Source organism: Patulibacter defluvii, assembly GCF_034096925.1.
Taxonomy (GTDB): Bacteria; Actinomycetota; Thermoleophilia; order Solirubrobacterales; family Solirubrobacteraceae; genus Patulibacter; species Patulibacter defluvii.
In genome coordinates this window covers 56490-111131 of sequence record NZ_JAWZSQ010000014.1, presented here as the reverse complement: position 1 = coordinate 111131, position 54642 = coordinate 56490, and the positions used below count along the sequence as shown (strand labels likewise).

Sequence of the window (54642 nt, the reverse complement as noted above, 5' to 3'; positions counted from 1 at the left end):
GAAGTTCCGCGCCAGCCGCGGCCACGAGGCCAAGCAGCTGCACGGCAACACCCGGCTGGAGATCGGCTGGACCGCGGGCGCCGCCGTGGTGGTCCTGATCCTGGGCATCGTCACCTTCGCCTTCCTGCCCGGCATCCGCAACCCGGACGACTCGGACTCCGACGGCTGGCCGATCCCGGCGTCGTACAAGACGGCGAAGGACGAGAAGCTGCTGCCGCCGAACGGCAAGGCGCTGAACATCGACGTCAACGGGCAGCAGTACGCCTGGCGCTTCGTCTACCCGGACGGCGACGACGATCGGCAGAACAACATCTACACCTACGAGGAGCTGGTGGTCCCGGTCGGCACGACCGTGACGCTGGACGTCCGCTCCTCCGACGTCGGCCACGCGTGGTGGATCCCGCAGCTGGGCGGCAAGGTCGACGCCCTCCCCGGCTACACGAACCACACCTGGTTCAAGGTCCCGGCGAAGGCGCTCCGCAACGACGAGGAGCGCCGCAACGGCCGCGTCTTCACCGGCCAGTGCGCCGAGCTCTGCGGCCGCAACCACGGGAACATGACCGCCCGGGTGCGGGCGATCACGCCGCAGGCGTTCGACGCCTGGCTCAAGCGCCAGAAGGCGGATCTCGACGCCGCCGGCCGCGGGGCCCAGCGCTACCGCGACCAGCAAGAGCAGTTCGACCGCCAGCAGCAGGCCCCGGGCACGCCCGCCGAGCCGGCCGCTGAGCCCGCCCCCGCTTCGCAGCGCTAGTCCCGAGAGTCCGAGGAACCTCCGATGGCATCCGCAACCCTCACCCCGATCCCTCAGGTCGTCGCGCACGAGGTCGAGAAGCCGAAGCGCGGCTGGGTCGACTGGGTCACCACGACCGATCACAAGAAGATCGGGATCATGTACTTGGTCCTCACCTTCGCCTTCTTCGGCGTCGGTGGCATCGAGGCGCTGCTGATCCGGCTCCAGCTGGCCGTGCCGGACAACACGCTGCTCGAGTTCCAGACGTACAACGAGCTGATCACGATGCACGGCACCACGATGGTGTTCCTGTTCGTGGTCCCGGTGATGGCCGGCTTCGGCAACTACTTCGTGCCGCTGATGATCGGCGCGAAGGACATGGCGTTCCCGAAGCTGAACGCGCTCTCCTTCTGGATGCTGGCCGCCGGTGGCCTGGTCTTCTACGCCTCGGTCTTCTTCAACCCGCCCGAGTGCGGTTGGACCTGTTACGTGCCGCTGGCGTCGAAGGACTACCTGCCCAACGGCGGCGTCGACGCGTGGATCTTCCTCGTCCACCTCACCGGCATCGGCTCGCTGGTCGGCTCGATCAACTTCTACGTCACGATCGCCAACCTGCGCGCGCCGGGCATGACCTGGAGTCGCCTGCCGCTCTTCTGCTGGTCGATCCTGACCTACTCGGTGCTGCTGATCCTGGCCCTGCCGGCGATCGCCGCCGCGGTCACGATGCTGCTGACCGACCGCCACTTCGGCACCAACTTCTACGACCCGGGCGAGGGCGGATCGCCGCTCCTCTGGCAGCACCTCTTCTGGTTCTTCGGCCACCCCGAGGTCTACATCATGGTGCTGCCGGGCTTCGGCATCATCTCCGAGGTCCTGCCGGTCTTCGCCCGCAAGCCGATCTTCGGCTACAAGGCGATCGCCGCGGCGACGCTGGTGATCGCCTTCCTCGGCCTGATGGTGTGGGCGCACCACATGTTCACCACGCCGAGCCCGAGCGTCGTGCTCGTGTTCTTCATGGTCAGCTCGATGCTGATCTCGATCCCGACCGGCATCAAGATCTTCAGTTGGATCGGGACGCTGTGGCAGGGGACGATCCACTTCACGACCTCGCTGCTCTACGCGGTCGGGTTCGTGGGCACGTTCCTGATCGGCGGCATCACCGGCGTCTTCCTGGCGATCTACCCGGTCGACTGGCAGCTGCACGACACCTACTTCGTCGTCGCGCACTTCCACTACGTGCTGATGGGCGGCGCCGTCTTCGCGGTCTTCTCGGGCCTCTACTACTGGTACCCGAAGATGACCGGCCGGATGATGGACGAGCGGCTCGGCAAGATCAGCTTCTGGACGATGCTGATCGGCTTCCACACGACCTTCCTGGTCCAGCACTCGATCGGCCTCGACGGCATGCCGCGACGGATCCCCGAGTACGCCGACGTCGGCAACCTGGCGACGTTCAACCTGATCTCCACGATCGGCGCGTTCATCCTCGGCGTGGGCATCCTGGTGACGGCGATCAACGCCCTCCGCAGCCTCAAGCACGGCGCGGTCGCGGGCCCCGACCCGTGGAAGGCGAACACGCTCGAGTGGTTCACCCAGTCGCCGCCGCCGCAGAACAACTTCGACACCGTGCCACGGGTCCGGTCGGTCGAGCCGATGAAGGACATCCGGGCCGAGATCGAGCGGCGGCAGGGCGATCGCGAGCGGGTGCCGGCCGGCGCCCGCGCGGCGGAGACGCACGCGTGATCGACTCCTCCCCGCACCCGATGGTGCGGTGATCGGATGCCCACGTCGATCACCGCACGCCCCGCCGCCGCCGGACCGCTCGTCGAGTCGGGCGGACGGCAGCGCCTGGCCGACCTCGTCGCGCTGACGAAGCCGAAGGTCCAGCTGCTGCTGCTGCTGACCACGGTGACGGCGATGTACGCCGCCGGGAACCCGTCGCCCGAGCTGGTCCTCGCGACCCTGCTCGGCGGCTCGCTCTCGGCCGGCGGCGCGAGCGCGATCAACCACTGGTTCGATCGCGACATCGACGCCGACATGCCGCGGACCCAGGATCGCCCGATCCCGTCCGGCCGGATGGAGCCGCACGTCGCCCTCTGGGTCGGCCTGTGGCTGACGATCGCGTCGTTCTTCCTGCTGGCCTGGGCCGCCAACATCACGGCGGCGCTGCTGTCGCTGGCCGGGTTCGCCTGGTACGTCGGCGTCTACACGATGTGGCTCAAGCGCCGCTCGACCCAGAACATCGTGATCGGCGGCGTCGCCGGCGCGTTCCCGCCGATGGTCGGCTGGGCTGCGGTCACCGGCGGCTTCGCCGTCGAGTCGCTCTACCCGTTCGCGATCGTCTTCGCCTGGACCGCGCCGCACTTCTGGGCGCTGTCGCTGCTGATCAAGGACGACTACGCGGCGGCCGGCGTACCGATGCTGCCGGTCGTGAAGGGCGAGCCCGCCACCCACCGGGCGATCCTCGTCTGGTCGGCGATCACCGCCGCCGTCTCGATCGCGCCGGTCGTCACCGGCACCTTCGGCACGATCTACCTGGTCGTCGCGGTGCTGCTGGCCGCCGAGCTGCTGCGCCGCTCGTGGCTGCTGCTGCGCGACGGCACCCGCGCTCGCGCGGTCTCCCTCCACCTGTTCGCGTTGGCGTACCTGGCGGCCCTCTTCGCCGCCATGGTCGTGGACGCCAAGCTCTGATCCCGACGAACCAAGGACTCCTCCATGGACCGCAACCTCGCCAAGCGCAACCTCCGCGACGCGCTGATCAGCGGCATCGTCATCCTGGTGATGTTCCTGCTGACGTTCGTCGCCGCCGTCATCTACGTCTCCTAGCCATGAGCGAGCTCGACAAGCCCGTCCCGCCCGCGGGCGAGGACATCCACCTCCCCGGCAACAGCGCCCAGCCGCTGGTGCTGACCGTCGGCGTCACGATCCTGCTGGTCGGCCTGACCACCACCTGGTGGCTGATCGCCGTCGGCGCGATCATCACCGTCGGCACGCTGGTCGCCTGGATCCGCGACGCGATCCACGAGATCAACGAGTTCCCGCTGCATTCCGACCACTGATCGGCGGGGCGGCCCGGCCGCCCTCCCCGTGGTCCTTCGACGGGCGTCCTCCGGGGCGCCCGTTTTGACGTTTTGGGGGAGGAGGATCGGGTACGAGACCGGCGAAGGGGGGAATCGAGACCGCGAAAGCACGCCCGCTGCGCCCGATGGGCCCGCGCGGACGGCCGCGGGTCGCCCCGCCCGGGCACCCGATCGTTCGTCCGTTTCGGGGCCGATGGGGCAAGACGTCCGGTCGTCGGTCGATCATCGAACCAACCCACAGACGCGGCGGAACCTCGGGCCCGCTGCGGTGTTCTTCACCACAGACCATGGATCAGCACACGTACAGCTTCCCCAAGGTGACGCCGGTCGACGCGCAGGAGCTGCGCGAGGACCTGCGGGCGGCCCGCCGCCAGTCGGCGACCGGCGATCCGCGCCGGGCCGAGCGCGAGGGCGAGCGGCGCGACGCCCCCGCCCGCCGTCACGACGACTGACCCCGGTCCCGCTTCCGCCGCGCCCGCGCCCCGCGCGAGCGCGCTAGCCGGACGAGCGGCTGCGGCGACGCCGCGGCCCGGGACGACCGTCCCAGGCGCACTCCAGCAGCTCCTCGAGCGCCAGCTCGATCCCCTCGGCGAGCGCGTCGAGGTCGGGCAGCTTGTCGAGGTCGCCGAGCAGGCCGAACTCCGCGCGGCCGCCGTACGACATCACGGCGATCGCCAGCGACCGGTCCCCCGAGAGGAACGGAACCGGCACCATCGTCTCCAGCTGCCGTCCCAGCAGGTACATCGGCACCTGCGGCCCGGGGATGTTCGTCACCAGCAGGTTGAAGCGGCTGGTGGCCAGGCTCAGCCGCGACGCCTGCGCCAGCACCGAGGGCGGCGCGAACGACTCCGACGACGCCGTCAGGGCGTGGGCGGTGACCGCCCGCTTGCCGGCCAGCGCCTCCGAGGTCGCGCGGCGGATCCGCTCCAGCCGCGTCAGCGCGTCCGGCTCGCCGATCGGCAGCGGCGCGTGCGAGAGCGCGATCGGCCGCGGCGCGCCGGCCTCGCCCCGTCGGCCCTCGCCCTCGACCGCCACCGGCACCGCCGCCCGCAGCTCCAGGTCGTCGGTCCGCAGGCCGCGGTCGTGCATCCAGTGGCGGACCGCGCCGGCGACCGTCGCCAGCACCACGTCGTTGACCGAGCCGCCGAAGGTGTCCTTGACCCGCTTCAGGTCGGCCAGGGCGACCGAGGTCCGGGCCAGCCGCCGGTGGGGGCCGATCGGGACGTTCAGCGGCGAGGGCGGCGCCGGCGTCCGCAGGCCGACCCGCTCGCCGACCGCCCCGGCCACGTCGCGCGCCCGCTCGACCGCGTCGGCCGGGCGGCCGAGGCCCTGCAGCAGCCGCAGCGGGGCCGAGACCAGCTGGCGGCCGGCGTCGGCGACCGAGGCCACCATCATCTGGGCCGGCGTCGGCAGCGGCGGCGCCAGCCAGCCGGCGTGCGGCTCGCTCGGGGCCGGCTCCGGCTCGGCGTCGAGCAGGGTCGTCATCAGGTCGACCGCGACCACGCCGTCGACCAGCGCCTGGTGCGATTTCGTCACGACCGCGAAGCGATCCGCGTCCAGTCCCTCGACGATCCACAGCTCCCAGAGCGGCTTGGTCCGGTCGAGCCGCTGCGAGAACAGCCGCGCGGCCGCCGTCCGCAGCTCCTCCTCGCCGCCCGGGCAGGGCAGCGCGGTGTGGCGCACGTGGTACTCGAGGTTGAAGCTCGGATCGATCGCCCACCGCGGCCGGCCGAGGCCGAGCGGCGGGGTCACCAGCTTGGTCCGGTAGCGCGGCACCCGCTGCAGGCGCCGGCGGACGTGCTCGCGCAGCGCGTCGATCGGCGGCAGCTCGCCGCGGAAGATCGCGATCCCGCCGACGTGCATGTGCGCCCCGCCGTGCTCCTCGCGGAGCAGGGAGACGTCGGCGGCGGTCAGCTCGGCGAGGTGGTCCTGGGCCATGGGTCGTCGTCCTCCGGGCGCGACGATACTCGACCTCCCCGGCCCCCGCCGGTGCGGCGGACCGGGGCGGGGCCCGGCGCGTAGACTCGGGCCATGGCGGCCCCCTCGGGCGTCTCGTTCATCGTCGTCAGCACCGGCCTGGTGCTGGCGCTCGTGGGTGGGCTGGTGCTGCTCGGCCTGCTGTGGCCGGGCAACGGCTCGGCCCAGCTGGACTGGCGCCCGACCCGCACCCCCGAACAGGCCGCGATGGACGAGATCGACGACGTGCAGCAGATGCTCCAAGCCACCAACGATCGCCGCCGCCGGCGCGGCGCTCCCGACCTGACCGAGGACGAGCTCGACGCGCGCGTCCAGGCCGACCGCCAGGCGCTGGCCGAGTGGATCGCCCGGCGCGACGCGTTGGAGCACCCGGACGGCGGCGAGCGCTGATGCGGCTGCTCCTGATCGGCGGCGGCGAGCGCGGCCTGCGCCTGACCCGCACGCTCGCGGCCGACGGCCACGCCGTCCGCGTCGTCACCCGCGACCCGGCTCGCCACGACGCGATCCGCGCGGCCGGCGGCGAGCCGTGGGACGGCGATCCCGACCGGATCGGGACGCTCCGCTACGCGCTCGACAACGTCACGGTGCTGGTCTGGGCGCTCGGCAACGCCACCGGCGACGAGGCGAAGGTGCGCGCGCTCCACGGGACCCGGCTGGAGATGCTGCTGGAGCGGACGATCGACACCACGGTCCGCGGGGTCCTCTACGAGTGCTCGGGCACGCTACCGGTCGAGCTGCTGAGCCAGGGCGCGCGGATCGTCGAGCGGCTCTGCCGCCACAACGAGATCCCCTGGGGCCTGCTCTACCACGAGCCCGAGGACGCCGACGGCTGGGCGGCGTCGACCGCCGACGCGATCGAGCGGATCCTCGCCCGCGACCGCGGCTGACTCGGTCTCGCCCGCTGCGACGTTCCGGACGACCAGCGACCGGAACGTGACGGCGGGCGGCTAGGCGACGGGCGGCGGCGTCACCATCTCGGGCGGGATCCGCTCGAAGAGGTCGCCGAGCATCCGCGCCGTGGCACCCCAGATCAGGTGCTCGCCCACGACGTAGGCGTCGGTCTGGAAGGGGATCCCGCGGCGGATCAGCCGTCGCCGCTGGTAGCCGGCGAGCAGCGCGCCGGCGTCCAGCTCGAGCACCGCATCGACCTCGCGCGGGGAGGGGATCCACGATTCCGGCCGCTCGATCCAGCCGACGATCGGGTAGACGACGTAGCCGGTCACGATCGTCCCGGTCGGCGGCAGCGCGCCGAGCACGTCGACGTTGCCGGGCGGCAGGCCGACCTCCTCCTGGGCCTCGCGGAGGGCGGTCGCCGTCGGCGTCGGGTCCTCGGGGTCGCAGCGACCGCCGGGGAACGAGATCTCGCCCGCGTGCCGGCGCATGTCGCTGCGGCGGCGGGTGAGCAGCACGTGGACCCGGTCGCCGAGGTCCAGCAGCGGGACCAGGACGGCGGCCCGGGTGGTGCCGGGCGCGGACATCGTCGCCGCCCGCGCCGGCTCGATCAGCGCCTGGCGCAGGCGCTGACGGGGGTCACTGGACGTGGGAGACCCGCTCGACACGCTCGTCGAACATGACCTCGCCGTCGAGCACCCGGTGGACCGGGCACTTGGTGGCGATCACGCGCAGCCGCTCGACCTGCTCGTCGTCGAGCGCGTCGTCGACGTGCATCACCAGCTCGAAGCGGGTCGGACAGCCGCGCTCCGGGGCCGGCTTGTACGTGCACTCGACGTCGAGCTCGCCGATGTCCCAGCCCTTGCGCTCGGCGTACATCTGGAGCGTGATCGCCGTGCAGGCCGCGAGGCTCGCCGCCAGCAGCTCCTGCGGGGTGGGACCGGCATCGGTGCCGCCGAGTTCGACGGGCTCGTCGATGGTGATGCCGTGCTGGCGCATCCGCACGCCATGACGGAAGTGTTCCTCGCGAACGGCGCGAGCGTTGACCTTCATGCTTCATCCCGGATCGGGGCCGAACGCCCAGTATGGCACCGCGGCGACGCCGGCACGGGTGGTCCGACAACCGTCCGCCGCGAGCGGTCGGGGACGACGGCGCTCGAACCGACGCCGGCCGCCGACCTATACTCCTGCCGCCAGTTCGGGGCGTGGCGCAGCCTGGTAGCGCACCGGCTTTGGGTGCCGGGGGTCGCCGGTTCGAATCCGGCCGCCCCGACTGACGAGCGCGCGCGGCGACCAGCCGTCGCTGGGCCGTCACGGGGCGATCACGTAATCTCCACCCGGATTTGCCAGAATTGGCATTCGGCTGGTGGGTCGCGCGGCGACGATCCGGCACGACACCCGCGACCCGCCTGGGTCGCCCGCTCCGCGACGGAAGGACAAGCATGACCCTGCACCTCGGGGACACCGCCCCCGACTTCACCGCCCAGACCACCCAGGGCGAGGTCCAGTTCCACGACTGGCTCGGCGACAGCTGGGGCGTGCTCTTCTCGCACCCGGCTGACTTCACGCCGGTCTGCACCACGGAGCTCGGCGCCGTCGCGAAGCTCTCGGACGAGTTCTCGAAGCGCAACGTGAAGGTGATCGCGATCTCGGTCGACGAGATCGAGGACCACGAGAAGTGGGCCGCCGACATCGAGGAGACCCAGGGCGCGAAGCCGGACTACCCGCTGATCGGGGATCCGCAGCGTCAGGTCGCCGACCTCTACGGGATGATCCCGCCGGCCGCCGAGAACACCCAGACCGTCCGCTCGGTCTTCGTGATCGGCCCGGACAAGAAGATCAAGCTGACGCTGACCTACCCGGCCAGCACCGGTCGCAACTTCGACGAGATCCTGCGTGTGATCGACTCGCTGCAGCTGACCGCCAAGCACCGCCTGGCCACGCCCGCCGACTGGAAGCCGGGCGAGGACGTGATCATCACGCCGGCCGTCTCCGACGAGGAGGCCGCCGAGCTGTTCCCCGGCTACGAGACGATCAAGCCGTACCTGCGCAAGACCAAGGCCCCGCAGGCCTGATCCCGCGGGCGGCCCGACGGCCGCCCGCCCCGCCGTCGAAGGGCGCGGCCGCTGCCGCGCCCTTCGTCGTTCCCGGCCGCCGTCCCGCCGCTCGGCTTCGAGGAACCGAACGCGTTCGCCGACCTGCAAGGATGGGGGAGTGACGACGACCGAGGAGCCACCGTCCCTCGTCGGCGAGCGCGTTCCGCCCGGCGACGAGGTCCGTCGCACCGACGTGCTGCGCGCGTCGCCCCCGATGTTCCGCACGCCGCTGATCGACCGCTTCACGCGCGTCCACCCGGCGGTGCCGCTGATCATCTTCATCCCGGTGATCGTGGTCCTGATCGTGGCCGCCCACCGCCGCGGCGCCTCTACCGCGACCCTCGTCGGCCTGATCGCCGCCGGCTGGGTGCTCTGGGGCCTGGTCGAGTACTGGGTCCACCGCGTGCTCTTCCACTTCGAGCCCGAGCAGGGCTTCGGGGCACGCCTGCACTGGATGGTCCACGGCGTCCACCACGACCACCCCAACGACCCGCTGCGGCTGGTGATGCCGCCGGCCGTCTCGGTCCCCGGCACCACCCTCTTCGTGCTGCTCTTCGTCGGCGCGCTCGGGGTCACCAACGGGCTGACGCTGGGGGCCGGGTTCATCCTCGGCTACCTGGTCTACGACACCACCCACCACCACCTCCACCACCACCGTCCGCGGACGGCGGCCGGCCGCTGGCTGCGCGAGCTGCACATGCGCCACCACTTCCAGGACGACACCCGCGGCTACGGGATCAGCGCGCCCTGGTGGGACATCGTCTTCCAGACCTTCGCCAAGCGCCGCCGGCCCTCGGGCTGAACGGGCGCCGGGCGCGGTCGGGTCGGTCCGCTACGGTGCCCGGCACGCCCCCGTAGCTCAGCTGGACAGAGCAGCGGCCTTCTAATCCGCCGGTCGGTGGTTCGAATCCACCCGGGGGCATCCGCGGACGGCGCCTGGCGTCCGTGGACGCGTCGGATCTCGCCACCGGGTTCGCTCGGCAGTACCGAGTACAGCTCTCGCTTCCCGGCGGCGACCTCCTCGGTCCACGAACACCAGGCATCCGCCCGCGACCGCGCCCGGCGTCTGCGGACGCGTCGGATCTCGCCACCTGGTTCGCTCGGCAGTACCGAGTACAGCTCTCGCTTCCCGGCGGCGACCTGCTTGGCCTACGTGCACCTCGCATCCACCTGCAGGGCGTTGGGAGCACGCGGCCTGTACCCTCCACTCGACGCGGCGGACGTAGCTCAGTTGGTAGAGCTCCTGGTTGTGATCCAGGCGGTCGCGGGTTCGAGTCCCGTCGTTCGCCCCTCGTCGCCGACGCCGCCGTGGCCATCACGGCGGCGTCGTGCGTTCCGGGCCGTTCCTTGCGTACCGCAACTCTTCCGGCGGTGGCCGGTTTCGAGGGGGTGCAAGGGGTTGCGCCGCACGACGCCGGGTCGTGCCTGATCCGTGCCGGGAGACCGGAGGCCGAGGTGCGCGCACGCCCTGAGATCCCCCCGATCCAGGAGGAACACCATGTCCCGTCTCCGGGCCATTCTTCGCGGCGCTCGTGGCCGCGTCCTGACCGTGCTCGCCGCCACCATCGCCGCGGTGGCCGTCGCCGCCCCGCTGGCGATCGGCGCCGGTGAGGGCTCGACCGTCAAGGGCGGCGAGCGCAACCCGTCGAACGGGCGCTCGTTCAGCAGCGAGACCGAGATCATCTCGTCCAACTCGACCTTCTCGACCCGCCAGTCGAACAAGGGCTCGGGCGGCGGCGCGATCTACGGCTGCCGCGCCGACCTCGGCCGCCAGGGCTGCATCGAGGCCTCGAACCTGAGCAACGGCAACGCCTTCAAGTTCCGCTTCCGCGGCGCCTCGGGCGGCTCGATCACGACCTCCGGCTCGAACAAGGCCGAGGCCAAGCCGTTCACCACCAACGCGCTCGGCGTCGCCGACGGCCTCAACGCCGACAAGGTCGACGGCAAGGACGCCAACCAGATCGTCGAGGACACCCTCGCCCGCACCAAGATCGCCGTCGTCAGCGCCGACGGCAAGATCGCCAACCAGCGCGGCCTGACCGCCGCGGTCAAGGAGGACACCGGCAAGTACCTGGTGACCGCCGACGGCGACATCACCAAGTGCGTGCCCAACGTGACCGCCTACGGCACCGCCCCGGGCGCCAACGCCGCGCTCGAGCCGGTCGGCACCAACCAGCTGCGGGTCTTCACCCAGACCAGCGCCGGCACCGCCGCCGACCGCCAGTTCGCGCTCACCGTCAACTGCTGATCGGGAGGGCAGGAGCGACGACCGGCGACCCCGGCCGCAGCCGCGGCCGGGGTCACCGTCGCCGCGAGCGGCTCGCCCGGGCGAGCCGCTCGCGCACGCCCGCGGCCGCCAGCGCCGACAGCTCCAGGACCGTCCCCAGCAGCTGCCCGGCCGGCCCCGAGACGACGGCCAGCAGCGCTCGATCCAGTGGTGAGGGAGCCCGATCGCTCATCGCGAGCTATCGTTGCCGATCCTCATGTCCACCGTCACGACGACCGTCACCGAGCTTCCCGAGTCCCGCGTCAAGGTCGAGGCCGAGGTGACCCCCAAGGCCGTCGAGCAGGCGCTGCTCGCCACGGCCAAGGTCCTCGGCCGCGATCTCCGCGTCCCCGGCTTCCGCAAGGGCAAGGTCCCGCCGCCGGTCGTCCTGCGCCGCTACGGGCGCGAGGCGGTGCTCGACGAGACCCTCCGCCGCTCGATGGGCGAGTGGCTGGCCGCCGCGGTCGACGAGGCCAACCTCAACACCGTCGGCGAGCCGAGCGTCAACATCGGCGAGGCGCCGAAGGCCGGCGAGGGCGTCAAGTTCGACTTCGAGATCGGCGTCCGCCCGACCGCCAAGCTCGGCGACGTCAAGATCGAGGTCGGCCGCCGCGAGGCCGTCGCCGCCGACGAGCGGATCGACGCCGACCTCGAGCAGCTGCGCGAGCGTCACGCCAAGCTCGAGCCGGTCGACCGCGCCGCCGCCGAGGGCGACACCGTCCTGGTCAGCTTCGTCGGCCGGATCGACGGCGAGGAGTTCGAGGGCGGCGCCGGCCGCGACCAGCTGATCGAGCTCGGCTCCGGCCGCCTGATCCCCGGCTTCGAGGACCAGCTCCAGGGCGCCAAGAAGGACGAGGAGCGCGACGTCCGCGTCTCCTTCCCCGACGACTACGGTGCCGAGCACCTGCAGGGCAAGGAGGCGGTCTTCGCCGTCACCGTCCACGAGGTCCAGGAGCGCAAGCTGCCGGAGCTCGACGACGCCTTCGCCGAGGAGGCCGCCGGCGCCGACTCGCTGGCCGAGCTGCGCGAGGAGATCGGCGAGCGGCTGAAGGAGCAGGACGAGGCCGCGATCGAGCGCGAGTTCCGCGAGGCCGTGATCGACACCCTCAGCCTCGCCGCCGAGGTCGAGATCCCCGAGTCGCTGGCCGAGGCCCGCGCCGGCGAGCTGCTGGAGCGCACCCTCCACCAGCTGGCCCACCAGGGCATCTCGCGCGAGCTGTACTTCCAGATGGCCGGCAAGAGCGAGGCCGACGTGCTGGCCGAGGCCCGCCCCGAGGCCGCCCGCAGCCTCCGCCGCGAGGCCGCCGTCCACGCCTACGTCGAGGCCGAGGGCCTGGAGCCGGGCGAGGGCGACCTGCTCGACGCGCTGACCGGCCCCGCCGCCCAGCAGGGCACCACGCCGGAGAAGCTGCTCAAGCGGCTCACCAACCAGGGCCACCTGGACGAGCTCCGCTCCGACGTCGCCGAGCAGCAGGCGATCGAGCGCCTGGTCGAGTCGGCGACCGCCGTCTCGGTCGAGGACGCGAAGGCCCGGAACCTGCTCTGGACGCCGATCCCCGGCGACGAGGAGGACACCGGCGGCCGCCCGTGGGTCGCCGAGGAGCGCGCCGCCCGCGCCGCCGCCGAGGCTGGCGACGACGCCGCCGACGGCGACGACGCCGAGGCCTGATCCGCGCCACCCGTCGCCGCGGAGTCCGTGGCGGCGGGGCGGCCGAGGCCGGTTGGTAGGCTCCGACCGGGTCGTCCGACCCCCGGTCTCCACCGGTTCCCCCTGCACGTCGGCAGGGCGGGCGGGTGGCACCATCAGCACAGCGAAGAGGGAATCTCCCGCATGAGTCCACTGGTCCCCATGGTCGTCGAGCAGACGTCGCGCGGCGAGCGCGCGTTCGACATCTACAGCCGCCTGCTCAACGAGCGGATCATCTTCCTGGGGACCCCGGTCGACGACCAGATCGCGAACCTGATCGTCGCCCAGCTCCTGCACCTCGCCAGCGACGACGAGGACAAGGACATCTCGCTCTACATCAACTCGCCCGGCGGGTCGGTGTACGCGGGCCTGGCGATCTACGACACGATGCAGTTCATCAAGCCGCAGGTGCGGACGATCTGCGTCGGGATCGCGATGTCGATGGGGGCGGTGATCCTCTCCGGCGGCGCGCCGGGCAAGCGGATGTCGCTGCCGAACTCGAAGATCCTGATCCACCAGGTCAGCTCCGGCTTCCAGGGCCAGGCGACCGACGTCGAGATCCACGCGAAGGAGATCATCGACCTGCGTGGAAAGCTCGACGAGATCATCGCCACCCACTCCGGCCAGCCGCTGGAGAAGGTCAAGGGTGACACCGAGCGCGACTACTTCATGGATCCCGAGGAGGCCAAGGCCTACGGGATCATCGACCGGGTGATCGACAAGGCCTGAGGGCCCGGGCGCCCGCCGGCCCCCGACCACGACACGCACGCACCGGAGAAGGAGACGGAGATGGCACGAGCCACCGAAGGCGGCGAGCAGCTCCTCTGCTCCTTCTGCGGGAAGTCGCAGCGGCAGGTCAAGAAGCTGATCGCCGGGCCCGGCGTCTACATCTGCGACGAGTGCATCGAGCTCTGCAACGAGATCATCGACGAGGAGCTGTCGGCGCAGCCCGGCTTCGACGTCGAGCACCTGCCGAAGCCGCAGGAGATCTTCGGGGTCCTCGACGAGTACGTCGTCGGCCAGGACGCGGCCAAGCGGACGCTGGCGGTCGCGGTCTACAACCACTACAAGCGGGTCCGGCTGGCGCAGCGGGGCGACGTCGACGTCGAGCTGCAGAAGTCGAACATCCTGATGCTCGGGCCGACCGGCTGCGGCAAGACGCTGCTGGCCCAGACCCTGGCCCGGATCCTCAACGTCCCGTTCGCGATCGCCGACGCGACCGCGCTGACCGAGGCCGGCTACGTCGGCGAGGACGTCGAGAACATCCTCCTGAAGCTGATCCAGGCGGCCGACTACGACGTCAAGAAGGCCGAGACGGGGATCATCTACATCGACGAGGTCGACAAGATCGCCCGCAAGGCCGACAACCCGTCGATCACCCGCGACGTGTCGGGCGAGGGCGTCCAGCAGGCGCTGCTGAAGATCCTCGAGGGGACCCAGGCGTCGGTGCCGCCCCAGGGTGGGCGCAAGCACCCGCACCAGGAGTTCCTGACGATCGACACGACCAACATCCTCTTCATCTGCGGCGGCGCCTTCGCGGGCCTCGACGACGTGATCCAGCGCCGCAAGGGCCAGCGCGCCGTCGGCTTCGTCTCGCACGACGAGCAGACCAACGAGGAGCTGCCGGCCGACCGGCTGTTCGAGCACTGCCTGCCGGAGGACCTGGTCGAGTACGGCCTGATCCCCGAGTTCATCGGCCGGCTGCCGGTCGTGACGGCGGTCCGCCAGCTCTCGCGCGGCGACCTGATCCGGATCCTGACCGAGCCGCGCAACGCGCTGATCAAGCAGTTCCAGACCAGCTTCGCCTTCGACGACATCGAGCTGGTCTTCGCCGACGAGTCGCTGCAGGCGGTGGCCGACAAGGCGCTCGAGCGCGAGACCGGCGCCCGCGGGCTGCGTTCGATCCTCGAGGAGGCGCTGCTCGACGTCCAGTTCGAGCTGCCCTCGCGGCGCGACGTCCGCAAGTGCGTCGTCACCCGCGAGACGATCTCCGACGCCCGCCCGCCGACGTTGGTGACCGAGGCGGTCGCGGGCGACGACGGCGACGACCACGGCCTCGCGGCCGAATCGGCCTAGTCGCCGCCGGCGACCCCGTACGCTCTCGGCATGTCCCTGATTCGTCGCGGCGCCGGTCGGGTCGTCGGCCGCAAGGTCATCCCCTGGCTGCTGCTGCTCGACCTGCTGCGCGAGACGCACGCCCACTGGCAGGACCAGCTGAGCGAGCGCGAGCGGCGGCGGCTGACCGAGCTGCTGCGGCAGAGCCGCGGCCGGCCGGGCAACCTGACCGAGCGCCAGCGGCGCGAGGTCCGCGAACTGGCTTCCAAGCTCGACCTGGTCAAGCTCGGCAAGCGGGCCGCCTTCACCGCCGCCGGCGCCAAGGTCGGCCGCAAGCGCCGCTAGACCGGCGCCCGCTCGACCGCCGCGGCGTTCGCGCGCGAGAGGCCGTAGCGGTGGTCGCGGCCGCCGTGGAGCGTCTGCACCAGCCCGATCCGGCGCTCCTCGAAGCCGGCCTGGCAGTAAGCCAGGTACAGGTCCCAGAGGCGGCGGAAGCGCTCGTCGTAGCCGAGCGCGGCGACCGCCGGGGCGGCCTCGGCGAACGCCTCGCGCCAGCGGCGCAGGGTCTCGGCGTAGTGCGGGGTCAGGTCCTCGAGCGCGACCGGGTGGAGCCGGGTCTCGCGGGCGACGCAGCGGGCGATCTCCGCCGACGACGGCAGGCAGCCGCCGGGGAAGATCAGCCGGTTGACGAAGCTGCGGCCGCGCTTCTCGGCCTCGTAGGCGCGGTCGTCGATCGTGATCGCCTGCAGCGCCAGCAGGCCGTCGTCGGCGAGCAGCCGGTCGCAGCGGCGGAAGAAGGTGGGCAGGTCGCGCCACCCGACCGCCTCGATCATCTCGACCGACACCAGCCGGTCGTAGCGGCCCTCCAGCTGGCGGTAGTCCTGCAGCCGCAGCTCGATCCGGTCGCCGAGCCCGGCCGCCTCGATCCGCCGCCGCGCCAGCTCGTGCTGGGCGGCGCTGATCGTGGTCGTCGTCACCTGGACCCCGTACTCGCGGGCGGCGTGGATCGCCAGCGCGCCCCAGCCGGTCCCGATCTCCAGCAGCCGTTGGCCGGGGGCGAGGTCGAGCTTGCGGCAGAGCAGGTCGAGCTTCGCCACCTGGGCCTCCTCGAGGGTCGCCCCGGGCCGCTCGAAGAGCGCGCAGGAGTAGCTCATCGTCGGGTCGAGGAAGAGCCCGAAGAGCTGGTTGGAGAGGTCGTAGTGGGCGGCGATCTGGCGCCGTGACCGCCCGATGCTGTTGCGGGCGCCGTTGCGGAGCGCCTGGACCGGGCGCAGCAGCGGGGCCAGCCGCAGCCGCAGGCGGTCGAAGGCCGGCATGTTGCGCGCGCCGAGCGCCACCAGGGCGACCAGGTCGGGGCTGCTCCAGCGGCCGTCGCGGTAGCTCTCCGCGATCCCCAGCGACCCGCGCAGGAGCGCGCTCCAGACGCCGTCGTCGTGCAGCGTCAGCCGCGCGTCGCGCTGCGGCCGGCCCGGGCCCGCGGGCGCACCGAAGCGGTGCTCGCGGCCGTCGGGCTCGCGGACGACGAGGGTCCCGCCGGTGGTGCGGGAGAGCAGGCGGAGGGCGATCGCGCGGGCGGGGGCGGGGGTCATCGGCGGGCGTGGTCCTGGCGGTCGGGGTGGGGGTGGATCGGGACCCGGCGGGCGGCCAGCCGCAGCGCCTGGCCGTAGATCCGGCCGAGGACGGCGAACGGGCCGAGCGGCTGGTGGCGCAGGTAGGCGCGCAGGCCGGCGGCGTCGAGCGGGCGCCGGTCGAGGTCGAGGCCGGCGTCGAAGATGCGCCGCCCGTCCCGCTCGCTGGCCAGGTGGATCCGTAGCCGCGGGCCGGGGATCGTCGTCCGCCAGCGGTAGCGGTGGTCGATCGCCATGAACGGCGAGACGTGGAAGGCCTTGTCGAGCCCGACCGCGAGCGCGTCGCCCTCGCGATCGGCGCGGGCGGCGTCGAGCACGTAGGCGTGGCGCTCGCCCCACGGGGTGTTGGTGACCTCGGCGAGGACCGCCTCGAGGGTGACGCCGTCGTCCCCGAAGCAGTAGGCGAAGGTGACTGGGTTGAAGCTGCGGCCGAGCAGCCGCGGCTGGAACAGCAGCCGCACCGGACCCCGTGGACGACGACCGCAGCGGGTGGCGACCGTCCGCCGGATCGCCTCGTCGAGCGGGACCGCCGGATCGCCGTGGTGATCGCGGCGGCGGAAGGCGAGCGGGGCCCGCCGCTCGACGCCCCAGCCGCGGTGCCGTTCGAGCACGTCGGGCAGCTGCTCCAGCGAGACGTAGAGCATCGCCGTCGGGTAGCTGAAGGCGTGGACCTGGGGCGCGTGGCGGCGGTGGCTGATTCGGCCCAGGTAGACGGCCGACGGCTCGCCGCCGGTCACGCGACGACCTCCGCGGCGGCCAGCCGCCGGCCGCCGAGGGCCCGGGCGACCCGCAGCCCGCTCCAGCAGCCGTCCTCGTGGAACCCCCAGCGCCAGTAGGCGCCGCAGAAGTGCGTCCGGCCGCGCTCGCGGAGGCCGCCGGAGATCTCGCCCCAGCGACGCTGCGCGGCGAGGCCGGCGCTGGTGAAGACCGGGTGCTGGTAGGTCATCCGCCGCAGCACCGCCGCGGGGGCGATCGCCTCGTCCAGGTTCAGCGTGACCAGCAGCCGCTGGTCGTCCGGCAGCGCCGGCAGGCCCTGGAGCCGGTGCAGGTCGTAGGTCACCGTCGGGGCGGGCTTCGGCCGCTCCAGCAGGTGGGCGTTCCAGCTCGACCAGGCCCGCCGCCGCCGCGGCAGCAGCCGGCGGTCGTGGTGCAGGGTCGCGCGGTTCTCGCGGTACGGGAAGGCGCCGAGGATCGCGCTCTCGGCCGCCGTCGGATCCTCGAGCAGCGCCAGCGCCTGGTCGCCGTGGCAGGCCAGCACGACGTGGTCGAACCGCTCGGGTGGGCGGTCGCCGACCCGCACCAGCACGTGGTCGTCGCGGCGGGCGACGCCGGTCACCGGCGCCGACAGCCGCAGCCGTTCGCCGAACGGCGCCAGCAGCGCCTCGACGTAGCGGGCCGAGCCGCCGTCGACCGTCAGCCAGGTCGGCCGGTCGCGCAGCGACAGCATCCCGTGGTTGGCGAAGAAGCGGAGCAGGAACAGCGCCGGGAACGACCACAGCTGCTCCGGGTCGGCCGACCAGACGGCGCTCGCCTGGGGCACGATCAGCCGCTCGGCGAACCAGGGCGAGAAGCGCTCGCGGCGGAGCAGCTCGCGCAGCGACGTCGTCTCGTCGCCCTGCTCCAGGACCCGGCGGGCGACCCGGTTGAAGCGCGCGTACTCCGCGACCATCCGCAGGAAGCGCGGGTCGAGCGCGTTGCGGCGCTGGGCGAAGAGCCCTGAGAGCGAGTCGCCGTGGTACTCGAAGTCGTGCTCGCGCGCGCTGACCGAGAAGCTCATCGAGGTCTCGCGCAGCGGCACGCCGAGCTCGCGCAGCAGGCCCAGGAAGCCGGGGTAGGTGCGGTCGTTGCAGACGATGAACCCGGAGTCGACCCGCAGCCGCCGCCCGACCAGCGTCAGCTCATGGGTGTGGGCGTGGCCGCCGGCGCGATCGTCGGCCTCGAGCAGGACCACGTCGTGGCGCTCGCGCAGCGCGTGCGCGCAGGCCAGGCCGGAGATCCCGCTGCCGACGATCGCGATCCGCATCAGCGTTCGCCGACGGGGTCGGGTAGCGGTGCGCGGTCGGCGGCCGCGGTCGCCGCCGCCACCAGCCCGATCACCGCGGCCGGGTCGTCGAACATCGGCAGGTGACCGGCCTCGGCCAGCCGGTGCTGGTGGACCGCCGCCGGCAGCGGGGCGCGCGGCGGCGTCACCAGCCGGTCGCGCCCGCACCAGACCAGGTGCACCGGCAGCCGCGCGGCGAGCTCGGCCAGCTGGTCGCGGGCGAAGACGTTGGCCCGCATCGCGGCGTCGACCCGCTCGAAGTCGGGCGCCGCCACGTAGCCGCGCACGAGCGCCAGGGCGTCGGCGCGACCGAAGCGGCCCGGACCCCCGAGCACGCCGCCGAGCACCCGCGCCCGCAGCGGCGGCAGCGACAGCAGCAGCGGCAGCAGCGGCGCGGCCCGCCGGCCCGCCCGCCGCGCCCCGCCCGACGACGGGTCGAGCGGCCGCGACCAGAACCCGGCCGGGGCGAGCGCGACGACCGAGCGGGCGTGGCCGAGCAGCGCCAGCTCGAGCGCGGTCCAGCCGCCGAGCGAGACCCCCGCGACGTGCGGCCGGTCGACCCCGAGCTGGTCGAGCGCGGCGGCGATCGACCGCGCGAGCGCCCGCGGCGTCGGCTCGAGCGGGGCCGGCAGCGGCGGCGACGCGCCGAAGCCGGGCAGCTCGGCCACCAGCACCTCGCGCTCGGCCCGCAGGCCGTCGAGCACGGGCCGCCAGCTGTGGCGGTCGCCGCCGAGGCCGTGGAGCAGCAGCAGCGGCGCGGCGGCGGGGTTGGCGGCGCGGGCGGGGTGACGATCGACGTGGACGTCCATCGCTGGACCCTACGCGCGAGCGGCGCCGCCGGATGCGCCCGGCCGCCGAGTTCCCGATCCGCGGCCTAGACTGGCTCGTTCATGTCCGAGACGCAGGATCCGACGCGCTACGAACCGGCCGAGTCCGAGCCGGCGGTGTTCGAACGCTGGGAGTCGGCGGGCGTCTTCGCCGGCGACCCCGACGGCGATCCGGCCGACAGCTTCTCGATCGCGATCCCGCCGCCGAACGTGACCGGCGCGCTGCACATGGGCCACGCCCTCAACGGGTCGATCCAGGACGTCCTGATCCGCCTCAACCGGATGCGCGGGCGCAACACCCGCTGGACGATCGGCACCGACCACGCCGGGATCGCGACCCAGACCAAGGTCGAGCAGCAGCTGCGCGACGAGGGCAGCAGCCGCGAGCTGATCGGCCGCGAGGCGTTCGTCGAGCGGACCCAGGCCTGGCGCCAGCAGTACGGCGGCACGATCATCAACCAGTTCCGGCGGCTCGGCGTCTCGGCCGACTACGAGCACGAGCGGTTCACGATGGACGAGGGCTACGCGCGCGCCGTCCAGCAGGTCTTCGTGGCGCTCTACGAGCAGGGACTGATCTACCGCGGCACCTACCTGGTCAACTGGGATCCCGGCTCGCGCTCGGCGATCTCCGACCTCGAGGTCGAGGACCGCGAGGTCACCGACGCGCTCTACGAGATCGCCTACCCGCTGAGCGACGGCTCGGGCGAGGTCGTCGTCGCGACCGTGCGGCCGGAGACGATGCTGGCCGACGTCGCCGTCGCCGTCCACCCCGAGGACGAGCGGTTCGCGTCGCTGGTCGGCAAGACGGTGACGCTGCCGCTGGTCGGACGCGAGCTGCCGATCGTCGCCGACGACTACGTCAAGACCGACTTCGGCACCGGCTGCCTGAAGATCACGCCCGGCCACGACCCGAACGACTTCGAGATCGGCCAGCGCCACGGGCTCGAGAAGCTCAGCTGCATCGACGAGGACGGCCGGATCACCGGCGGCTACGCGCCCCAGTTCGAGGGCCTGTCGGCGGCCGAGGCGCGGACCGCGATCGTCGCCGCGCTGCGCGAGCAGGGCCAGCTGCGGGGCGAGCAGGAATACACCCACACCGTCCCCTTCAGCCACCGCTCGGGCGAGCGGATCGAGCCGCTGCTGTCGCTGCAGTGGTTCATGCGGATGGAGGAGCTGGCGCGGCCGGCGATCGACGCGGTCGTCGACGGCCGGGTCCGGATCCACCCCGAGAGCCAGAAGCGCCGCTACCTGCAGTGGCTGGAGGAGATCCGCCCGTGGGTGCTCAGCCGCCAGCTCTGGTGGGGCCACCAGATCCCCGTCTGGTACCGGGGCGACGAGGTCCACTGCGGGCTGGAGCCGCCGGAGGGCGAGGGCTGGGAGCGCGATCCCGACGTCCTCGACACCTGGTTCAGCTCCGCGCTGTGGCCGTTCGCGACCCTCGGCTGGCCCGACCAGACCCCCGAGCTGCGGACCTTCTACCCGACCTCGGTGCTCTCGACCGCCCGCGACATCCTCTTCCTGTGGGTGGCGCGGATGGTGATGATGGGCCTCCGCTTCGCCGGCGACGTGCCGTTCGCCGACGTCTACTGCCACTCCGTGATCCAGGCCCCCGACGGGCGCCGGATGAGCAAGTCGCTTGGGACCGGGATCGACCCGCTGGCGCTGATCGACGGCGGCCCGCGGCCGGCCGTCTTCGCGAAGAAGAAGGGCGCCGACCCGGGCGTCTTCCCGGCCTACGGCGCCGACGCGGTCCGCTTCGGGCTGCTGGCGATGTCCTCGACCCAGGACGTCCGCTTCAGCGAGGAGAAGATCGCCCAGGGCCGGCAGCTGACCACCAAGCTCTCGAACGCGGTCCGCTTCGCCGCCGGCCGGCTGGAGGGCGCCGCGATCGCGCTGCCCGACGATGGTGGTCCGGGCGCGGTCAGCCGCCTGGAGGACCGCTGGATCGTCTCGCGGACCGAGCGGATCGCGCGCGAGACGGCGGCTCGGATCGACGAGTTCGACTTCGCCAAGGCCGCGCTCGGGCTCTACGACTTCGTCTACGGCGAGCTCTGCGACTGGTACCTGGAGCTGGTCAAGGCCCGCGACACGGCCGACGACCCGGACCTGGCACGGGTGCTGGCCTGGGCGCTGCGGCGGACGCTGCAGATCGCCCACCCGGTGATCCCGTTCGTGACCGAGGAGGCCTGGGGAAGACTGGGGTCCACCCAGCCCGGGGGGACCGGCATCACCACGGGGCTGCTGGCCGGCTCGCGGCTGCCGGCACCCGACGACGCGCTGCTCGATCCCGACGCCGAGCGCGAGCTGGGCCGCGTGATCGACCTGATCAGCGGCGTCCGCTCGTGGCGCAGCGGCGCCAACGTGCCGCCCGGTCCGCTGCTGCCGGCGCGGCTGGAGGCCGAGGGCTACGACGACGAGGCCCGCGCCCACGTCGCGCGGCTGGCGCGGCTGGAGCTGGTCGACGCGGCCGGCGACGCGGTGCTGGTCGCGGTGCCGGGCGGCCAGGTGGCGATCCTGGCCGGCGAGCACGTCGATCCCGAGGCCGAGCGGGCCCGGATCGCCAAGCGTCGAGCTGAGGTCGAGGCTGAGATCGAGCGGACCGCCGCCCGCCTGGGCAACGAGAAGTTCGCCTCGCGCGCGCCGGCCGAGGTAGTCGCCGCCGAGCAGGCGAAGCTCGACGGCCTGCGGGAAGAGCTGCGCACCCTGTGACCATCGCCACCGGAGCCGCCGGCGCCGGGGCGGCGTGGGACCCCGACCGGTGGCTGCTCGAGCGCGAGCTGTTCGGGATCCGGCCCGGGCTCGGGCGGATGCGGGCGCTGCTGGAGCTGCTCGGCCGGCCGCAGGAGCGCTTCCGGGCGATCCACGTCGTCGGCAGCAACGGCAAGACCTCGACGGTGACCTTCGCCGCCGCGCTGCTGGAGCGGCGCGGCGTCCGCGCCGGGGCCTACGTCTCGCCGCACCTGGTCCGCTTCGCCGAGCGGGTCCAGATCGGCGGCGCGCCGCTGGCCGCGGGCCCCTTCGCCGCCGCCGTCGCCCGGGTCCGCGACGCCGCCGCCGAGCTGGAGCGGCGCCCGGCCGACGCCGGCGGCGACTGGAACGGCGAGGACCCGGTCACCCAGTTCGAGGCGATCACCGCCGCCGCCTACCTGGCCTTCGCCGACGCCGGCGTCGACTGCGCGGTGATCGAGGCCGGCCTCGGCGGCCGCTGGGACGCCACCAACGTGCTGCCGCGCGATCCGGCCGCGGCCGCCGACCCGCGGGTCGCGGTCCTCACCAGCATCGCCCTCGAGCACACCCGCTGGCTGGGGGAGACGACCGCCGCGATCGCCGCCGAGAAGGTCGAGGTGCTGCGGCCCGGCGGGACCCTGGTGCTCGGCGACGGGCTGCCGGCCGACGCGCTGGCGGTCGCCGAGCGGGTGGCGGCCGAGCGCGGCGCCACGATCGTCCGCGCCGCCGCCGACCCCGGGGCCGACGTCCCGACCCCCGGCACCGGCCCGGCCGCCGCGGGCGGCGCGAGCGCCGGCGGCGCGCTCTTCCAGCGCCGGAACCTGGCCACGGCGATGGCCGCCGTCGACGCCCACCTCGGCGCCGCCGACCCCGCCGCCGCCCGCGACCTGGCGGCCGGGATCGTCGTCCCCGGCCGCTTCCAGACGGTCGATCCGGGCGGTCCCGAGCGGCCGACCGTGATCCACGACGGGGCCCACAACGAGGCCGGGATGGCCGCGCTGGCCGACGCCCTCGACGCGGCCCCGCCGCGGCGGCCGCTGGTCGCGCTGCTCGGCGTGCTGGCCGACAAGGACCCGGCCGCGATGGTGCGGGCCCTCGACCGCTGGTGCGACCGCGTCGTCTGCGTCGCGCCGGCCAATCCGCGCGCGCTGCCGGCGGCCGAGCTGGCCGCCTTCGTGACCCGCGCGCTGCCCGGCCGGCCGGTCGAGACCGCCGCCGATCCGCACGAGGGCCTCCGTCGAGCCCGTACACTGGCCGGGGCGGGCGGTACCGTGCTCGCCACCGGATCGCTGCACCTGCTGGCCGACCTGCACCGCGGGCCGGGCGCCGGGCCGGCCTCCGCGTTCTGATCCCATCCCCGTCCCATGTCCCCGACCGACCCCCGCCACGACGAGTCCCTCCCGGTGCTGCGCCTGGTCCTCGGCGTCGCCGTGGTCGTGGCCCTGGTCATCCTCGTGTTCTTCGCCATCGGCTACGCACTCGGTCGTGCCTTTCTCTGAGCACCACCGCGCCGGCGGCTCTCGCGCAGGAACCGCCAGGTCGTGCGACGAACTACCGTTCCTGTGACCACCATGCCCGATCTCCTCGCCGTGTTCGGCATCAACAACGGCACTCTCGACACCGTCGTGAAGCTGTTGGTCCTCTTCGTCGTCCTGATCTGGCTGGCGCTCGTCTACTACACGTGGTCGGACGCCCGTCGCCGGATCACCGACCCCGTGCTGATCGGCACCGCGACGGTCGCGGCGCTGGTGCTGCCCTTCGCCGGGACGATCATCTACATGGTCGTGCGACCGCCGGAGTACCTCGACGACGTGCGCGAGCGCGAGCTGGAGATGCAGGCGGCCGAGGCCCGGCTGCTGCAGTCCGGCGTGCTGCTCTGCCCGCACTGCGAGTACCAGGTGCAGAAGGACTTCCTGCGCTGCCCCTCGTGCCTGCGGAAGCTGCGCGACCAGTGCAGCGGCTGCGCCAAGCCGCTCGATCCCGAGTGGCGGATCTGCCCCTACTGCGAGACGGAGATCCCGGGCCGGACGCCGCGGCGCCGTCGCCGCCGGCGGGCCGACGAGGCCGAGGCCGAGCACGAGCGATCCGCGGTCGACCGCTAGGGGCGGCGCGAGGGGCCCGCAGGCCGGCGCATCTCGGCACGCCGCGCGCTCGGCAGTACTGCGTACGGCTCTCGCTTCGGCGCACCGACCTGCTTGACCTGCGAACCCCTCGCATCCACCCCTGGCCTGCTGCTGCTTGAATCTCCGGGCCCGGCCGGCGCGATCGGCCGCCCGACCCCGCAAGGAGACTTCGAAGCCCTATGTCCCGCACCCTCGTTCTCGTCAAGCCGGACGGCGTCAAGCGCCAGCTGATCGGCGAGACGCTCGGCCGCTTCGAGCGCAAGGGCCTGCGCATCAGCGCCCTCAAGCTCGTGCAGCTCGAGACCGCCGTCGTCGAGGAGCACTACGCGCACCTCAGCGACAAGCCGTTCTTCGGCGAGCTGGTCTCGTTCATGACCGGCGGTGCGGTCGTCGCGGTGATCCTCGACGGCCCGTCGGCGGTCGAGGTCGGCCGCCAGGTGATCGGCGCCACCAACCCGCTCGAGGCCGCCCCGGGCTCGATCCGCGGCGACCTGGCGATCGAGGCCGGCGAGAACGTCGTCCACGGCTCGGACTCGGACGAGAACGCCGAGATCGAGATCAAGCGCTTCTTCCCCGAGCTGGGCTGAGGGAGCGGTCGGTGAGCGCGCCGCTGGTGCTGGCGTCGCGCTCGCCCCAGCGGCGGGCGATCCTCGAGACGCTGTCGGTGCCGTTCCGGGTCCGGGTCTCGGACGTCGAGGAGCGGACCGACGGCGAGCCGATCGCGGTCGCGATCGAGAACGCCCGCCGCAAGGCGCTCGCCGTCGCCGACGGCGAGCCGCCCGGGACCCTCGTCCTCGGCGCCGACACGGTGATCGTCGACGACCTCGGCGAGGCGACCGCGGCCCCGCGGGCGGTCGGCAAGCCGGCCGACGCCGCCGAGGCCGCCGCGATGCTGCGCCGCTGGTCGGGGCGCGGCCACCACGTCGCCTCCTCGGCCGCGGTCGTCCGGGCCGGCGCCGACGGCGGCCACGAGACGCTGCTGGCCGAGGCCGACACGACCCTCGTCCGCTTCCGGACGCTGAGCGAGCGGGAGCTGGCCTGGTACGTCGCCACCGAGGAGTGGCGCGAGCGGGCCGGCGGCTACGCGATCCAGCTCCGCGGGACCCTGCTGGTCGACGCGATCGAGGGCGACTGGTGGACGGTCGTGGGGCTGCCGGTGGCGCTGTTGGCCCGCCGCGCGCCCGCGCTGCTGCGGCATCCGTGACCGGGCGCACAGGCCCCATGCACGCGGCGATTCATGGACAGCGCGTCGAAGGGCCTCCGCTACACTCCGGCCTCGATCCGCGGCGGCGGAGGACGGATGGGACCTGCTCCCCGCCACCGCCCGCGGCCGACGCTTCGCGGAACGGGCACCCGGATCGGACCCCCACGCCTCGATGAGCATCTTCAGCTACCTCACCGGGATCGGCAGCCGCGACATGGCGGTCGACCTCGGCACCGCGAACACCCTGGTCTACGTCCGGGGCCGCGGGATCGTGCTGTCGGAGCCCTCGGTCGTCGCGATCGACTCGCGCTCGGGCGAGGTCCACGCCGTCGGGATCGAGGCCAAGCGGATGCTCGGCCGCACGCCCGGCACGATCCAGGCGATCCGGCCGCTGAAGGACGGCGTGATCGCCGACTTCGACGTCACCGAGGAGATGCTGCGCCACTTCATCCAGAAGGCGCACCAGAACCGCTTCGCCCATCCGCGGGTCGTCGTCTGCGTGCCCTCGGGCGTGACCGGCGTCGAGAAGCGCGCGGTCGAGGAGGCCTCGATCTCCGCCGGCGCCCGCCAGGCGTACCTGATCGAGGAGCCGATGGCGGCCGCGATCGGCTCCGGCCTGCCCGTCGCCGAGCCGACCGGCTCGATGGTCGTCGACATCGGCGGCGGCACCAGCGAGGTCGCCGTGATCTCGCTCGGCGGGATCGTCGTCTCGCAGTCGGTCCGCGTGGCCGGCGACGAGTTCGACGAGGCGATCGTCGCCTACGCCAAGCGCGAGTACAAGCTGCTGATCGGCAGCCAGATGGCCGAGGACGTCAAGCTCGAGATCGGCTCCGCCTACCCGATGGCGGAGGAGGTCCAGACCGAGATCCGCGGTCGCGACATGGTCTCCGGCCTGCCGAAGACGGTCGTGATCACCAGCGAGGAGGTCCGGCAGGCGCTCGAGGAGCCCCTGTCGGCGATCATCGAGGCGGTCAAGGAGACCCTCGACCGCACCCCGCCCGAGCTGTCGTCGGACATCATGGACCGCGGGATCATGCTCGCGGGCGGTGGGTCGCTGCTGCGGGGGCTGGACGAGCGGCTCCGCGAGGAGACGCAGATGCCCGCCCACCTGGCAGAGTCCCCCCTGACCTGCGTCGCGGTCGGCTCCGGTCGCTCGCTCGAGGAGTTCGACGTCATCCACCGGATGAACCGCGGACACTCCCGCAACCGGCGCCGCCGGTACTAGACCCCCGGCCGCCCCGTGCGCCGCCCGCCCTCGTCGAACCGCGTTCCGTGAACGATCCGTCCGCACGCCGCCGCCGTCGCCTGGTGCTCGCCGCCCTGGTGGTCGTGTCGCTGATCCTGCTGACGGCCGCCTTCGGCTCGGCCGGCGGCGGCACCAGCGGCGGCGTCGCCGGCCCGCTGGTCGACGGCGCCTCGACGATCGTCAAGCCGGTCCGCGACCTGGTCAACTGGTTCGGCGACACCGCCGACGCGACCGACGAGAACAAGAAGCTGCGCAAGGAGAACGCCGAGCTGCGGCGCGAGGTCGCCCGCTCCGCCTCCGGCGCGGCCGAGGCCGACCGGCTTCGCAAGCAGCTCCAGCTCTCCAGCCGGCTCCAGCTCCAGAGCCGCTACGGCGCGGTCGGGGCCGACGTGATCGCCCAGTCGCCGACGGCCTGGGCCAGCACGCTGCGGATCGACAAGGGCACCGGCGACGGGATCGAGAAGAACGACCCGGTGGTCGCGGCCGACGACGACGGCGGCGGGCTGGTCGGCTTCGTGACCGCGGTCCAGGCCGGCTCGGCGATCGTCTCGCTGCTGCCCGACCAGTCGGTCAAGGTCGGCGCGCGGCTGCAGGGCGGCAAGGACTTCGGCGTCCTCCAGGGCGCCGGCGCGGGCACGATGACCGACCTCGAGCTGCTCTTCATCCCGGCCGCGACCGACATCCCCGACGGCACCCTGGTGGTGACCTCGGGCTCGGCGCCGAACGCCGGCGACCTCGCCTCGAAGGCGCCGCCGGACCTCCCGATCGGGCGCATCACCCGGGTCTCCGGGCGCGGCGGCGACGACCAGGTGGCCCACCTGCGGCCGCTCGTCGACCTGCGCTCGCTGGAGACCGTGCAGGTGCTGACGCGCGCCGTCGGAGGGACCCGCTCGCCGTGAGCCCGCAGCCGGCCATCAGCCGCACGCGCCGCCCGCGCCAGCGGCGCCGGGTCCGGCTGGGGCGGGTCCGGCTGTTCGACCACTCGGTCCTCGGGCCGCTGCCGGCGCTGCGGCTGGGGCTGCTGGGGCTGCTGGTGGCGCTGCTCCAGCTGGTCCTCTTCAGCCGCGTCGCCTTCCTCGGGATGCAGCTCGACCTGGCGCTGCTGACGCTGCTGATGGTGGCGCTGCTGAGCGGCCCGGTCTGGGGCGCCGGCTTCGGCTTCGGCGTCGGACTGGTGCTCGACCTGGTCGCCGGCCAGCCGCCGGGGCTCTCGTCGCTGGCCTACGTCCTCAGCGGCTACGCGGTCGGGCGGCTGGGGGAGGTCCGCGACCCCGAGAGCAGCGCGGTCCCGATCGTGGTCGGGTTCTTCGGCACCGCCTCGGTGCTGGTGGTCTACGGACTGCTCGAGCTGCTGCTCGCCCAGGGCGCCCGGGTCAGCACGGGGATGATCGGCACGATCCTGGGGACGACCCTCATCAACGCCCTTCTCGCGCTGCCCGTGCATAATCGGGTGAAGCGCTGGCTGTTGCCGATGCTTCCCGAGGAAGCGCGCCGGCGCCGGCGACGGCGGGCCTACACCCGCCGCGCCTCGTCCTCCGACGTGGACGTCCGCATCCGATGAGCACGCGAGACCGCCGCACTCCGACCCCGCAGCTGGCCTTGCGCGTCGCGGCTTTCGGGATCGTCGCGTTCGGCGTCTTCGCGGTCCTCTTCCTGCGGCTCTGGTTCCTCCAGATCCTGCAGGGCGACGACTACCTGGCCAAGGCGACCGAGAACAAGGCCCGCGTGGTCCGGATCGCCGCCCCCCGCGGCTTCATCGTCGACCGCAACAAGCAGACGCTGGTCGAGAACAAGGTCGCGACCGTCGTCACCCTCCAGGCCGACGCGGTCCCGACCGCCGATCGCGACAAGATCGCCGACTGGGGCAGCCGCCAGGGCAAGTACGAGGTCCGCGTGACCCGGCTCCAGGAGCAGATCCTCGGCGGCCGCAAGAAGCCGAGCAAGCGCCGCCAGCAGCGGTTCCGCCGCGCCCGGGCCGCGATCGAGGCCCCGAAGCCGCTGCGGATCAGCCGCGACGCCAGCCCCGGCCTGCGGGCGCTGCTGGAGCGCTACAGCCCGATCCTCAAGACCTCGCCGGCGCGGCTCTACTCGCGGGTGGTCAGCGGGATGGTGCGGCTGCCGTGGGCCGGCGTCGCGCTCAAGACCGACGTCTCGATCCCGGTCCGCAACTTCCTGCTCGAGAACCAGGACCGCTTCCCCGGCCTGACGGTGACCAAGGAGTACCTGCGCCACTACCCGGGCAAGAGCCTGGCCTCGCAGATCTTCGGCAACGTCAGCCAGATCAGCGAGGACCAGCTGAAGGAGGAGCGCTACCGCGGCCTCCGCCAGGGCCAGCGGATCGGCCAGGACGGGATCGAGCGCCGCTACGACAGCTACCTGCGCGGCGAGGACGGCGAGCAGCGGGTCGAGGTCGACTCGCTCGGCCGCCCGACCGGCGCGGTCGAGGAGAACCCGGCCAAGGCCGGCTACCGGCTGCGGCTGACGCTCGACGAGCGGCTCCAGCGGACCGCCCAGTTCGCGATCCAGAAGGTGATCCGCGACGACCCGGTCGACGAGAAGACCGGTCGCAAGGCGGCCGGCGCGTTCGTCGCGATGGATCCGCGCAACGGCGAGCTGCTGGCGATCGGCTCCTACCCGTCGGTCGACCTCAACGTCCTCAACGGCGGCGACATCAGCATCAAGCGCTACCGGCGGCTGACCAGCGAGCGCAGTGGCGCGCCGATGTTCAACCGCGCGATCGCCGCCGGCTACCCGACCGGCTCGACCTTCAAGATCGTGACCGCGTCGGCCGGCCTGGCCAACGGCGTGATCACGCCCGAGCAGGAGGTCCCCGGGGGCGCCTGCCGGTTCTTCGGCGCCAACCGCCAGGAGTTCTGCAACGCCGGCAAGTCGGAGCTGCCGGCGGCCAACCTCTGGCAGTCGCTGCAGTTCTCCTCCGACGTCTACTACTACGACATCGGCGCCAAGCTGTTCCCGTTGAAGGACCAGCCGCTGCAGACCTGGGCCCGGCTCTACGGCTTCGGCCGCAAGACCGGGATCGACATCCCCGGCGAGGAGTCGGGCACGATCCCCGACGCCGCCTGGCGCCGCAAGCGCAACGCCGCCGAGCTGGCCTGCCGCAAGCAGCGCAAGGTCCCCAACTGCTACACGGTCTTCGACGTCAACGGCAGCTACCTGCTGGGCGACAACGTCAACCTTTCGATCGGCCAGGGCGACCTGCAGGCGACCCCGCTGCAGGTGGCCGAGTCGTACGCCGGCCTCTACGACCGGCCCGACCAGCCGCTGAGCGCGAAGCTGAGCTTCCCGACGCCCCACATCGGCTGGCAGATCGAGACCGCCGACGGCCGGCTGGTGCGCAAGATCCCGTACCCGAAGCCGCGGACCGTCCGCTTCGACGCGCTCTGGAAGCGCGAGATCCTGCGCGGCCTGGGCGCCGTCACCTCGACCTCCGAGGGCACCGCCGCCGCCGTCTTCAACGGCTGGGACCAGAACCGGCAGCCGGTCTTCGGCAAGACCGGCACCGCCCAGCGCTGCAAGGACTCGGCCTGCCCCGACCAGGCGTGGTTCGCGGCGATGGTGCCCGATGCCGAGCGTCCGATCGTCGTCGTCGCGACGATCGAGAACGGCGGCTTCGGCACCACCACCGCCGCCCCGGTCGTCTGCCGGGTGCTGCGCCAGTGGTACGAGCAGACGCAGGCGCCCTGCGAAGCCGGCCAGCCGTCGGAGAACCAGTGATGGCCGCCACCCGCGACGCGACCCCGATCGGGATGCGGCTGCCGCGCCGGCGCCGCCGCGACGAGCTGACCGGCGCCGTCGACCTGCGGCTGCCGTTCGACCCGGTGCTGGCGCTGGCGGCGGTCGGCCTGACCGTCTGCTCGGTGGTCGCCCTGGCCGGCGCCACCGACGGCAACTCGTTCGTCGTCCGCCAGGTCGTCTACGGCCTGGTCGGGATCGCCGTCGCCGGCGTCGTCTCGCGGATCGACTACGCGCGGCTGCAGGAGGTGCGCTGGATCCTCTACGGGTTCATGCTCGCCTCGATCGTGGCCGTGGCCCTCTTCGGCTCGACGGTCAACGGCTCGACGCTCTCGATCCAGCTGCCGTTCTTCAGCTTCCAGGCGTCCGAGCTCGGCAAGGTGCTGCTCGCCGTCTGCGGCGCGGCGGTGCTGGTCGAGCGCTCACGGGCGATCGACGAGTGGGCGACGACCCTGCGGCTGCTGGCCTTCATGGGCCTGCCGGCGGTGATGGTCGTGACCTCCGACCTCGGCTCCGGCCTGGTCTACGGCGCGGTCACCACCGGAGTGCTGCTGATCGGCGGCACCCCCGGGCGCCACCTGGGGATCATCGGCGCGATCGCGGTGACCGGGATCGTGGCCGTGCTGGGGCTGCTGCCGGCGGCCGGGGTCAACGTCCTCAAGCCCTACCAGGTGGATCGCCTGACGGCCTTCCTCCACCCCGGCGACGAGCAGGGTCCGGGCTACCAGCTGAACAACGCCAAGATCGCGATCGGCTCCGGGCAGAAGACCGGCCGAGGCGACCGGGCGACGCAGCAGAAACTGAACTACCTGCCGGAGAAGCAGACCGACTTCATCTTCGCGTCGGTCGGCGAGCGCTTCGGCTTCATGGGAGCGGCGACGATCCTCTCCCTCTACGCACTGATCATGTGGCGCGGGTTGCGCATCCTCTCGACCGCGAGGGACTTCTACGGCGCCGTACTGGCCGCCGGCATCCTGGCGATGCTCCTGTTCGAAGTCCTGATCAACGCGGGGATGAACGTGGGCATCATGCCCATCACCGGCATCCCGCTCCCGCTTGTGAGCTACGGCGGTTCCTCGGTGCTCTCCACCTACCTCGCGATCGGCCTCCTGCAGGCGATCTACGCGCAGGGACGGGCGGCGGCACGACGGGGCCCGACCGTGGCCAGACCCGATTGAGGTACTCGTGAAGAAACAGGTCCTGGTGAGCGTGGACCGCGGTGAGACCCGCGTCGCGCTCCTGGAGTCCACCGAAGGAGCAGGCGGAGGGCAGGGCGGCGGACGTCGCCGTGGCGGCCGCGCCAAGAAGAGCGACTCGGGCTACCGCGTCGCCGAGCTCTACTTCGAGCGCCGTTCCAACCGCTCGATCGTCGGCAACGTCTACAAGGGGCGGGTCGACAACGTGCTGCCCGGCCTCGAGGCGGCGTTCGTCGACATCGGCCTGGAGAAGAACGGCTTCCTCCACGTCGACGAGATCCGGCTGCCGGGCGTCAAGGTCGCCCGCCGCGGCCACGGCGGCGACAACCACCCGAAGATCACCGACCTGATCAAGCCCGGCGACGAGCTGGTCGTGCAGGTCACGAAGGACCCCCTGAAGACCAAGGGCGCGCGCCTGACGATGGACCTGACCATCGCCGGCCGCTACCTGGTCTACGCCCCCAAGGGCGAGGGCGTCGGCGTCTCGAAGAAGGTCGACGACGCCGAGCGCAACCGGCTCCGCAAGGAGGTCAAGGGGCTGGAGCTGAACGGCGGCGGCGCGATCGTGCGCACGGCCGCCCGCGGCGCCGTCCGCGAGGACTTCGAGCGCGAGCTGCCCTACCTCTTCAAGCTCCACGAGGTGCTGGAGCAGCGGGCGGTCGACCTGGCCGGGCCGTGCATGGTCTTCCAGGAGGCCGACCTCTCGGTCCGCGTCGTCCGCGACATCTTCAGCGCCGAGTTCGAGCGCGCGATCGTCGACGACCCGGGCCAGGTCCAGCGGCTGCGGTCGTTCTTCACCCGCACCGCCCCCGAGCTGGTCGACAAGGTCGAGCTGTGGGAGGAGTCCGACCCGCTGTTCGAGTCGTTCGACGTCGAGCCGGTGATCGACGGGCTGATCAGCCGCCGCGTCGACCTGCCCTCGGGCGGCTACCTGATGATCGACTACGCCGAGGCGCTGACGGTCATCGACGTCAACTCCGGCTCGTTCACCGGCAAGGGCAAGCAGGCCCGGCTGGAGGACACGATCACGCGCACCAACCTGGAGGCGGCCGAGGAGGTCGTCAACCAGCTGCGGCTGCGCGACATCGGCGGCATCATCGTCATCGACTTCATCGACATGGCGAAGGCGCGCAACCAGCGCGAGGTGCTGAAGGTCCTGCGGGCCAAGCTGGCCGAGGACCGGACGAAGACCTTCACCGCCGAGATCTCGAAGCTCGGCCTGGTCGAGATGACGCGCCAGAACGTCACCGAGGGCGCGCGCGAGGTGATCACCCGCGCCTGCCCGACCTGCGACGGCGACGGCGTGATCAAGAGCGAGGAGACGCTGGCGATCGAGTTCGAGCGCGAGCTGCGCGAGCACGCCTCGCGGGCGCCGAAGCGGGCCGCAGCGTTCCTGGTCCGGATGCACCCGGACGTCGTCACCGAGTTCACCGGCCAGGGCGCGCGGGTGCTGCACGCGCTCGAGCAGGCGACCGGCCGCTACTTCGTCTTCGAGGGCTCGGACCGGCTGCCGCTGGACGAGTTCGAGATCGTGATGGAGGGCTCGATCGAGGACGTCCAGGAGCGGGCGATCCCGTTCCAGGAGGGCGAGGAGGTCCTGGTCCAGATCGTCGAGCCGCACATGTACAACGTCGACGACGCGGTCGCCAAGGTCGGCGGCTACGTCGTCTCGGTGATGGGCGGCGGGCGCTTCGTCGGCGAGAAGAAGCTGGTCCGGATCGAGCGCGCGGGCCGGACGTCGGCCAACGCGGTGCTGGTCGGGCCGGTCGAGGACCCGAAGGCCGACGGCGCCGGGGGCGGCGGCGAGCGGAGCGGGCGCCGGCGGCGTCGCGGCGGCCGCGGTCGCGGTCGCGGCGGGTCGGGCGAGGGCGGCGCCGAGGGCGCGGCGGCCGAGGCCGGGGCGAACGGCTCCGGTTCCGGCTCCGAGGGCGAGCTGACCGCCGACGAGCCGTCGGGCACGGCGCCGGATCCGGTGGTCGCGGAGGCCGACGGTGCGGTCGCGGAGGCCGACGCCGGGGCCGCCGAGGCCGACGGCGCGACCGACGCCGAGCCCGGGGCGGAGGCCCCGGCCGCGGCCGACGAGGCCCCGGAGGGCGGCCGGGAGGGCAAGGAGGGCGCCGATGGCGTATCCTCCGCTGTCCGGCGCCGCACCCGAGGTGGGCGCCGCTCTGCTGCGTCCCGGGCGAAGCGCGCGTCCGCGCCCTCCGCCGACGAGACCGCAGAGACCATCTCGTCCGAGTGAGTCGCATCCGCATGTACGCAATCGTCAAGACCGGTGGCAAGCAGTACCGCGTCGAGCAGGGCCAGGAGCTCCTGGTCGAGAAGCTCGACGTCGAGGCTGGTGGCTCGGTCGATCTCGAGCCCGTGCTGGTGAAGGGCGACAGCGTCGCGATCGGGGCCGATGCGCTCAAGTCGGCCAAGGTCGGCGCGACCGTCGTCGAGCACGTCAAGGGCCCGAAGATCCGCATCTTCAAGTTCAAGCCGAAGCGCGGCTACAAGCGGACCACCGGTCACCGGCAGCCGCTGACCCGGATCCGCATCGACTCGATCTCGGCCTGACCGACCGTCCGGAGAACTGACTCATGGCACACAAGAAGGGCCTCGGCTCCTCCCGCAACGGCCGCGACTCCAACGCCCAGCGCCTGGGCGTGAAGGTGTTCGCCGGCCAGGTCGTCACCGGCGGCGAGATCATCGTCCGCCAGCGCGGCACGGTCTTCAAGCCGGGCAAGGGCGTCGGCATCGGCAAGGACGACACGCTGTTCGCCAAGAGCGCCGGCATCGTCGCGTTCAACCGCGGCTGGCGCGGCCGCGTCGTCTCGGTCGAGGAGCCGGCGGAGCAGCCGGCCGTCGCCGCCGACTGACGCCCGCACCGCATCTGCAGTCTCGACGGCCCGCTTCGGCGGGCCGTCGTCGTTGCGGGGCCGGCGCGGCCGGGCGCGGTGGGTCAGCCGCGGTCGCCGGAGGCCGGCAGCTGCGGGTCGGCCGGCTCGCCGTGCTGGTCGTCGAGGGCGGCGCGGTACTGCTCCTCGGCGTCCGCCCGGGCCCGCACGGCGTCGGCGGCGCGGCGGTAGGCGGCGGCCTCGCGCTCGCGGGCGCGGGAGAGGTCGGCCTCGCGCTGGAGCAGCGCGTCCGGCTCGTGGCCCGGGTGGGCGACGCCGCCGACCGCCTGGCGCAGCCACTCGACGATCCGGGCGGTGCGGCGGTGGGGGCCGAAGCGCTCGAGCGACTGCTGCTGCCGTCGCGGATCGCGGTCGCCGTAGCGCCAGCGGGCCCAGGGCGAGGTCGGCTTCCCCAGGCGGACGACCGCCCAGAGCCCGACCGGCGGCAGCACGAACGACGCGAAGCCGTGCAGGAACCGCGACTTGGCGAAGCAGATGCCGCTGATCGTCAGCACCAGCAGCGAGTAGCCGGCCGAGTAGAGGGTGCTGGTGACGTCGTCGCCGCTGAACTGCAACGGGTTGACGCCGAGGAAGACCAGGCCCATGAAGGCGGCGGTGACGGCGACCGCGTCGATCGAGGTCCGGCCCTCGCGCGCCCAGTAGACGTCGCGCAGGTAGACCCAGAGCGCGAACTCGTCGAAGGTCAGCCCGACGCCGATCCCGAACAGCACCGCGCTGACCTCGAACCAGGGCGGCTGGCCGTTGAGGGCGAAGCCGAGCGTGCCGCCGGCCATCATCAGCACGATCCCCCAGACCAGGTGGTGCAGGTGGACGCCGCTGTCGGTGACCACGCTGCCCGGCCACCAGGGGAACCGCTCGCTACGGGCCATCCGCGCGCTGGTGCGGATGAAGACGAACGACCCGAGGAACGCCGCCAGCACCAGGAAGATGCCCTGTCGCCCGGGCTCCTGGACGTAGTCCTGCCAGAGGTCGGGGAGGAACCACGTCGCGGTCATCGGCCTCCGCGAACGGTAGCGGGAACGCGCGGGCCGTTCCGCGGCCGCGTAGGGTGCGCGCATGCCCGCGCTGACGCCCGCCAACCTCTCGCGCCTGATCGGCGCCGGCCGGATCGCCGTCGGGGTGGCGCTGCTGGCCGTGCCCGACCGCGCCGCCCGACCGTGGCTGGGCGAGGCGGGCACGACGCCGGCCGCCCAGGTCGCCCTCCGCGGCCTCGGGATCCGCGACGCGCTGATCGGGATGGCCCAGATCCACACCGCCGGCGATCCCGACCGCGGCTACCGCTGGGCCCGCACCAGCGCCTTCGCCGACATCGTCGACCTGACGGCGACGCTCGCCGCCGCCCGCTCGTTGCCGCGGGCCGGCGTCGCGGGCACCAGCGTCGTCGCCGGCAGCGCCGCCGCGCTCTGCCTGGTCGCCAGCCGCGGGATGCAGGCGGCGAACGGGGCCTAGCCGTCCTGCGCCGTCGGGCGCAGCAGGATCTCGTTGACGTCGACGTGGGGCGGCTGGCCGAGCGCCCAGAGCACGGCCCCGGCGACGTCCTCGGGCCGCAGCGCCTCGATCTCCGGGGCGCTGTCGAAGAACGAGGTGTCGACCATCCCGGGAGCGATCAGGGTCACGCGGGCGCCGCTGCCGTTCAGCTCCTGGCGCAGCGACTCGGCCATCGCCCCGACGGCGAACTTGGTCGCCGAGTAGAGGCTGCCCGGCAGCGCCCGGCGGCCGGCGACCGAGCCGGTCAGCAGCACGTGGCCGCGGGCGGCGACGATCGTCGGCATCGTCGCCCGGATCGTCAGCGCGGCCCCGTAGACGTTGGTCAGGACCATCGAGCGCCACTGCTCGGGCGTCTCCTCCAGGAACCCGCGCTTGGCCCCGAAGCCGGCGTTGGCGAAGACGGCGTCGATCCGCCCGAAGCGCGCCGAGACGTGCGCGACGGCCGCCTCCAGCTCCTCCCAGACGGTGACGTCGGCGGGGGCGGTCAGGACCCGGTCGCCGGCGCCGAGCTCCTGGGCCAGGTGCTCGAGCTTGGCCGGCGAGCGAGCGCAGAGCGCCACCCGCCAGCCGGCGTCGAGGGCGGCGCTGGCGGTGGCGGCCCCGATCCCCGAGGACGCGCCGGTGATGAAGAGGACCCGCTGGTCGTCGGCCATGGCGCGAGTCTCCCAGCCCGACCGGCGGCGGTCGTGACGGCGGTGGGACGTCCTGCGACGACTTCGCGCCGGACCGATGCCGGTTCGGCCGCGGTCCGAGCGCGGCCGCGAACGGCGGTCATCCTGCCGCCATGCTCCGACCGACCCCCCGCGCCGGCCAGCCCCGGACGTCGCCCCGCGCCAGCCAGCCCCAGACGCCACGGCGGCCCGCCGCGCGCCGGGTGTGGCGCACCCGCCCCGCCAGACGAGCCGAGGACGCCACGCCCCGCGTGGGCAGCGAGGTGCGGCGCGTGGTGCCGGTCGTCCGGGCGGGGGTCGACGACGAGCGCCGGCCGGCCGCGGCGACCGGCGACCGGGGCGTCGCGTGGTACGCCGAGCAGCAGCACGGCGTGATCGGCCGTCCGCAGCTGCTCGCCTGCGGCATCACGCGGGCCGGCATCGAGCACCGTACCCGCGTCGGGCGGCTCCATCGGCTGCACCGGGGCGTCTACGCGGTCGGCCACCGGCTCGTGTCCTCCGAGGGCACGGCGATGGCGGCGGTGCTCGCGGTGTCGCCCGACGCCCTGGTCAGCCACGGGACCGCGGCTCGACTGTGGTCGATCCTCCCCGCCGGCACCCGCGAGCGCGCCGACGAGCAGGTCGACGTGACCGTCATCGGGCGCAATCCGGGGGTCCGGCCCGGCGTCCGCCGGCACCGCGTCGGGTCGCTCGATCCCCGCGACCTGCGGTGGATCGGGCCGATCCCGGTGACGTCGGCGGCCCGCACCGTCCTCGACCTGGCGGCCAGCACGACGGCTGCGTTCAGCGAGCGGGCGTTGGCCGAGGCGATCCGGGCCGGGTTGACCTCGGAGGGAGAGGCACGGAGCCTGATGGCACGCTCGCCCGGCCATCCGGGGCTGCGGACGCTGGGCTGCGTGCTGTGCGTCGGTCCGGCATTCGATCGCTCGGTCGCCGAGCGGTTGCTGGTCGAGCTGCTGCGGCGCAGCGGCCTGCCGCGGGCGGCGACGAACGCGACCGTCGCCGGCTTCGAGGTCGACGTCGTCTGGCGCGATCAGCGCGTCGTTGCCGAGTTCGACGGCTACGCGTTCCACGGCGACCGCTTCGCCTTCCGCCGCGACCGGCGCAAGCTCGCGCGCCTGCAGGCCGCCGGGTACCGCGTCGTGCCGATCGTGTGGGAGGACCTGCACGACCATCCCGAGACGGTGGTCGCCGTGCTCGCGACCGTCCTCGCCGTCGCGGGCGGGGAGCGGCGCTCCGGTGCCGCCGGCGGGTGATCCGGCGGCCGCCGGCACCACGCGCCCCACCCCCGGACGCGCGACGGGGTGTGGCACGCCCGGCTCGTCCAACCGGCACCACGCGCCAAACCCCTGGAGCGGCGGAGGGGTGGCGGACTGGCGGAGGGGTGGCGGACTGGGCCGGCTGGTTGGTAGGTCGGCTGGTTGGTGGTCGGCGGGCGGGCGGGGGCTTCCGCGCGGACGCCCGCCACGCGAGGCGGGGGCGCGCCTGCGACCATCAACGGGTGCTCTCCGACAGCGCGCGGATCTTCGTCCAGGGTGGCCACGGCGGCGACGGCTGCATGTCGTTCCGCCGCGAGGCGCACGTGCCGAAGGGCGGGCCGGACGGCGGCGACGGCGGCCGCGGCGCCAACGTCGAGGTGGTCTGCGACGACTCGCTGCGCGACCTGCAGTCGTTCAGCCGCCGGGTCCACTTCAAGGCCCCCCGCGGCCGCCACGGCGAGGGCGCGTTGCGCAAGGGCCACGACGGCGAGGACCTGGTGATCAAGGTCCCGCCGGGCACCCAGGTGACCGGCCTCGACGGCGCGCTCCACGACCTGATCGTCCCCGGCCAGCGGGTCCGGATCGCCCGCGGCGGCTCCGGCGGCCGCGGCAACGCCCGCTTCGCCACCCCGACCCGCCAGAGCCCGCGCTTCCGCGAGCACGGCCTGGAGGGGGAGGAGGGGTGGATCGAGCTGCGGCTGAAGCTGCTGGCCGACGTCGGCCTGATCGGGCTGCCGAACGCGGGCAAGTCGTCGCTGCTGTCGCGGATCACCCGCGCCGCGCCGAAGGTCGCCGACTACCCCTTCACCACCCTCGAGCCGGTCCTCGGCACGATCCAGGGCGAGGAGCGGCAGCTGGTGGTGGCCGACATCCCCGGCCTGATCGAGGGCGCCAGCGAGGGCAAGGGCCTGGGCCACGAGTTCCTGGCCCACGTCGAGCGCTGCCGGCTGCTGGTCCACGTGCTCGACCTGCAGCCGCTCGACGGCAGCGACCCGATCGCCAACCACGCCGCGATCGAGGCCGAGATCGCCGCCTACGACGAGCGGCTGGCCGCGCTGCCGCGGGTGCTGGTGCTGAGCAAGGCCGACCTGGTCGCCCCCGAGGTCGCCGACGCCGCCGTCGCCGCCTGGAGCGAGCGGCTGAACGGCCGCCGCGGCCCCGACGGGGAGCGGCTCGACGCCGACGGCCGGCCGCTGCCGGAGTGGGAGCTCGATCCCGACGCGCCGGCCGACGTCCCGGTCCTGGTCACCTCGAGCGCGACCGCGATCGGGCTCGACGAGCTGCGGGCGCTGCTGCTGCGGACCGTCCCCGTGCGGCAGGTCGACGACGCGCTGATCCTCGACGCCACGATCGAGTCGCTGGCCGAGCACCGCGTCTACCGCCCCAGCGCCGACCGCGACTGGCGGGTCGCCACCACCCCGGTCGGGTTCGCCGTCAGCGGCCCCGGCGTCGAGCGGCTGCTGAAGCGCCACGACCTCGAGAACGAGGAGGCGCTCGAGTACCTGGAGTCGCGGCTGCGGAAGATGGGCGTGATCGACGCCCTCCGCGAGGCCGGCTTCGAGGGCGGCGACGAGGTCGACATCGCCGGCGTCGCCTTCGAGCTCGACCCCGAGGGCTGACCGCGGCCCCGCCGCCCCGGCTCAGGTCGGGCGGTGGGGGACCGCGTTGTCGCTGGTCGTCCGCGCCCCGAGCAGCCGCGACAGCCGCGCGGCGCCGTCGACCACCCGCGCGACCACCTCGTCGACCCGCGGCTCGAGCGTCCGCCGGGCGCCGCTGACGTTGATCGCCGCCACCGACTCGCCGCGGAAGTCGTGGACCGGCGCCGAGATCCCGATCGCGCCCTCCTCGTGCTCCTCGCGGACGATCGCCCGCCCGTGCAGGCGGACGTCGGCCAGCGCCTGCTCCAGCTCGCTCAGCGAGTGGACGCGGCTGCGCGGCGCCCCGTCGAGCGCCGCCCGCCCGTAGCGCTCGCGCAGGCCGGCGGGGCTGAGGCCGGCCAGCAGCACGCGGCCGGCGCTGGTCGCGTGGGCGGGGGCGGTCTCGCCCTCCCAGGCGCCCCAGGCGGTCGCCCGCGCCGGCGGCGATTCCGACCGCAGCGTCAGCACGTCGGTGCCGTGGAGCGCGCACAGGTGGACCGTCTCGTCGAGGTCGGCGGCGACGTGGCGCAGGACCTCGGGGGCGACCGCCAGCAGCCGCCGCTGGGCGGTCGCCGCGGCCAGCGCGTACAGCTCCAGCCCGAGCCGGAAGCGGCCGCTGGCGGGGTCGCGCTCGACCAGGCCGGCCTCGACCAGCGCCCGCAGGCTGCGCGAGACCTGGCTCTTCTCGCGCCCGATCAGGTTCGCCAGCCGGACGACGCCGATCCCCTCGTCGGAGGGGTCGGAGGCCAGCCCCCGCAGCAGGTCGAGGTCGCGGGTCAGCCGCAGCGCGCGCGGCGCCCGACCGGCGGCGGTCGGCGTCGACAGGGGGTCCGGGTCGGGAGCGCTGGTGGCCACGGCGAACAGTCTGACGGTCGCCGCGACCGCGCGTCAGATGGCGTACCGCACCCAAGTGTTGCTTTTCAAGCAACCGACATCGCTTGAACGACATCGCTAGTGTCGTAGACGTGGTACTCGTCCCGGCGGTCGTGTGGTCCCCCTCGTCGTTCGTCGACTACGTGCGCGCCAACGCCGACTCGATCGGCCAGCTCGCCCTCGGTCACCTGTGGGTGGTGGCGCTCTCGGTCGCCCTCGCGACGGCGATCGGCGTCGTCCTCGGCGTGGCCACCTACCGATCACGAGCGCTCTCGTCGGCGGCGCTGACCGTCGCGAGCCTCTTCCTGACCTTCCCGTCGTTCGCGCTGCTCGGGATCCTGGTCGTCTTCTTCGGCCTCGGCCCGACGCCGACGGTGGTGGCGCTGATCCTCTACGCGCTGCTGCCGATCATGCGCAACACCGTCACCGGTCTGCAGCAGATCGACGGCGTGGTGCTCGACAGCGCCCGCGGGATCGGGATGAGCGGCGTCCAGCGGCTGCTGCGGGTCGAGCTGCCGATCGCCTGGCCGGTGATCCTGGCCGGGCTCCGGACCGCTACCCAGCTGGTGGTCGGGATCGCCGCGATCGCCGCCTACGTCAACGGGCCCGGTCTCGGCAAGTTCATCTTCTTCGGCCTCGCGCACCTCGAGACCAAGAACGCCTTCAGCCAGGTGCTGGTCGGCACCGTCGGGATCGTGCTGATCGCGCTGGTGCTCGACGCGCTGCTGGCCCTGCTCGGCCGCGCCACCATCTCCAGGGGGATCCGTGCCTGACCGCTCCGCTCCGTCCACCGCCGCCGCGCCGGAGGAGGACGTCCTCGCCCACGACGGCCGCTGCGTCTCGATCGAGCTGCGCGGGGTCACGAAGCACTACCCGGGAGCGGCCCAGCCGGCGGTCGAGGAGTTCGACCTCGAGATCGCCGCCGGCGAGGTGATGGTCTTCGTCGGCCCGTCCGGCTGCGGCAAGACGACGACGATGCGGATGATCAACCGCCTGGTGCGCCCGACCAGCGGCCAGATCCTGATCGGCGGCCGCGACGCCGCCACGCTCGACGAGGACACCCTCCGGCGGTCGATCGGCTACGTCGTCCAGCAGGCCGGCCTGCTGCCGCACATGACCGTCCGCCAGAACGTCGAGACCGTCCCGCGGCTGCTGCGCTGGCCGAAGGCCCGGATCCGCGAGCGGACCAGCGAGCTGCTGGAGCTGGTCGGCCTCGACGAGCGCGAGTTCGGCGGTCGCTACCCGCGCGAGCTGTCCGGCGGCCAGCAGCAGCGGGTCGGCGTCGCCCGCGCGCTGGCCGGCGACCCCGGCGTGCTGCTGATGGACGAGCCGTTCGGCGCGCTCGACCCGATCACCCGCGACCGGCTCCAGAGCGAGCTGCTGAAGATCCAGCGGCGGGTCCGCAAGACGATCGTCTTCGTCACCCACGACATCGACGAGGCGATGAAGCTCGGCGACCGGGTGGCGGTCCTGCGCGACCGCTCGCGGATCGCCCAGCTCGGCGCGCCCGACGAGATCCTGGCCCACCCCGCCAGCCGCTACGTGCGCTCGTTCATCGGCGGCGGCAGCGCCGTCAAGCGGCTGCACCTGGTGCGGGTGGGGGACACCGAGCTGGGGCCGTACCCGCGCTTCGCCGACCCCCGCGACTACGACCGCGTGCTGCGCGAGCTGGAGCAGCAGGACCTGGACTGCGCGCTGCTGGTCGACGGCCAGGACCGGCCGCAGCGGTGGCTCTACCGCGACGAGATCGAGGACCGACCGGCCCGCCCCGACCTCGAGGGCCAGCCGGTCAAGGGCGTCGTCACCGCCACCACCACGCTCCACGACGCGATGGACGAGATGCTCAGCTCCGGCGTCGGCGTGGTGCCGGCGGTCGACGACCGCGGGGCGTTCATCGGCGTCGTCCGGCTCGACCAGGTGATCGAGGCGCTGAGCGAGACCCACGTCCGCCCGGTCGCGGACCGGCCCGAGGCGACCGCGGTCACGACCGTGGCCGAGATCACCGGCGAGATCCCCGAGGTCGCGACCCCGCAGGTGGTCGGCGGCGACGACGGGGACGGGCCGGCGTGAGCAGCGCGACCCTCCGACGGCCGAGCCCGGCCCGCGGCGTGGCGGCCGTCGCCCGCTTCTGGCGCCGCCACGGCAGCACGCCGCTGCGGATCGGCCTGGCGCTGCTGATCCTCTACCTGTGGATGCAGGGCCAGGAGATCTACCCGGCGGTCGAGGACGACCTGACGGCCAGCTCGCTGGCGCGGTTCTTCGGCGAGCACCTCAAGCTGGTCGGGATCTCGGCCGTGGTGGTGCTGGCGGTCGGCGTGCCGCTCGGGGTGCTGGTCACCCGCCGCCGCTTCCGGCGGGCGGCGCCGGTGGTGCTGGCGCTGGCCAACGCCGGTCAGTCGGCGCCGTCGATCGGCCTGATCGTGATCTTCGTGTCGCTGTTCGGCGTCGAGTTCGTCTACGTGGTGCTGGGGCTGGTGGTCTACGCGCTGCTGCCGATCGTCCGCAACACGATCGAGGGCCTGCGGGCGGTCGACCCGGGGCTGCTCGACGCGGCCCGCGGGCAGGGGTTCTCCCGCCGCCAGGTGCTGCTGCGGGTCGAGCTGCCGCTGGCCGTGCCCTACGTGCTGGCCGGGATCCGGACCGCGCTGGTGCTGCTGGTCGGCACGGCGACGCTGGCCACCTTCTTCGACGCCGGCGGGCTCGGCACGCCGATCAACGACGGGATCAAGTTCCAGTCGACGCCGGTGATCGTGACCGGCGCGGTGCTCGCCGCCAGCCTGGCGATCTTCATCGACTGGCTGGCCGGGATCGCCGAGCAGTACCTGAGCCCGCGCGGCCTGCGGAAGGAGCGCTCGTGAGCGCCCGGCGGCGGACGGCGACGACGGCGGCCGCGCTGCTGGCGGCAGTCGCGGCCAGCGGCTGCGGGGTCGGCTACAGCGGCGGCGGCGAGGGCCCGCTGAAGGGCGCCAAGCTGACGGTCGGCTCGAAGGACTTCACCGAGCAGCAGGTGCTGGGGCAGATCACCGTCCAGTACCTGCGGGCGAAGGGCGCGGCGGTCAACGACCAGACCGGGCTGGTCAGCACCGACGCGGTCCGGCGCTCGCTGGTCAACGGCGACATCGACCTCTACTGGGAGTACACCGGCACGTCGTGGATCACCTTTCTCGGCAAGCCGAAGCCGATCGCCGACCCGAAGAAGCAGTTCGACGCGGTCGCGGCCGAGGACCTCGAGCAGCACGGGATCGTCTGGATCGACCCGTCGACGATCAACAACACCTACGCCTTCGCGATCAAGCGCTCGCGCGCCCGCGAGCTGGGGATCCGCTCGCTCGACGACCTGCCCGCGCTGCTGCGGCGGCCGGAGGGCCAGAAGCTGACCTTCTGCGTCGAGGCCGAGTTCGCCAACCGCCCCGACGGCTTCCCGGGCGTGCAGGAGGCCTACGGCTTCTCGGTCCCGCGCAACCGCGTGCGGCGGCTCGACACCGGCCTGATCTACTCGCAGACCGGCAACGGCAGCTGCAGCTTCGGCGAGATCTTCACCACCGACTCGCGGGTCGCCAGCCTCGACCTGCTGCCGCTGAGCGACCCGCGGCGGTTCTTCCCCAACTACAACGCCGCCGTCAACGTGCGCGAGGACGTCCTCCGCCGCTGGCCGGTGCTGCGGCGGCTGATGAAGCCGATCGCCGACCGGCTCGACAACGCGACGATGCAGCGGCTGAACGCCCAGGTCGACAACGAGGGCGAGCTGCCGGAGAAGGTCGCCCGCGACTGGCTCGTCGACCAGCGGCTGATCGACGACTGAGCCTGGATCCGCCGATTCTCGGGTCGCCTCGCCGCGGATGACCGGCGACGGTGGCCACGCCACAGGATCTGATGGTCACCGACCGTCATCACCTGTGGCCCGACCACCGCCTTGGTCCTCCACGCCGAGGCTCAACCGATCGTCGGCGGATCCGGGCTGAGCGGCTCGATCAGACCGCGATCGGTGCCGCCGCGACCCGCGCGCGGTGCTCCTGGGGGCTGATCCCGCGGACCCGCTTGAAGGCGGCGCTGAGCGCGAACGGGCTGCCGTAGCCGACCCGCTCGGCGACGCTGGCGATCGTGCTGCCCGGCTCGCAGAGCAGGTCGGCGGCCAGCGCCAGCCGCCAGCCGGTGAGGAAGGCCATCGGCGCCTCGCCGACCGTCTCGCTGAAGCGGCGGGCGAGCCCCGCGCGCGACATCCCGACCTCGTGGGCGAGCGCCTCGACCGTCCAGGCGCGGGCCGGATCGGCCTGCAGCAGCCGCAGCGCCGGGCCGACGACCGGGTCGGCCTGGGCCCGGTACCAGCCGGGCGCCTCGGCCTCGGGGCGGGCGAACCACTCGCGCAGGACGGCCACCAGCAGCAGGTCGAGCAGCCGGTCGAGGACCGCTCCCTGGCCCTCGCCGTCGCGGACGATCTCGTCGCGCAGCAGCGCCACCAGCGGCGACCGCCACTCGCTCGCCCGCACGACGGCCAGCGGCGGCAGCGCGGCGACCAGCCGACCGCTGACCTCGCCCGGCTGCTGGTAGGTGCCGGTCAGCATCACCGTGCCGGCGTCGGCCGCGTTGCCCCAGCTGCGGACGCCGAGCCGCATCGCCAGCGCCAGGTCCTCGCCGTCGAGGGTGGTGCAGCGCTGGCCGGGGTGGATCACCACCTGCGGCGGGGTCGAGGGGTCGTCGGCGACCAGGTAGGGCTCGGGGCCGCGGACGAGCGCGACATCGCCGGGACCGATCGCCGTCCAGGCCGCGTCGGGCCCGGCGGGCAGGATCCAGGCCCCGCCCTCGACGACGGCGACGACGGTCAGCGGCGCCTGGTCCTCGATCCGCAGCGACCACGGCGGGTCGAGCAGCGAGCGGAGCAGGAAGGCCCCGCGCGCCCGCGGCCCCTCCAGCAGCCCGGCGACGGTGTCCATGGGGCCACTCTAGACGATCGCGTATGGATCAGCGCACTTCAGCCATGGAAGCTCGCAGGAGATCGCGGTTGACTGCCCTCCATGACCTCCACCACGCAGCCCTCCTCCTCGGCCCCGGTGCTCGTCCTCGGCGGCACCGGCAAGACCGGCCGCCGGGTCGCCGCCCGGCTGACCGCCCGCGGCGTCCCCGCCCGGATCGGCTCCCGCCGCGGCGCCCCGCCCTTCGACTGGGACGACCCGCGCGGCTGGGACGCCGCCCTCGCCGGCGTCGGCGCGGTCTACCTGAGCTTCCAGCCCGACCTGGCGATCCCGGGCACGAGCGCGCTGATCGAGCGCTTCGTCGCGCGGGCGGTCGCCGCCGGCGTCGACCGGATCGTGCTGCTCTCCGGCCGCGGCGAGCCCGAGGCCGAGCGCTGCGAGCAGGTGGTCCGGCGCTCCGGCCTGGCCACCACCGTCGTCCGCTGCAGCTGGTTCGCCCAGAACTTCAGCGAGGACTTCCTGGCCCAGTCGGTGCTCGACGGCGAGATCGTGCTGCCGGCCCGCGACGTGCCCGAGCCGTTCGTCGACGTCGACGACATCGCCGACGTGGCGGTCGCGGCGCTGATCGAGCCCGGCCACGACGGCCGCCTCTACGAGCTGACCGGCCCGCGGCTGCTGACCTTCGCCGACGTCGCCGCCGAGCTGACGGCGGCGACCGGCCGCGAGGTGCGGTTCCGGTCGGTGACCGCCGAGGACTTCACCGCCGCGCTGCGCGCGCAGGGGGTGCCCGAGGAGGTGATCGGGATGCTGATCCACCTCTTCGCCGAGGTCCTCGACGGCCGCAACGCGCAGGTCGTCGACGGGGTCCGGCAGGCGCTCGGCCGCCCCGCGCGCGACTTCCGGGACTACGCCCGCGACGCCGCGGCGAGCGGTGCCTGGACCCTCCCGGCCGCCGACGACCGCGAGCGGGTGGCCTGATGGGCGACGGCACCGTCCGCGGGCTGACGATCGCGACCCTCGTCGGGTCGGGGGTCGTCGGCGGCGTCTTCTTCGCCTTCTCGACCTTCGTCATGCGCGGCCTCCGCGACCTGCCGTCGGCCCAGGGCATCCGGGCGATGCAGGCGATCAACGTCCACGCGCCGAGCACCGGCCTCGGCGCGCTGATGACGGTGACCCTGCTGCTGGGCCTGGCGCTGGTCGTCGTCGCGCTGACCGACTGGTCGGCCGGCGGGGCGGCCTGGCGGCTGGGCGGCGGGGTCGCCTACCTGGCCTCGTTCGTGATCACCCCGGCCTTCCACATCCCCCGCAACGACGCGCTCGACCGGCTCGATCCGGAGAGCGCCGGCGCGGCCGCCCACTGGTCGACCTACGTCCACGAGTGGACGCTCGGCAACCACGTCCGCGGCGGGCTGGCGATCCTGGCCTGCGTGCTGCTGGCGGTCGCGCTGACCGCCGACTGAGGCGGCTCGAACCCCCGGCCGGCCCGTCGGCCAGGCCCCGCCGCGGGCGGGCGCGCACTACCCTGGGCGGCCGGATGTCGCTGACCGTCGTCAAGCTCGGGTCGAGCGTCGTCGCCGACGACGGCGGGGCGCTGCGGCGCGACGGGCTGGCCGCGCTCTGCGCCACGCTCGCCGCCCGTCACGCCGAGGGCGAGCGGTTCGTGCTCGTCTCCAGCGGCGCGATCGCCCGCGGGGTCCAGGTGCTGCGGCTGGCCAGCCGGCCGACGGCGATCGACGCCCTCCAGGCGGCCAGCGCGGTCGGCCAGGGGCGGCTCTTCCGGGCCTGGGACGACCTGCTCGACGGCGAGGGCCTGCTCGCCGCCCAGGTGCTGCTGACCCTCCACGACCTGGGCGAGCGCGAGGCCTTCGTCAACGCCCGCCGGACGCTGCTGCGGCTGGTCGAGTTCGGCGCGGTGCCGGTGATCAACGAGAACGACACCACCACCACCGACGAGATCAGCTTCGGCGACAACGACCTGCTGGCCGCGCAGGTGGCGATGCTGCTGAACGCCGACCGGCTGGTGCTGCTGACCTCGACCGACGGCCTCTTCACCGCCGACCCGCGCCGCGACCCGACCGCCGAGCTGGTGGCCGAGGTGACCGACGTCGAGCAGGCGCTCGCCACCCACGACGTCGGCAGCACCACCTCGTCGCTGGGGACCGGCGGGATGCGGAGCAAGGCGCTGGCCGCCGAGATGGCCGCCGCCGCCGGGATCCCGACCGTGGTCGCCAACGGGCTGCGGCCGGAGGCGATCGCCCGCGTCCTGGCCGGCGAGCGCGAGGGCACCGCCTTCGCCGCCGGCGAGGCCCGCTGGTCGAGCTTCAAGCTCTGGCTGCGCTACGCCAAGCCGGCCCGCGGCGCGATCGAGGTCGACCGCGGCGCCGTGCGGGCGCTGACCGGCGGCGGCACCTCGCTGCTGCCGGTCGGGGTGATCGGCGTCTCGGGCGACTTCCGGGCCGGCGACGCGGTCGACATCCGCTGCGGTGACGAGCTGGTCGGCAAGGGGATCAGCGGCTACCCGGCCGGGGCCCTGCGGCGGGTGATGGGCCAGCGGACCGAGCACGTCCGCGCGACGCTGCCCGGCGCGCCCGAGGAGGCGGTCCACCGCGACCGCCTGGTGCTGGTCTGACGCTCAGGTCAGGCCGGCGTCGTGGGCCAGCAGCGCGACCTGGACCCGGTTGCTCAGGTCGAGCTTCTGCAGCACCTTCGAGACGTGGGCCTTGACGGTCGCGACGCTCATGTAGAGCTCGGCGCCGATCTCCGCGTTCGACTTGCCCTGGCCGAGCGCGACCGCGACCTCCAGCTCGCGCTGGGTCAGCTCGGCCAGCAGCGTCTTCGCCCGCTCGCGGCGGTCGTCGGCCTCGGGGTCGGCGACGTGGGCGATCAGCTTGCGGGTGACGGTGGGGGAGAGCATCGCCTCGCCCGCCGCCACCAGCTGGATCGCGCGCACGATCTCGGCCGGCGGGGTGTCCTTGAGCAGGAACCCGCCTGCGCCGACCCGCAGCGCCCGCACCACCTGGTCGTCGGCGTCGAAGGTCGTCAGCACGATCACCTCGGGGGCGCCGGGACGGGCCCGCAGCCGCTCGGTCGCGGTCAGGCCGTCGACCTTCGGCATCCGGATGTCCATCAGCACGACGTCGGGCCGGTGGGCGTCGACCGCCGACGGCACCTCGGCGCCGTCGCCGACCTCGGCCACCACCCGCACGCCGTCGGCCCCGGCGAGCATCATCGCCAGCGCCGAGCGGACCAGCGGGTCGTCGTCGACGAGCAGGACCCGGATCGGGCTGCTCACGGGTGCCTCGGGATCAGTGCGGCCACGGGAACCAGGCTCGCAGACGGAAGCCGCCGTCGGCGGTCGGGCCGTGGTCGAGCCGGCCGCCGGCGAGCGTCGCCCGCTCAGCCAGGCCGATGATCCCGGTCCCCGATCCCGGCAGCCCGCCCGCGGCCCCGGCGCCGCCCGTGGGGGCCAGCACGCCGACCGGGGTCGGGTTGCGGATCTCGATCGTCAGCCCGGCCGCCGGCGAGCCGGAGACCGTGACCTCGACGACCGCACCGGCCGCGTGCTTGCGGGCGTTCGTCAGCCCCTCCTGGACCACCCGGTAGGCGTTGCGGCCCACGCTCGCCGGCGGCGGGCCGTCGGCGACCTCGATCCGCTCGCGGATCCGCATCCCGGCCGCGCGCGACTCGGCCAGCAGCGCCGGCACGTCGTCGAGCGTCGGCTGGGGGCGGGTGGTCGAGGTCGCCTCGCGGGCGCCGGCCTCGTCGCTGCCGCGCAGCACGCCGATCACCTCGCGCAGGTCCTCGAGCGCCTGGTGGGCGCTGGAGCGGATCACGCCGGCGGCGCGGGCGACCTCCTCCGGCGTCGCGTCGGGCCGGAACTCGAGCGCCCCGGCGTGCATGCTCAGCAGCGAGATCCGGTGCGCGAGCACGTCGTGCATCTCGCGCGCGATCCGGGCCCGCTCGTGGTCGCGGGCCTGGGTCACCTGCAGCTGCTGCTCGCTCTCGGCCCGCAGCGCGCGGTCGCGCAGCGAGAGGATCAGCTGGCGGCGGGCCCGGACGGCCATCGCCCAGCCGACGATCGCCGCCACGATCACGCCGGTCAGCGCGAACTGCCAGACCAGCGCCATGTCGTCGTCGGGGTGGACGACCATGTAGACGCAGGCGGAGGCGAGGTTCAGCGCCACCACCGGCATCGCCACCCGCGGCGTGCGGTGGAGGACGACCGTGAAGACGGCCACCGCCGCCGCTCCCGTCGAGAGCGAGACGAAGCTGCTGACGATCCCCAGCACGACCGCCAGCTGGACCGGCCAGCGGCGGCGCAGCCAGACCGACAGGCAGGCGGCCACGCCGACCACCAGGTCGACCGCGGCGAGGGCGTCGGTGGCGACGCCGTCGGGGAAGGCGTCGGCGTAGGTCAGGACCCCGAACAGGATCGCCAGCAGGAAGCAGAGCGAGTCGATGATCCAGTCGCGCGTGCGGCGCTTGATCGGCGTCCCCGGCGGCAGCAGGTCGCGCTCGGCGATCGCGATCGCCAGCGGCACGGGATCGCCCGCCCCCACCGGGGGCGCGCTGCCGTCGGGCGCCGACGCGGGCGCGGGGACGGGGATCGCCATCGTGTCCCAGGGTACGGCGACCGCGGACGGGCGGCCAGCGACGAAGGTCGATCCCCACCGCGACCGAGGTCGGGGGCCGACGGCCGCTCGGCGGACCACCGCCGACCAAGGTGGGGGCGACGAACCGACCGCCGGCCGATGTGGCGGCGACCCGCGACCGGCACGGTGGAGGGCGTGATCCTGGTCGAGAACCTCAGCAAGCGCTACGGCGTCCACGCTGCCGTGAGCGACGTCTCCTTCCGCTGCGAGCCCGGCACCGTGACCGGCTTCCTCGGGCCGAACGGGGCGGGCAAGTCCACCACCATGCGGATGATCTGCGGCCTGACGCCGCCGACCTCCGGCCACGCGACCGTCGTCGGCGTCCCCTACCGCGAGCTGCCGAACCCCGGCCGCGAGATCGGGGTGCTGCTCGACGCGTCGGCCCAGCACGCCGGCCGCACCGGCCGCGAGGTGCTCGGCCTGGCCGCGCAGGTGCTCGGCGTGCCGCCGGTCCGGGTTCAGGAGCTGCTCGACCAGGTGGGGCTCTCCGGTGCCGCCGCCCGCCGCCGGGTCGGCGACTACTCGCTCGGCATGCGCCAGCGGCTGGGCCTGGCCCACGCGCTGATCGGCGACCCGCGGGTCCTGATCCTCGACGAGCCGGCCAACGGCCTCGACCCGGAGGGGATCTTCTGGATGCGCGGGGTGCTGCGTGAGTTCGCCGACCGCGGCGGCACGGTGCTGCTCTCCTCGCACCTGCTGCGCGAGGTCGAGGCGGTCGCCGACCGGCTGGTCGTGATCGCCAACGGCAGGATCGTCGCCGACGGCAGCAAGGACGAGCTGCTGGCCGGCTCCGGCGTGCTGGTGCGGGCGACCGACCGGACCGCGCTGCGGCGGGCGCTGGCCGAGGCCGGCCTGCCCTCGACGACCACCACCGACGGCGCCCAGCTGGTCGAGGGCGACCCGGAGCAGATCGGGCGCGCCGCGCTCGCCGCCGGGATCGTCCTGACCGAGCTGCGTCCGGCCGAGACCGCCGGCCTGGAGGAGATGTTCCTCTCGCTGACCACCGCCGACCACGCCCACCAGGAGGTCGCCGCATGAGCACGACCGCCCACAGCGAGCTGATCCGCGACGCCGCCGCCGGCGGCCCCGCCGGCGCCGACGCGCCGAGCCCCCGCGAGCGCTTCGCCGCCCCGTCGCTGCTGCGCCTGACCAAGGTCGAGCTGCGCAAGGCCTCCGACACCCGCGCCGGCCGCTGGCTGCTGCTGTCGGCGGTGCTGATCGCCGCGGCGGTCGCGATCGCCCGCGCGCTGACCGGCAGCCTGGCCGACCGCACGTTCGCCGGCAGCCTCGAGCTGACCCTGCTGCCGCTCGGCGTCCTGCTGCCCGTGATCGGCATCCTGCTGGTCACGAGCGAGTGGTCGCAGCGGACGGCGCTGGCGACGTTCTCGCTGGTCCCGCACCGCCAGCGGGTCGCCGCCTCGAAGCTGCTGGCGGCGCTGGTGCTCGGCGTCGGCGCCGCGCTCGTCAGCGTCGCGATGGCCGCGCTCGGCAACCTCGTCGGGATCGCGGCCACCGACGCCGACGGCAGCTGGGCGATGTCGGCCGGCACCCTCGGCCAGGCGCTGCTGGGGATGGAGCTGAACCTGCTGATGGGCCTCGGCTTCGGCCTGCTGCTGATGAGCCCGGCGCTGGCGATCGTGCTCTTCTTCGCGCTGCCGACCGTCTTCACGATCCTCGGCGGGATGATCTCGTCGCTCGAGAAGACGTTCGAGTGGATCGACCCGAACCAGGCGTTCGACCCGCTGACGAACGGCAGCATGCACGGCGACGACTGGGGCAAGCTGGTCGTCTGCACCCTGCTCTGGGTCGGCGTGCCGCTGCTGGCCGGCCTCGGGCGGCTGATGCGGCGCGAGGTGAAGTAGCGCTACTTGCGGACGCCGAACTGCTGGACGACCGTCACCCGCGGCTGGCCGCTGGCCGGCTGCGGGGTGCCGGTGACGATCGCCAGCCCGGTCTCGCGGTAGCGGCGGGCCAGCAGGTTGGCCCGGTGCTGCGGCGAGGCCATCCAGCTGGCGACGATCCGCCGCGGGGTCGCCCGCGAGCCGGTCGCCCAGGCCAGGTTCTCGGCCGCCTGCCAGCGGTGGCCGCGGCGGGCGTAGCCGGCGGCCCGCAGGCGGTCGACCAGCGTCGCCCCGCCGGGGCTGGTGTGGGAGAAGAACCCGCGCCGGACCATCTGCCGCGCGTACGAGCGCGAGAGCCGCTGGAGCGTCGCCTGGACCCGCAGCGGCGGCACGCCGGCCGCCGCGCGCCGCTCGCCGATCAGGCAGAGCGTCGCCGCGCGGACCTCGGGCAGCGCGCCCGGGGTGGCCCGGCGGTCGGCGTCGGCGCAGGCCGCGCCGGCTGATGGAGCGGCGGCGAGCAGCAGGACGAGGGTGGTGGCGGCGGTGCCGAGCGGAGCGTTCAGGGGCATCGATTCGGGCCCGGTCGGGCTGGGGGTCCCGACGGGGTGCGGGGCATTCTGACGCGTAGACGGCGTCCACGGGAGAACTTCCGGGGAACGGCCCTCCGCGACGGGGGTTCCGACCCCGCCCCGGGCCGGCCGATCGGGGTGGGTACCCTTCCTCCATGGCCACCACGACCGACGTCCGCACCGTCACCGACGTGGCCCGCCGCGCCCGCGCCGCCGGCCGCCGCCTGGCCGCGGTCGACAGCCGCACGAAGGACGCCGCGCTGGAGGCGATCGCCGCGGCGCTGGAGGCGCGGTCGGGCGAGATCCTCGAGGCCAACGAGCGCGACCTGGCCGCCGGCCGCGAGAACGGCCTGGCCAGCGCGCTGATGGACCGGCTGGCGCTGGACGAGGGCCGGCTGGCGGGGATCGCCGGGGCCGTCCGCGACGTGGTCGCCCTCCGCGACCCGGTCGGCGAGGCGATCGAGGGCTTCCGGCTGCCGAACGGGCTCGACGTGCTGCGCCAGCGGATCCCGCTCGGGGTCGTCGCCGTCGTCTACGAGGCGCGGCCGAACGTCACGATCGACGCCGCGGCGCTGGCGATCAAGAGCGGCAACGCGATCGTGCTCCGCGGCTCGTCGAGCGCCCAGCACTCGAACGCGGTCCTGGCCCGGGTCGCCGCCGAGGCGGCCGAGGGCGCCGGGCTGCCGGCCGACAGCATCCAGATCGTCGCCGGCGGCGGCCGCGAGGAGCTGGCCGAGCTGGCCACGCAGGACCGCTACGTCGACCTGATCATCCCCCGCGGCGGGGACGGGCTGAAGGCGGCGCTGAAGGGCGTCGCGACGGTGCCGGTGATCTTCGCCGCGGCCGGCATCGGCCACGTCTACGTCGACGCCTCGGCCGACCTCGACCAGGCCGAGGCGATCGTCCAGAACAGCAAGGTCCAGCGCCCGGGCGTCTGCAACGCGGCCGAGACGCTGCTGGTCCACCGCGACGTCGCGGCCGAGTTCCTGCCGCGGATGGCGCGGCGGCTGGCCGCCGACCAGGTCGAGCTGCGGGCCGACGACGCGGCCCGGCCGCTGGTCGAGGGCCAGGGCACCCCGGTCGTGCCGGCGACCGCCGAGGACTGGGACACCGAGCACCTGGCGCTGATCCTCGGCGTGCGGGTGGTCGACGACGTCTTCGCCGCGATCGAGCACATCGAGGAGCACGGCTCGGGCCACAGCGACTCGATCGTCGCCCGCGACGCCGTCGCGATCCGGGCCTTCGAGCGCGGGGTCGGGTCGGCGGCGGTCTACGTCAACGCCTCGACCCGCTTCACCGACGGCGGCGAGTTCGGGATGGGGGCGGAGATCGGGATCTCGACCCAGAAGCTCCACGCCCGCGGCCCGATCGGCCTCCGCGAGCTGACCACGTACCGCTACCTGGTGCGCGGCGACGGCCACGTCCGCCCCTGAGCGCGCGCGGCATGCGGATCGGGCTGCTCGGCGGCACCTTCAACCCGCCGCACCTGGCGCACCTGGTGCTGGCCGAGTGCGCCCGCGACGCGCTCGCCCTCGACCGGGTGCTGCTGGTGCTGGCGCCGCGGCCGCCGCACAAGGTGGTCGACGGCGATCCCGGTCCCGAGGAGCGGCTGGCGCTCTGCCACGCGGCGGTCGCGGGCGAGGAGCGGCGGCTCGAGGTCTGCGACGTCGAGCTGCACCGCGAGGGTCCCTCCTACACCGCCGACACGCTCGCCGAGCTGCGGGCGCTGCGGCCCGACGACGAGTTCGTGCTGCTGCTGGGGGGCGACGCCGCCGCCGGGCTGGGCGCCTGGCACCGGCCCCACGACGTGCTCTCGTTCGCCGCGGTCGCGGTCGCGGAGCGCGGCGACGACGGCCACCGGCGGGCCCGCGCGGCGCTCCGCGAGCTGGGCGCCGAGGACCGCTTCCTGCCCTTCGCGATGCCGCCGATGGGCCTCTCGTCGACCCTGATCCGGGCGCGCGTGCGGGCCGGCGAGACGATCCACCACCTGGTGCCGGCCGGGGTCGAGCAGCGCATCGTCGACCAGGGGCTCTACCGTGTGACGGAGGGCGGTTCCCGCAACGGCCCCGAACCCGCATGAGCAAGCGCACCTTCATCTCCTCCGACGTGGCCCCCGAGCCGCCCGACGACTCGCTGCCGCCCGATCCCGAGCTCGACGCCCTCGTCGGCCGGATCGCCGAGCTGGCCGCCGACCGCAAGGCCCACGACCCGGTCGCCGTCGACCTGCGCGGCGCGTCGGCCTACACCGACGCCTTCGTGATCCTGACCGGCAACACCGACCGCCAGGTCAAGGCGATCCACGACGCGATCCACGA

At 73.7% G+C, this 54642-nt stretch carries 58 protein-coding genes and 3 tRNA genes (2 of these 61 running past the window's edge); 46 read left to right on the top strand and 15 right to left on the bottom strand.

The window, feature by feature from the left end:
- From coxB to SH587_RS15110, 5 genes are all read left to right on the top strand, one after another.
- Positions 1-751, top strand: partial view of a cytochrome c oxidase subunit II gene (gene coxB, locus SH587_RS15130; RefSeq protein ID WP_320671465.1) — the 3' portion only. 167 nt of this gene lie to the left of the window's left edge; 751 of the gene's 918 nt are visible here — the last part of the coding sequence; the start codon falls outside the window, past its left edge; the stop codon is at positions 749-751.
- A 24-nt stretch (positions 752-775) separates the two neighbouring features.
- Positions 776-2473, top strand: a complete 1698-nt coding sequence (ctaD, locus tag SH587_RS15125) for a cytochrome c oxidase subunit I (RefSeq protein ID WP_320671464.1) — start codon at positions 776-778, stop codon at positions 2471-2473.
- Positions 2474-2509: 36 nt separating this feature from the next.
- Positions 2510-3421 (top strand): heme o synthase, encoded by a 912-nt coding sequence (locus tag SH587_RS15120; protein WP_320671463.1) that lies wholly within the window; start codon positions 2510-2512, stop codon positions 3419-3421.
- 137 nt (positions 3422-3558) lie between these two features.
- On the top strand, positions 3559-3789 hold the full coding sequence (gene ctaF, locus SH587_RS15115) for an aa3-type cytochrome oxidase subunit IV (RefSeq protein ID WP_320671462.1): 231 nt from the start codon (positions 3559-3561) through the stop codon (positions 3787-3789).
- Positions 3790-4097: 308 nt separating this feature from the next.
- Positions 4098-4262, top strand: coding sequence for a hypothetical protein (locus SH587_RS15110; protein ID WP_320671461.1), 165 nt, complete (start codon positions 4098-4100; stop codon positions 4260-4262).
- Between the two features lie 43 nt (positions 4263-4305).
- Here SH587_RS15110 and SH587_RS15105 read toward each other — a convergent pair whose 3' ends face one another.
- Positions 4306-5748, bottom strand: a complete 1443-nt coding sequence (locus SH587_RS15105) for a wax ester/triacylglycerol synthase family O-acyltransferase (protein WP_320671460.1) — start codon at positions 5746-5748, stop codon at positions 4306-4308.
- Positions 5749-5841: 93 nt separating this feature from the next.
- Between SH587_RS15105 and SH587_RS15100 the strand changes: the two genes are divergently transcribed.
- Together SH587_RS15100 and SH587_RS15095 are read left to right on the top strand one after the other, a co-directional pair.
- A complete protein-coding gene (locus tag SH587_RS15100; RefSeq protein WP_320671459.1) occupies positions 5842-6177 on the top strand; it encodes a CAP domain-containing protein in 336 nt (111 codons plus the stop codon).
- A complete protein-coding gene (locus SH587_RS15095; protein WP_320671458.1) occupies positions 6177-6674 on the top strand; it encodes an NAD(P)H-binding protein in 498 nt (165 codons plus the stop codon). Before SH587_RS15100 ends, SH587_RS15095 begins: the two co-directional genes overlap by 1 nt.
- A gap of 60 nt (positions 6675-6734) precedes the next feature.
- Here the strand turns inward: SH587_RS15095 and SH587_RS15090 are convergent, their stop codons facing one another.
- Both SH587_RS15090 and SH587_RS15085 read right to left on the bottom strand, forming a co-directional pair.
- Complete coding sequence (locus SH587_RS15090; protein ID WP_320671457.1) at positions 6735-7265, bottom strand: NUDIX hydrolase; 531 nt, start codon at positions 7263-7265, stop codon at positions 6735-6737.
- Between the two features lie 52 nt (positions 7266-7317).
- The gene (locus SH587_RS15085; RefSeq protein WP_320671456.1) at positions 7318-7731 is read right to left on the bottom strand and encodes an OsmC family protein; all 414 of its coding nucleotides are present in this window, start codon (positions 7729-7731) and stop codon (positions 7318-7320) included.
- Positions 7732-7877: 146 nt separating this feature from the next.
- Here SH587_RS15085 and SH587_RS15080 point away from each other — a divergent pair.
- From SH587_RS15080 to SH587_RS15055, 6 genes are all read left to right on the top strand, one after another.
- Positions 7878-7951: transfer RNA gene (locus SH587_RS15080), tRNA-Pro, on the top strand.
- 169 nt (positions 7952-8120) lie between these two features.
- A complete protein-coding gene (locus SH587_RS15075; protein ID WP_320671455.1) occupies positions 8121-8753 on the top strand; it encodes a peroxiredoxin in 633 nt (210 codons plus the stop codon).
- A gap of 139 nt (positions 8754-8892) precedes the next feature.
- Positions 8893-9576 carry a sterol desaturase family protein gene (locus SH587_RS15070; RefSeq protein ID WP_320671454.1) on the top strand — a complete coding sequence of 228 codons (684 nt, stop codon included), beginning with the start codon at positions 8893-8895 and terminating at the stop codon, positions 9574-9576.
- Positions 9577-9622: 46 nt separating this feature from the next.
- Positions 9623-9696 (top strand) — tRNA-Arg (locus tag SH587_RS15065).
- A gap of 294 nt (positions 9697-9990) precedes the next feature.
- Positions 9991-10063 (top strand) — tRNA-His (locus SH587_RS15060).
- 209 nt (positions 10064-10272) lie between these two features.
- Positions 10273-11022: a hypothetical protein gene (locus tag SH587_RS15055; RefSeq protein WP_320671453.1), complete on the top strand. Its 750-nt coding sequence runs from the start codon at positions 10273-10275 to the stop codon at positions 11020-11022.
- A gap of 52 nt (positions 11023-11074) precedes the next feature.
- Here SH587_RS15055 and SH587_RS15050 read toward each other — a convergent pair whose 3' ends face one another.
- Complete coding sequence (locus SH587_RS15050) at positions 11075-11233, bottom strand: hypothetical protein (protein WP_320671452.1); 159 nt, start codon at positions 11231-11233, stop codon at positions 11075-11077.
- Between the two features lie 24 nt (positions 11234-11257).
- Here SH587_RS15050 and tig point away from each other — a divergent pair, with 24 nt between their 5' ends.
- From tig to SH587_RS15030, 4 genes are all read left to right on the top strand, one after another.
- Positions 11258-12709 carry a trigger factor gene (gene tig, locus SH587_RS15045; RefSeq protein ID WP_320671451.1) on the top strand — a complete coding sequence of 484 codons (1452 nt, stop codon included), beginning with the start codon at positions 11258-11260 and terminating at the stop codon, positions 12707-12709.
- A 162-nt stretch (positions 12710-12871) separates the two neighbouring features.
- On the top strand, positions 12872-13456 hold the full coding sequence (gene clpP / locus SH587_RS15040; protein ID WP_320671450.1) for an ATP-dependent Clp endopeptidase proteolytic subunit ClpP: 585 nt from the start codon (positions 12872-12874) through the stop codon (positions 13454-13456).
- A gap of 60 nt (positions 13457-13516) precedes the next feature.
- Positions 13517-14803 (top strand): ATP-dependent Clp protease ATP-binding subunit ClpX, encoded by a 1287-nt coding sequence (gene clpX / locus SH587_RS15035; protein WP_320671449.1) that lies wholly within the window; start codon positions 13517-13519, stop codon positions 14801-14803.
- A gap of 30 nt (positions 14804-14833) precedes the next feature.
- On the top strand, positions 14834-15127 hold the full coding sequence (locus SH587_RS15030; RefSeq protein WP_320671448.1) for a hypothetical protein: 294 nt from the start codon (positions 14834-14836) through the stop codon (positions 15125-15127).
- Here SH587_RS15030 and SH587_RS15025 read toward each other — a convergent pair.
- The 4 genes from SH587_RS15025 to SH587_RS15010 are packed head-to-tail and all read right to left on the bottom strand — an operon-like array spanning position 15124 to position 19260.
- Entirely contained in the window at positions 15124-16371 is a 1248-nt protein-coding gene (locus SH587_RS15025; protein WP_320671447.1) for a class I SAM-dependent methyltransferase, read from the bottom strand. The genes SH587_RS15030 and SH587_RS15025 overlap by 4 nt on opposite strands.
- Positions 16368-17147: a DUF1365 domain-containing protein gene (locus SH587_RS15020; RefSeq protein ID WP_320671446.1), complete on the bottom strand. Its 780-nt coding sequence runs from the start codon at positions 17145-17147 to the stop codon at positions 16368-16370. Before SH587_RS15020 ends, SH587_RS15025 begins: the two co-directional genes overlap by 4 nt.
- Positions 17144-18433 (bottom strand): NAD(P)/FAD-dependent oxidoreductase, encoded by a 1290-nt coding sequence (locus tag SH587_RS15015; protein ID WP_320671445.1) that lies wholly within the window; start codon positions 18431-18433, stop codon positions 17144-17146. The genes SH587_RS15020 and SH587_RS15015 overlap by 4 nt, the downstream gene beginning before the upstream one ends.
- Positions 18433-19260, bottom strand: coding sequence for an alpha/beta fold hydrolase (locus SH587_RS15010; RefSeq protein WP_320671444.1), 828 nt, complete (start codon positions 19258-19260; stop codon positions 18433-18435). The genes SH587_RS15015 and SH587_RS15010 overlap by 1 nt, the downstream gene beginning before the upstream one ends.
- An 81-nt stretch (positions 19261-19341) precedes the next feature.
- Between SH587_RS15010 and SH587_RS15005 the strand changes: the two genes are divergently transcribed.
- From SH587_RS15005 to rpmA, 14 genes are all read left to right on the top strand, one after another.
- The gene (locus SH587_RS15005; protein ID WP_320671443.1) at positions 19342-21987 is read left to right on the top strand and encodes a valine--tRNA ligase; all 2646 of its coding nucleotides are present in this window, start codon (positions 19342-19344) and stop codon (positions 21985-21987) included.
- On the top strand, positions 21984-23354 hold the full coding sequence (locus tag SH587_RS15000) for a bifunctional folylpolyglutamate synthase/dihydrofolate synthase (protein ID WP_320671442.1): 1371 nt from the start codon (positions 21984-21986) through the stop codon (positions 23352-23354). The genes SH587_RS15005 and SH587_RS15000 overlap by 4 nt, the downstream gene beginning before the upstream one ends.
- 15 nt (positions 23355-23369) lie before the next feature.
- Positions 23370-23504, top strand: a complete 135-nt coding sequence (locus tag SH587_RS14995; protein WP_007576952.1) for a hypothetical protein — start codon at positions 23370-23372, stop codon at positions 23502-23504.
- Between the two features lie 72 nt (positions 23505-23576).
- The gene (locus SH587_RS14990) at positions 23577-24107 is read left to right on the top strand and encodes a zinc ribbon domain-containing protein (RefSeq protein WP_320671441.1); all 531 of its coding nucleotides are present in this window, start codon (positions 23577-23579) and stop codon (positions 24105-24107) included.
- A gap of 200 nt (positions 24108-24307) precedes the next feature.
- On the top strand, positions 24308-24715 hold the full coding sequence (gene ndk / locus SH587_RS14985) for a nucleoside-diphosphate kinase (RefSeq protein ID WP_320671440.1): 408 nt from the start codon (positions 24308-24310) through the stop codon (positions 24713-24715).
- Between the two features lie 11 nt (positions 24716-24726).
- The gene (locus SH587_RS14980) at positions 24727-25332 is read left to right on the top strand and encodes a Maf family protein (protein ID WP_320671439.1); all 606 of its coding nucleotides are present in this window, start codon (positions 24727-24729) and stop codon (positions 25330-25332) included.
- A 172-nt stretch (positions 25333-25504) separates the two neighbouring features.
- Entirely contained in the window at positions 25505-26557 is a 1053-nt protein-coding gene (locus SH587_RS14975) for a rod shape-determining protein (RefSeq protein WP_320671438.1), read from the top strand.
- Positions 26558-26604: 47 nt separating this feature from the next.
- Positions 26605-27477: a rod shape-determining protein MreC gene (mreC, locus tag SH587_RS14970; protein ID WP_320671437.1), complete on the top strand. Its 873-nt coding sequence runs from the start codon at positions 26605-26607 to the stop codon at positions 27475-27477.
- A complete protein-coding gene (mreD, locus tag SH587_RS14965; protein WP_320671436.1) occupies positions 27474-28139 on the top strand; it encodes a rod shape-determining protein MreD in 666 nt (221 codons plus the stop codon). The genes mreC and mreD overlap by 4 nt, the downstream gene beginning before the upstream one ends.
- Complete coding sequence (locus SH587_RS14960; RefSeq protein WP_320671435.1) at positions 28136-30313, top strand: penicillin-binding transpeptidase domain-containing protein; 2178 nt, start codon at positions 28136-28138, stop codon at positions 30311-30313. The genes mreD and SH587_RS14960 overlap by 4 nt, the downstream gene beginning before the upstream one ends.
- The gene (locus SH587_RS14955; protein WP_320671434.1) at positions 30313-31509 is read left to right on the top strand and encodes an FtsW/RodA/SpoVE family cell cycle protein; all 1197 of its coding nucleotides are present in this window, start codon (positions 30313-30315) and stop codon (positions 31507-31509) included. Before SH587_RS14960 ends, SH587_RS14955 begins: the two co-directional genes overlap by 1 nt.
- Before the next feature lie 25 nt (positions 31510-31534).
- Positions 31535-33769 carry an Rne/Rng family ribonuclease gene (locus SH587_RS14950; protein ID WP_320671433.1) on the top strand — a complete coding sequence of 745 codons (2235 nt, stop codon included), beginning with the start codon at positions 31535-31537 and terminating at the stop codon, positions 33767-33769.
- Between the two features lie 11 nt (positions 33770-33780).
- The gene (gene rplU / locus SH587_RS14945) at positions 33781-34086 is read left to right on the top strand and encodes a 50S ribosomal protein L21 (RefSeq protein ID WP_320671494.1); all 306 of its coding nucleotides are present in this window, start codon (positions 33781-33783) and stop codon (positions 34084-34086) included.
- A gap of 23 nt (positions 34087-34109) precedes the next feature.
- Positions 34110-34388, top strand: coding sequence for a 50S ribosomal protein L27 (gene rpmA / locus SH587_RS14940; protein ID WP_320671432.1), 279 nt, complete (start codon positions 34110-34112; stop codon positions 34386-34388).
- An 83-nt stretch (positions 34389-34471) separates the two neighbouring features.
- On the opposite strand, the gene SH587_RS14935 is transcribed toward rpmA, so the two are convergent.
- Positions 34472-35422, bottom strand: a complete 951-nt coding sequence (locus SH587_RS14935) for a hypothetical protein (protein ID WP_320671431.1) — start codon at positions 35420-35422, stop codon at positions 34472-34474.
- A 61-nt stretch (positions 35423-35483) separates the two neighbouring features.
- Between SH587_RS14935 and SH587_RS14930 the strand changes: the two genes are divergently transcribed.
- Positions 35484-35876: a hypothetical protein gene (locus SH587_RS14930; protein ID WP_320671430.1), complete on the top strand. Its 393-nt coding sequence runs from the start codon at positions 35484-35486 to the stop codon at positions 35874-35876.
- On the opposite strand, the gene SH587_RS14925 is transcribed toward SH587_RS14930, so the two are convergent.
- Positions 35873-36568, bottom strand: coding sequence for an SDR family oxidoreductase (locus SH587_RS14925; RefSeq protein WP_320671429.1), 696 nt, complete (start codon positions 36566-36568; stop codon positions 35873-35875). The genes SH587_RS14930 and SH587_RS14925 overlap by 4 nt on opposite strands.
- Positions 36569-36858: 290 nt before the next feature.
- Between SH587_RS14925 and SH587_RS14920 the strand changes: the two genes are divergently transcribed.
- Both SH587_RS14920 and obgE read left to right on the top strand, forming a co-directional pair.
- Complete coding sequence (locus SH587_RS14920) at positions 36859-37842, top strand: type IV toxin-antitoxin system AbiEi family antitoxin domain-containing protein (protein WP_320671428.1); 984 nt, start codon at positions 36859-36861, stop codon at positions 37840-37842.
- Between the two features lie 245 nt (positions 37843-38087).
- On the top strand, positions 38088-39464 hold the full coding sequence (gene obgE, locus SH587_RS14915) for a GTPase ObgE (protein WP_320671427.1): 1377 nt from the start codon (positions 38088-38090) through the stop codon (positions 39462-39464).
- Positions 39465-39485: 21 nt separating this feature from the next.
- On the opposite strand, the gene SH587_RS14910 is transcribed toward obgE, so the two are convergent.
- Positions 39486-40337 (bottom strand): IclR family transcriptional regulator, encoded by an 852-nt coding sequence (locus SH587_RS14910; RefSeq protein ID WP_320671426.1) that lies wholly within the window; start codon positions 40335-40337, stop codon positions 39486-39488.
- A 110-nt stretch (positions 40338-40447) separates the two neighbouring features.
- Between SH587_RS14910 and SH587_RS14905 the strand changes: the two genes are divergently transcribed.
- The 4 genes from SH587_RS14905 (at position 40448) to SH587_RS14890 (ending at position 44157) form a co-directional block, all read left to right on the top strand.
- Positions 40448-41128 carry an ABC transporter permease gene (locus SH587_RS14905; protein ID WP_320671425.1) on the top strand — a complete coding sequence of 227 codons (681 nt, stop codon included), beginning with the start codon at positions 40448-40450 and terminating at the stop codon, positions 41126-41128.
- A 70-nt stretch (positions 41129-41198) separates the two neighbouring features.
- On the top strand, positions 41199-42425 hold the full coding sequence (locus SH587_RS14900; protein WP_445974775.1) for an ABC transporter ATP-binding protein: 1227 nt from the start codon (positions 41199-41201) through the stop codon (positions 42423-42425).
- Positions 42422-43213 carry an ABC transporter permease gene (locus SH587_RS14895; RefSeq protein WP_320671423.1) on the top strand — a complete coding sequence of 264 codons (792 nt, stop codon included), beginning with the start codon at positions 42422-42424 and terminating at the stop codon, positions 43211-43213. The genes SH587_RS14900 and SH587_RS14895 overlap by 4 nt, the downstream gene beginning before the upstream one ends.
- A complete protein-coding gene (locus tag SH587_RS14890; RefSeq protein ID WP_320671422.1) occupies positions 43210-44157 on the top strand; it encodes a glycine betaine ABC transporter substrate-binding protein in 948 nt (315 codons plus the stop codon). Before SH587_RS14895 ends, SH587_RS14890 begins: the two co-directional genes overlap by 4 nt.
- 169 nt (positions 44158-44326) lie before the next feature.
- Here SH587_RS14890 and SH587_RS14885 read toward each other — a convergent pair whose 3' ends face one another.
- A complete protein-coding gene (locus SH587_RS14885) occupies positions 44327-45286 on the bottom strand; it encodes an AraC family transcriptional regulator (protein WP_320671421.1) in 960 nt (319 codons plus the stop codon).
- Positions 45287-45367: 81 nt separating this feature from the next.
- On the opposite strand from SH587_RS14885, the gene SH587_RS14880 reads away from it, so the two are divergent.
- The 3 genes from SH587_RS14880 to proB all read left to right on the top strand — a co-directional run bounded on the left by SH587_RS14880 (position 45368) and on the right by proB (position 47894).
- Entirely contained in the window at positions 45368-46243 is an 876-nt protein-coding gene (locus SH587_RS14880; protein ID WP_320671420.1) for an NmrA family NAD(P)-binding protein, read from the top strand.
- A complete protein-coding gene (locus SH587_RS14875) occupies positions 46243-46725 on the top strand; it encodes an anthrone oxygenase family protein (protein ID WP_320671419.1) in 483 nt (160 codons plus the stop codon). Before SH587_RS14880 ends, SH587_RS14875 begins: the two co-directional genes overlap by 1 nt.
- Before the next feature lie 74 nt (positions 46726-46799).
- Positions 46800-47894: a glutamate 5-kinase gene (gene proB / locus SH587_RS14870; RefSeq protein ID WP_320671418.1), complete on the top strand. Its 1095-nt coding sequence runs from the start codon at positions 46800-46802 to the stop codon at positions 47892-47894.
- Positions 47895-47897: 3 nt separating this feature from the next.
- Here proB and SH587_RS14865 read toward each other — a convergent pair whose 3' ends face one another.
- Positions 47898-48557 carry a response regulator gene (locus tag SH587_RS14865; protein ID WP_320671417.1) on the bottom strand — a complete coding sequence of 220 codons (660 nt, stop codon included), beginning with the start codon at positions 48555-48557 and terminating at the stop codon, positions 47898-47900.
- Between the two features lie 13 nt (positions 48558-48570).
- Positions 48571-49878, bottom strand: coding sequence for a sensor histidine kinase (locus SH587_RS14860; protein WP_320671416.1), 1308 nt, complete (start codon positions 49876-49878; stop codon positions 48571-48573).
- 174 nt (positions 49879-50052) lie between these two features.
- Here SH587_RS14860 and SH587_RS14855 point away from each other — a divergent pair, with 174 nt between their 5' ends.
- Together SH587_RS14855 and SH587_RS14850 are read left to right on the top strand one after the other, a co-directional pair.
- Positions 50053-50955, top strand: coding sequence for an ABC transporter ATP-binding protein (locus SH587_RS14855; protein ID WP_375341772.1), 903 nt, complete (start codon positions 50053-50055; stop codon positions 50953-50955).
- Positions 50952-51779, top strand: a complete 828-nt coding sequence (locus tag SH587_RS14850) for an ABC transporter permease subunit (RefSeq protein WP_320671414.1) — start codon at positions 50952-50954, stop codon at positions 51777-51779. The genes SH587_RS14855 and SH587_RS14850 overlap by 4 nt, the downstream gene beginning before the upstream one ends.
- 2 nt (positions 51780-51781) lie before the next feature.
- Here SH587_RS14850 and SH587_RS14845 read toward each other — a convergent pair whose 3' ends face one another.
- A complete protein-coding gene (locus tag SH587_RS14845; protein WP_320671413.1) occupies positions 51782-52327 on the bottom strand; it encodes a CAP domain-containing protein in 546 nt (181 codons plus the stop codon).
- A 155-nt stretch (positions 52328-52482) separates the two neighbouring features.
- Here SH587_RS14845 and SH587_RS14840 point away from each other — a divergent pair, with 155 nt between their 5' ends.
- The 3 genes in view from SH587_RS14840 to rsfS are tightly spaced (at most 11 nt apart) and all read left to right on the top strand, a layout consistent with a single transcriptional unit that may run on beyond the window.
- Positions 52483-53760, top strand: coding sequence for a glutamate-5-semialdehyde dehydrogenase (locus SH587_RS14840; RefSeq protein WP_320671412.1), 1278 nt, complete (start codon positions 52483-52485; stop codon positions 53758-53760).
- Between the two features lie 11 nt (positions 53761-53771).
- On the top strand, positions 53772-54407 hold the full coding sequence (gene nadD / locus SH587_RS14835; RefSeq protein WP_320671411.1) for a nicotinate (nicotinamide) nucleotide adenylyltransferase: 636 nt from the start codon (positions 53772-53774) through the stop codon (positions 54405-54407).
- Positions 54404-54642 carry the 5' portion of a ribosome silencing factor gene (gene rsfS, locus SH587_RS14830; RefSeq protein ID WP_320671410.1) on the top strand. Its footprint extends 220 nt past the window's final position, so only the first 239 of its 459 coding nucleotides appear in the window; it begins with the start codon at positions 54404-54406; its stop codon lies beyond the right edge, outside the window. Before nadD ends, rsfS begins: the two co-directional genes overlap by 4 nt.

Bases quoted from the DNA above. Each gene is read 5' to 3' on its own strand.
- SH587_RS15015 (WP_320671445.1), bottom strand. From the start codon at position 18,433: ATGCGGATCGCGATCGTCGGCAGCGGGATCTCCGGCCTGGCCTGCGCG.
- rpmA (WP_320671432.1), top strand. From the start codon at position 34,110: ATGGCACACAAGAAGGGCCTCGGCTCCTCCCGCAACGGCCGCGACTCC.
- SH587_RS14990 (WP_320671441.1), top strand. From the start codon at position 23,577: ATGCCCGATCTCCTCGCCGTGTTCGGCATCAACAACGGCACTCTCGAC.
- SH587_RS15085 (WP_320671456.1), bottom strand. From the start codon at position 7,731: ATGAAGGTCAACGCTCGCGCCGTTCGCGAGGAACACTTCCGTCATGGC.
- proB (WP_320671418.1), top strand. From the start codon at position 46,800: ATGTCGCTGACCGTCGTCAAGCTCGGGTCGAGCGTCGTCGCCGACGAC.
- SH587_RS14935 (WP_320671431.1), bottom strand. From the start codon at position 35,422: ATGACCGCGACGTGGTTCCTCCCCGACCTCTGGCAGGACTACGTCCAG.
- SH587_RS14960 (WP_320671435.1), top strand. From the start codon at position 28,136: ATGAGCACGCGAGACCGCCGCACTCCGACCCCGCAGCTGGCCTTGCGC.
- SH587_RS14885 (WP_320671421.1), bottom strand. From the start codon at position 45,286: ATGGACACCGTCGCCGGGCTGCTGGAGGGGCCGCGGGCGCGCGGGGCC.
- SH587_RS15025 (WP_320671447.1), bottom strand. From the start codon at position 16,371: ATGACCCCCGCCCCCGCCCGCGCGATCGCCCTCCGCCTGCTCTCCCGC.
- SH587_RS14875 (WP_320671419.1), top strand. From the start codon at position 46,243: ATGGGCGACGGCACCGTCCGCGGGCTGACGATCGCGACCCTCGTCGGG.
- SH587_RS14860 (WP_320671416.1), bottom strand. From the start codon at position 49,878: ATGGCGATCCCCGTCCCCGCGCCCGCGTCGGCGCCCGACGGCAGCGCG.
- SH587_RS15095 (WP_320671458.1), top strand. From the start codon at position 6,177: ATGCGGCTGCTCCTGATCGGCGGCGGCGAGCGCGGCCTGCGCCTGACC.
- SH587_RS14995 (WP_007576952.1), top strand. From the start codon at position 23,370: ATGTCCCCGACCGACCCCCGCCACGACGAGTCCCTCCCGGTGCTGCGC.
- SH587_RS15055 (WP_320671453.1), top strand. From the start codon at position 10,273: ATGTCCCGTCTCCGGGCCATTCTTCGCGGCGCTCGTGGCCGCGTCCTG.
- SH587_RS14975 (WP_320671438.1), top strand. From the start codon at position 25,505: ATGAGCATCTTCAGCTACCTCACCGGGATCGGCAGCCGCGACATGGCG.
- SH587_RS15075 (WP_320671455.1), top strand. From the start codon at position 8,121: ATGACCCTGCACCTCGGGGACACCGCCCCCGACTTCACCGCCCAGACC.
- SH587_RS14925 (WP_320671429.1), bottom strand. From the start codon at position 36,568: ATGGCCGACGACCAGCGGGTCCTCTTCATCACCGGCGCGTCCTCGGGG.
- SH587_RS15105 (WP_320671460.1), bottom strand. From the start codon at position 5,748: ATGGCCCAGGACCACCTCGCCGAGCTGACCGCCGCCGACGTCTCCCTG.
- SH587_RS15030 (WP_320671448.1), top strand. From the start codon at position 14,834: ATGTCCCTGATTCGTCGCGGCGCCGGTCGGGTCGTCGGCCGCAAGGTC.
- SH587_RS14845 (WP_320671413.1), bottom strand. From the start codon at position 52,327: ATGCCCCTGAACGCTCCGCTCGGCACCGCCGCCACCACCCTCGTCCTG.
- clpP (WP_320671450.1), top strand. From the start codon at position 12,872: ATGAGTCCACTGGTCCCCATGGTCGTCGAGCAGACGTCGCGCGGCGAG.
- SH587_RS14840 (WP_320671412.1), top strand. From the start codon at position 52,483: ATGGCCACCACGACCGACGTCCGCACCGTCACCGACGTGGCCCGCCGC.
- SH587_RS15100 (WP_320671459.1), top strand. From the start codon at position 5,842: ATGGCGGCCCCCTCGGGCGTCTCGTTCATCGTCGTCAGCACCGGCCTG.
- nadD (WP_320671411.1), top strand. From the start codon at position 53,772: ATGCGGATCGGGCTGCTCGGCGGCACCTTCAACCCGCCGCACCTGGCG.
- SH587_RS14955 (WP_320671434.1), top strand. From the start codon at position 30,313: ATGGCCGCCACCCGCGACGCGACCCCGATCGGGATGCGGCTGCCGCGC.
- ctaD (WP_320671464.1), top strand. From the start codon at position 776: ATGGCATCCGCAACCCTCACCCCGATCCCTCAGGTCGTCGCGCACGAG.
- SH587_RS14880 (WP_320671420.1), top strand. From the start codon at position 45,368: ATGACCTCCACCACGCAGCCCTCCTCCTCGGCCCCGGTGCTCGTCCTC.
- rplU (WP_320671494.1), top strand. From the start codon at position 33,781: ATGTACGCAATCGTCAAGACCGGTGGCAAGCAGTACCGCGTCGAGCAG.
- clpX (WP_320671449.1), top strand. From the start codon at position 13,517: ATGGCACGAGCCACCGAAGGCGGCGAGCAGCTCCTCTGCTCCTTCTGC.
- SH587_RS15005 (WP_320671443.1), top strand. From the start codon at position 19,342: ATGTCCGAGACGCAGGATCCGACGCGCTACGAACCGGCCGAGTCCGAG.
- SH587_RS14850 (WP_320671414.1), top strand. From the start codon at position 50,952: ATGAGCACGACCGCCCACAGCGAGCTGATCCGCGACGCCGCCGCCGGC.
- SH587_RS14930 (WP_320671430.1), top strand. From the start codon at position 35,484: ATGCCCGCGCTGACGCCCGCCAACCTCTCGCGCCTGATCGGCGCCGGC.
- SH587_RS15120 (WP_320671463.1), top strand. From the start codon at position 2,510: ATGCCCACGTCGATCACCGCACGCCCCGCCGCCGCCGGACCGCTCGTC.
- ndk (WP_320671440.1), top strand. From the start codon at position 24,308: ATGTCCCGCACCCTCGTTCTCGTCAAGCCGGACGGCGTCAAGCGCCAG.
- ctaF (WP_320671462.1), top strand. From the start codon at position 3,559: ATGAGCGAGCTCGACAAGCCCGTCCCGCCCGCGGGCGAGGACATCCAC.
- SH587_RS15090 (WP_320671457.1), bottom strand. From the start codon at position 7,265: ATGTCCGCGCCCGGCACCACCCGGGCCGCCGTCCTGGTCCCGCTGCTG.
- SH587_RS15110 (WP_320671461.1), top strand. From the start codon at position 4,098: ATGGATCAGCACACGTACAGCTTCCCCAAGGTGACGCCGGTCGACGCG.
- SH587_RS15050 (WP_320671452.1), bottom strand. From the start codon at position 11,233: ATGAGCGATCGGGCTCCCTCACCACTGGATCGAGCGCTGCTGGCCGTC.
- SH587_RS15010 (WP_320671444.1), bottom strand. From the start codon at position 19,260: ATGGACGTCCACGTCGATCGTCACCCCGCCCGCGCCGCCAACCCCGCC.
- tig (WP_320671451.1), top strand. From the start codon at position 11,258: ATGTCCACCGTCACGACGACCGTCACCGAGCTTCCCGAGTCCCGCGTC.